Below are 56307 nucleotides of genomic sequence, written 5' to 3'. Positions count from 1 at the left end.
CACGCCGGCGAGGAGTTCGCGTACGTGATCACCGGCGAGCTGCTCTACGAGGTCGACGGGGTGGAGCACCGGCTGCGGCCGGGCGACAGCGTGCACCTGCGCTCGTCGGTGCCGCACAGCATGTACAACGACACCGACGCGGTGACCACGGTGGTCTCGGTGGTCACCCCGCGCCTGTTCTGACCGCCCGGTTGGCCCGGCTGCCCGGTCGTCCCGGCTGCCCGGCTCGTCCGGATCGGTCCGCTTGTCCGGGCCGATGCCGCTTGTTCACGAGCGTGAAATCTGCCGGTCCACCTCGGCCAGGGTCTCGGCCCAGATCGGCGAACCGGGCGTGATCACGTCGAAATGGTCGCCCGGCCGCTCGAGCAGCGGCACGCCGGCGGCCGCCGCGAAGCGCCGGTTGATGTCGACCAGGTCGAGACCGTCGTCGCCGCCCTGCACCAGCAGCGCCGGCGAGATCAGCTTCCGGCACATCGGGTCGCTCGCCGCGTAGAGCTCGGGCACGTCTTCCGGCGTCCCGCCGAGCGCGGTGGTGATCGCGCCCTCGCCCAGGAAGCGCCGCTGCCCCTCGGTCAGGTCGAGCACCCCCGCCAGCGAGACGGCCAGCGCGATGTCCGGGTCGTCGGCGGCCAGGCGCAGCGCGAGCTGCCCGCCCGCCGAGTGGCCGAACAGCACGATCCGCGCGCCCGGATGCCGCTCCCGGGCCGCCGCGACCCCGGCCGCCACGTCGGCGGTGGTGGCCGCCCAGCCGTGCCGGTCGGGCCGGCGGTACTCGAGGTTCCAGCCCACCCAGCCCCGGCCGGCCAGGTCGATGGCCAGGGCGTCCATCAGGTCGGCCGCCCAGATCGACCGCCAGAACCCGCCGTGGATCAGCACCCCGACTGTGGATGGCGCCGCGAAATTGTCGGTCCCGGCTGCTTCACTTGCCCCCACCCAGTGCCGGGGCGGGGCCGAGCCGGCGACCCGCTCGTCGGCCCACTGCTCGGGATGATCGCCGTAAGCGATGCGCGCGGCCGGGTGCCGCAGCCGGTGCACCGCGTGCCGGATGGCCCAGGCCAGCCCCCACACCCCGCGCCCGTGCAGGTGCCGCGGCCCGTGCACCGAGGCGGCCACGGTCAGGTCGTAGCCGATCACGTTGTCGAACGCCATCGGCGCCGGATCCGCCGGCACCACCACGGCCGGCCCGTCGTGCCCGGCGACCTCCGCGCCGACCCGCAGGCCCACGCCGAGCTCGGCCGCGGTGGTCTCGGCGAGCGACACGAGCAGGTCCCGGTCGGCGACCAGATCGGGTCCGAGCACCAGCAGAACGTCCACGGCGAAGCTCCTATCGGGAAAGCAGGGGCAGGACGGCCGAGCCGAGCAACTCGACCCCGCGATCATCGGTCAGCCCGTGGGGTGTGCCGAACTCGACCCGCCGGACGCCGGCGTCGATCAGCGCCTGGGCCTGCGCGGCCACCTGCGCGGGGGTGCCGGAGAAGGCGAACCGGTCGAGCACCTCGTCGGGGATGAGCCGGCCGGCCGCCTCGTGCGCGCCGCGGCCGACCAGCCGGGTCACCGCCGCGACCAGCCCGTCCGGCAGCGTCACCGTCGGGTCCAGGCCGGCGACCACGGCCAGGTACATGACGACCTCGGTGCGCGCCTTCGCCCGGGCGGCCTCGCCGTCGGTGTCGACGACGGTCACCGCACCGAGCACGATCCCGACGTCGTCGTTGCCGACCCGCGAGCGGATCACCGGGACCATGTCGGGGTTCGCGCTGCCGCCGACCTTGATCTCGTCGGCGACCCGGCCGGCCAGGGCGGCGCCCCGCGGCCCCCAGGCGCCGATCAGCAGCGGCGGGTCCGGCCGGTACCGGTCGTAGCGCAGCGTGGTGCCCGGCGCGAGGGCGAACATGCGTCCCGCGTACCCGTCGGAATCGCCGCGCAGCAGGCGCCGGACCACCTCGACCGCCTCGGTCAGCGCGACCAGCGGCCGCGGCTGCGGCAGGCCGACCGCGCCGAGCCAGGTGCCCCGGGCCAGGCCGAGATAGGCGCGGCCGCGCGAGGCGAGATCAAGTGCGGCGACCTGGCCGGCGATCTCATAGGGAGCCATCGAGTACGGGTTGAGGCAGGCCGGTCCGAGCCGCACGCGGCCGGTCGCCGCCGCCATCTCCAGCAGCGGGAAGATCGGCGGCTGGTACATCAGGTCGCCGAACACCGACAGCACGTCGAAACCCGCGTCCTCGGCCGCGCGGGCCAGCCGGGCGTAGGTGCCGGCCGGCTTGTCGCTCTGCAGACCCAGCCCGATCTCCGTACGCATCAGGTCAGGTCCGCCGAGTTCATCCGCCGCTTGCCGGTGCGGGTGACCCGCATGACCAGGCGCTCGCCCGGGTCGGGGCAGATGAAGTCGGAGTCCTGGGCGAGCCAGTCCCCGGAGGCGAGCTCGCGCTGCTTGGCCGCCAGGAACGGCAGCACCGAGGCGAGCGCGTACACGCAGAAATGCTTCCCCTCGGGAATGGTCAGGTGCGCGCTCTCGGTCAGGTCGAAGTAGTCGCCGACCGCCATGCCGCAGACCGATCGTCCCTCGATCCGGTCGACGCAGACCCGCAGGTCGTAGATCTCCATGTCGCCGTCCTGATCGCTCATGATGCCTCCTCGTCGAGCCGCACGATGACCTTGCCGGTGGTGCGCCGGGCGGCCAGGTCGGCCAGCGCGGCGGGTGCTTCTTCCAGCGGGACGACGCGGGTGACCGGTGGCCGCACCGCGCCGGTGGCGCACAAGCGGAACAGCTCGTGGTACGCCTCGCGCACCGCGTCCGGCCGCGCCCACGGGTAGCGCGACCCCCAGGAGACGCCGATCAGGTCGGCGTTGCGGGCGATCAGCCGGGCCGGGTCGACCGGGGGCGGCGGCCCGGCGGCCATGCCCACGCTGACCAGCCGCCCCTCGAAGGCCAGGCAGTCCAGCGAACGGCCGAGCAGGTCCCCGCCGACCGGGTCGATCACCACGTCGACCTCGGTCGCGGCCTTCTCGAACTCGTCGTAGCCGGCCGCGACGGCGGCGCCGTGCGCCCGGCAGACGTCGAGCTTCGCCGGGCCGCCGGCGGTGGCGATCACCCGGGCGCCGCGGGCGACCGCGAGCTGGATGACCGCGATCCCGACCCCGCCGGCCCCAGCGTGCACGAGCACCGTCTCGCCCGCCGAGAGCCGGGCCCGCTCCAGCGCGAACCACGCCGTCTGATAGGTGACCGGCAGCGCCGCCGCGGTCACCGGGTCCACGTCCGGCGGTCGCGGCACGACCAGGCCGGCGGCGATGTCGACGGTCTCGCCGAGCGCGCCGTGCGGCAGCGCCGGGCAGGCCACCACCTCCTGGCCGATCTGCTGCTCGGCGCCCGGTCCGGCCGCCACCACCCGCCCGGCCGTCTCCACGCCCGGCGTCATCGGGAAGTCCGGCCGGACCGGATACTCCCCACGGCACAGCATCACGTCGAGGAAGTTGAGCCCGGTGGCGCGCACGGCGATCCGGACGCTGCCGGGCGACACTTCGGAAGAGTCCGATCGGTGGGCGACGCTGAGCACGTCGGTCGGCTCGCCGAACGACGTCGCGACCAGCCGGCGGGTCATCGCCGCACCAGTTCCGAGTGGTGGTGCACGATGCGCCAGCGCCCGTCGACGCGGCGCAGCACGTCGGTCACCCGGCTGTGCTGCTCGGGCCCGGCGTCGTCCTCCCGGGCGACCAGCAGGTAGCGGGCCACCCCGAACTCGCCCCACACGTCGATCCGCTTCTCGGTCGCCGCCAGTACCACCAGTCTCGGCCGCTGCCCGGCCGAGTCCCGGGTCGTGCGGTACTCGTCGAGCTCGCGCCGGGTGCGCAGCGGCCCGGGCAGGTGGGTCTCCCAGGTGGTGACGTCCTCGTGCAGGTGCTCGTCGAACCGGTCCGTGTCGCCGGCCAGGAACGCCTGGTACATGTCGTCGATGCCGGCGGCGATGGCGGCCGCTCCCGCCTCGGCGAAGCTCACTCCGACCCCCGCACGACCGAACCGCCCTTCATCACGAACCGCACGTCCCGGAACGCCGACGCGTCGTCCAGCGGGTCGCCGTCCATCGCGATCAGGTCCGCGTACTTGCCCTCCTCGACCGTGCCCAGGTCGGCCGAGGCGCCGAGCCAGTCGATCGGCCCGCGGGTGGCCGCGTGCAGCGCCCGGGCCGGACCCAGCGCGGAGGCGAGATTCTCCAGCTCCCGTACGGTCGCGTTGGTCCCCTCGAACGACCAGAACGGCGGCATGTCGCTGCCGAGCAGGATCTCCACCCCGGCCTCGACCGCCATCGCGAAGCTCTCCAGGTGCCGCGGGCCCGCGCCGAGCGAGCGGCACTGCATCCACTCCGGCACCCCGAGCTCGTCGAAGAACTCCTTGCACCGGGTGACCAGCAGGGTCGGCACCAGCGCGGCGCCGCGCGCCGCCATGGCCCGCGCGACCTCGGGCGTCAGCAGGTAGCCGTGCTCGACGCAGTCCAGGCCGAGCGCCACCGCCGCCCCGATCACCTCGGCCGGGCCGGCGTGCGCGGTGACCTTGCGGCCCCACGCGTGCGCGGTCTCGATCACCGCGGCCATCTCGTCGGCGAACAGCTGCGGGGTCGCGATGCCCTCGTGCTCACCGGCGATCCCACCCGAGATCATCACCTTGATCAGGTCGGCGCCGGCCTTGATCTGGCTGCGCACGCCGTGCCGGAACCCGACCGGGCCGTCGCATTCGAGGGTGTCGCCGCTCTCGTGGCCGTGCCCGCCGGTGCAGACCAGCGCCCGCCCGGCGGTGAACATGCGCGGCCCGGGCACCCGGCCGGCCTCGATCGCCCGGCGCAGCGCGAAGTCGGCGTGATCCTTCTCGGCGACGTTGCGGACCGTGGTGACGCCGCAGTCGAGCGTGCGGCGGGCGCCGTCGGCCATGTAGAGCGCCAGGTCGTGCGGGCCGAGCTCCTTGACCCGGTCGCCGCCCTTGCCGGGCAGCGACAGCGAGAAGTGGGTGTGCATGTTGGCCAGGCCGGGGGTCACGAACGCGCCGTCGAGGTCGCGCTCGACGACCGGTCCGGCCTTGCGCGCCGCGGCGGCCACCGATGCGTACGGTCCGACGGCCGCGATCCGGTCGCCGGTGACCCAGACCCCGGCGTCCTTCTGCGGCGGCATTCCGTCGAGCACCCGCGCGTCCAGCACGGTGCAGTTGGCGAGCAGCTGGCTCATACGATCACTCCGTACGCTTCCCGGGCCGCCTCCGCGGAGACGTACCCCTCCTCGACGTCGTGGCGGACCGCGGCCGGATCGCGGCCGGCCGGGTCGCCGTGCCCGCCGCCGCCGGCGGTCAGCAGCGTCACCCGGTCGCCGGCCCGGACCGGCGTGCGCTTCGTGCTGACCCGCCGCTCGCGGTCGGTGCCGGGGAAGACGACGACCCGGTTGGGCTCGGGCCGGTGGCCGCCGTCCAGCGCCCACGGCGCGCTTCTGGTCTTCTTGATGACTGACAGGAATTCGCCGTCGGTCACGAACCGGATGTCCCGGCGCAGCCCGCACCCGCCGCGATGGCGGCCGGCGCCGCCGGAGTCGGTGCGGATCTCCACCCGCTCGAAGAACATGCCGGTCCGGGCCTCGAGCACCTCGACCGGGGTGTTGCGGGCCTGGGTCTGGCACAAGTGATTGGCCGGGCCGATGCCGTCGTGGTCGGGCGTGCCGCCCCAGCCCACCGGGTCGTTGTTGCTGACCGCGAACATCCGGCCGGTGTCCGGGTGGACGCCGACCATCATGAAGCCGGGCACGTCCCCGCCGCTGCTGGCCGGCAGAAGCGAAGGCATGCCCTGCGCGAGCGCTTTGTAGATCAGCTCCAGCGCGACGGTGCCGGTCCACTGGGTGAAGGTCGCGGCCGGGTAGACGGCGTGGAACAGCGTGCCCGGCTCGGCGAGCACCCGCAGCGGCGCGAAATGGCCGGCGTTGGTCTGCTCGTCCGGTGTGGTTATCGCCTTGAAAGCCACCCGGCAGGTCGCGATGGTCGCGCCCAACGGCAGATTCACCGGCCCGGGTACGGCGTCCGACGAGCCGGCGAAGTCGACGGTGAACGTGCCGTCGGCGATGGTCACCGTGGCCCGCATCCGGATCGGCTCCGCGCTGACCCCGTCGTCGTCGAGCCAGTCCTCGGCGGTCCAGGAGCCCTGCGGCAGTCCCGCCACCGCCTCGGCCGCCGAGGCCTCGGCCGCCGCGACAAAGCGGTCGACGGCGACGTCCACCACCGATGGCGAATACACCGCGAAGAGCTCAGCGACTCGCCGCTCGCCGGTGCGCAGGGCGGCGATCTGGGCGTGCAGGTCGCCGAGCACCAGGTCGGGCATCCGCGAGTTGAAGCGGATCAGCTCGTGCACGTCGTGGACCGGCTCGCCGCCGGCGTAAATGCGAGTGCCCGGGAAGATCAGGCCCTCCTGGTGCATGTCGGTCGAGTCGAGGACGTAGCCCGGATCCTTGGCCCCGAGATCCATCCAGTGGGCCCGGATGCAGAGGTAGGCCACCAGCTCCTCGGCGACGTACACCGGGGCGAACATCGTCGCGTCATAGGAGTGCGCCGCATTCCAGTAGGGGTAGTTGAGCAGCACCACGTCACCCGGCGAAAGCTCGCCCACGTATTCGACCCCGCGCCGGATCGAGTAGTCGTTGGCCCCGAGGAACCGGGAGAGCCCGGTCGACTCGGCGACCAGCCGCAGCGACCGGTCGTAGATGGAGATGCCGAAGTCGTGCACCTCGTAGATGACCGGGTTGAACGCGGTGCGCACCAGCGCGGCCCGCATCTCCTCGGCCGCCGACGCCAGGTGACACCGGATGACCTCCACCACAGCACCGTCAGCCATCGATGTCTACCCCGTAGATGTCGCGGGCGGCCGCGGGGGACACGTATCCCTCGGCCACGTCGCGCCGGACGGCGGCGGGATCGCGGTCGGCCGGCGAACCGTGGCCGCCACCGCCGGCGGTGCGGATGGTGATCCGGTCGCCGGGGACGACGTCCGTGCGCTTGGTGCTGACCCGGTGCTCGCGGTCGGTGCCGGGGAAGACGACGATCTGGTTCGGCTCGGGGCGCCGGCCGCCGTCGAGCGCCCACGGGCGGGTCTTGGTCTTCTTGATGACGGTGAGGAACTCGCCCGGCGTCACGAACTTGATGTCCCGCCGCAGGCCGCAGCCGCCACGGCGGGCGCCGGCCCCGCCGGAGTCGGTGCGGATCTCCACCCGCTCCATGAACATCCCGGTGCGGGCCTCCATCACCTCGATCGGCGTGCCCCGCCCGGTCGCGCCGGAGACGTGGGTGGCCGCGTCCATCCCGTCGTGCTCGGCGGTGCCGCCCCAGCCGACCAGGTCGTTGTTGCTGACCGCGAACATCTGGCCGGTGTCCGGGTGGATGCCGACCATCATGAAGCCGGGCACGTCGCCGCCGCTGGAGGCGGGCAGCCGGTCGGGCATGCCCTGGGCGAGCGCCTTGAGGATCAGCTCGAACGCCACGATCCCGGTCCACAGCGTGAACGTCGGCTGCGGATAGACCGCGTGGAACAGCGTGCCCGGCTCGGCCCGCACCTCGAGCGGCGCGACGGTGCCGGCGTTGGAGGGCTCGTCCGGCGAGGTCAGCGACTTGAGGATGACCTTGCAGATCGCCTCGGTGGCGCCGAACGGCATGTTGATCGGCCCGCGGGTGGCCGGCGACGAGCCGGCGAAGTCGACGACGAACTTCTCGTCGGCGACGGTCACGGTGACCTTCATGAGCACCGGCTCGTCGGTGATGCCGTCGTCGTCGACGTAGTCCTCCGCGCTCCATGTGCCCTGCGGCAGGGCGGCGAGAGCCTGACGCGTACGGGCCTCCCCGTCGGCGATGATGTGCTCGATCGCGGCGAGCACGGTCTCCCGGCCGAACTTCGCGTAGATCTCGAGCAGCCGCCGCTCGCCCGTCCGCAGCGCCGCGATCTGGGCGTGCAGGTCGCCGAGCACCGCGTCGGGCATCCGCGAGTTGAAGCGGATGAGCTCGTGGATGTCCGTCACCGGCTCGCCGCGCGACACCACTTTGGTGCCCGGGAAGATCAGGCCCTCCTGGTGCACGTCGGTGGAGTCGAGCACGTAGCCGGGATCCTTGGCGCCCAGGTCCATCCAGTGCGCCCGGATGCAGAGGAACCCGATCAGGTCGGCGCCGTCGAAGACCGGCGCGAACAGGGTCGCGTCGTAGGCGTGGGCCGCGTTCCAGTACGGGTAGTTGAGCAGCACCACGTCCCCGGGGTGCAGGTTCTCCACCCCCACGTACTCGACGCCCTTGCGTAGCGAGTAGTCGTTCGCGCCGAGGAACACGGTGAGCCCGGTGGCCTCGGCGACCGGCCGCATGTGCGCGTCGTAGACCGACAGGCCGAAGTCGTGCACCTCGTAGATGACCGGGTTGAACGACGTACGGATCAGCGTGGCCCGCATCTCCTCGGCGGCCGACAGCAGATAGCTGCGCACCACCTCCACCCGGGCGCCGTCCAATGTGGTCATGCCCGCACCCCCAGGGTGATGAGCAGGTAGCCGTGGGCGTCGACGGTCACCCGCTGGCCGCTCGGCACGACAGTCGTCGACGTGCCCTCGTCCACCAGCGCCGGCCCGTCGAAGGCGTCGCCGGCCCGCAGCGAGTCCCGGTCGTAGACCGCGAACGGCACGATGGCCCGCGTGCCGAAGTCGTACGCGTCGCGGTGGGCCCGCGGCTCCGCCGCACTTTCGCCGGCCGGGAGCACCGGGAGCGCGGGGCGCGACGTGTGCCCGATGCCGCGCACCCGCAGGTTGAGGATCTGCAGCGGATTCTTCATCGTGTGGCCGTAGCGTGCATGATGCAGCTCGTCGAACGCCCGCCGCACCACCGCGGCGTCCAGCGTGGACCCCACGGTCACCATCAGGCTGTGCTCCTGTCCCAGGTAGCGCAGCTCGAACTGCCGCTCCAGCACCCCTTCCCCGGCCGGCACGCCCTGCGCCGTCAGTGACGCGACCGCCTCGGCCTCGGTCTCCTTGAACAGCGGCTCCAGGGCGGCCAGATCGGCGTCGTCGAGCGTGGTCATCACCGTCCGGCTGAAGTCGTTGACGATGTCGGCCGAGAGCATGCCCCACGCCGAGAAGCCGGACGGCGCGAACGGCACCAGCACCTCGCCGATGCCCATCTCCCGGGCCAGCAGCGGCGCGAGCAGCGGGCCGGCCCCGCCGAAGGCCAGCAGCGAGAAGACCCGCGGGTCGTGTCCACGTTCGACGGTGATCTGCCGGACCGCGCCGACCGTCCGGGCCAGCAGCACGTCGAAGATGCCGGCCGCGGCCTCGGGAACGCTCAGCCCGAGCGGTTCGGCCAGCTGGGCCCGGATGGCGTCGCGGGCGGCCTCATCGGCCAGGCCCATCGTGCCGCCCAGGAACCGGTGCGGGTCGACGAAGCCGAGCACCACCGCGGCGTCGGTCACGGTCGGCCGGGTGCCGCCGCGGCCGTAGCAGACCGGGCCGGGCACGGCGCCCGCGCTCTGCGGCCCCACCTTCAGCAACCCCCGGTCCAGCCAGGCGATCGAACCGCCGCCGGCGCCGATGGTGCGGATGTCGTACGTCGGGATCAGCAGCGGGAAATGCTCGAGCTGGGCCTCGTACGCGGCGACCGCGCTGCCCTTCTCGATGACGCAGGCGTCCAGCGAGGTGCCGCCGATGTCGAACGTCAGCAGGTTGTCCCGGCCCAGCTCCCCGGCCAGGTACGCGGCGCCGACGATGCCGCCGGCCGGCCCGGAGAGCACGGTGTGCGTGGGCGACGTCTTCGCCACCGCCCCGGTCATCGAGCCGCCGCCCGAGCGCATGATCAGGAACCGCCCGGCGAAGCCGCCCGCGGCCAGCCCGGCCTCCAGCTCGTCCACGTACCGCTCGAAGATCGGCCGGATGTACGCCTCCAGCACGGTGGTGCTGGTCCGCTCGTACTCCCGGTATTCCCGCACGATGTCGGTGGAGAGCGACAGGCTCACGTCCGGGTACGCCGCCCGGATGATCCGGGCCGCCTCCCGCTCGTGCGTGGGGTCGAGGAACGAGTGCAGGAAGCAGATCGCAATCGAGGTGACCCCCTGCACCTCGACGAGTTCGCGCGCCGCCGCCCGGACCGAACCGGGGTCGAGCTCCTCGACGACGTTGCCCTTGTAGTCGAGCCGGCCGGTGACGCCGGCGGTGAACCGGCGCTGCACCAGGCTTTCCGGGCGCTGGTAGCGGAAGTCGTACATGTGGTCGGCGGGCACGTTGCCCCGGCCGATCAGGAAGATGTCGCGGAAGCCCTCGTTGGTGATGATGCCGGTGTTGCCGCCCCGCCGTTCCAGCACCGCGTTCAGGCCGAGCGTGGTGCCGTGGATGAACAGCTCCACTTCGGACAGGTCGGTGCCGAGCGCGGCGATCGCGTTGAGCACGCCCTCGGCCGGGTGGGCCGGCGTGGTGGAGGCCTTGCGGAAGCGCACCTCGCCGGTCCGGGTGTCGAGTTCCATGGCGTCGACGAAGGTGCCGCCGATGTCGACGGCCAGCCGCACGGGACGGTCAGTCATGGGTGGCGCTCTTTCCGATCAGGGCGGGAATCTCCGGGACGCGCCAGCAGGCGGCCCGGCTCTCGCCGTACGGCTGAAGGGTCTGCTCCTGAGAGCGGCAGGCATCGGTGACGAACGGGCAGCGGGCGGCCAGCGCGCAACCGGCGGCCGCGTCCGCCTCGTCGAGATCCTTGACCAGCGTGACGTCCGCGGTCCGGGCCCCGCCGAGCCGGGGCGCGCTGCCCAGCAGCGCCCGCGTGTAGGGATGCCTCGGGTGGTCGAAGACCTCGCCGACCGGCCCCTCCTCGACCACCCGGCCGAGGTAGAGCACGACCACCCGGTCGGCGAAGCCGCGCACGGTCGCGAGGTCGTGCGAGATGAAGACCGAGCCGTGCCCGGCATCGTTGGCGACATCGGCGATGACGTCGAGGATCTGCGCCTGCACGGTGACGTCGAGCGCGCTGGTGGGCTCGTCGAAGACGATCAGGTCGGGCTCGCCGACCAGCGCCCGGGCGATGCCGATCCGCTGCGCCTGCCCGCCGGACAGCTCGTGCGGCAGCCGGTCGAGGATCGAGCGGTCGAGCTCCATCCGGTCGAGCGCCCGTTCCACCCGCTGCGCGCGCTGCGTCGTGGAGACCTTGGCGGCGCGCAACGGCTCCGCGATCGAGTCCTTGATCGTACGGCGGGGGCTGAGCGACCCGATCGGATCCTGGAACACCATCTGCGCCCGGGTCCGTTCGGCCCGGCTGAGCCTCCGCACGTCCTTGCCGCCGACCGCCACCGTCCCCTGCGTCGGCTCGACGAGGCCCATGATGAGCTTCGCGAGGGTGCTCTTGCCGCATCCGCTCTCGCCCACCACGCCGAGCGTCTCGCCTTTGCTCAGCTCGAGGCTGACCCCGCGCAGCGCGTGATGCCCACCCGACCCGAACCGGCTGCGGTAGACGACGTGCGCATCCTCGACCCGCAGGACCACTTCGTCCGCACGCTTTGCTCTGCTTACTGGGGAGGCGCTTTCGTCCGCCCGCAGGACCACCTCGTCCGCACGCTTTGCTCTGCCTACTGGGGAGGCGCTTTCCGGCGCTCCCGCGGGGAAACCGCCTTCCCCGGCGCCCGCGGGTAAGCAGAGCAAAGGGTCGTGCTGCGGGTGGTAGCAGGCGAGCGACCAGCCGTCGGCCATCGCCTTCACCGGCGGGCGGGTGGTGCGGCACTCGCCGGTGGCGTGGGCGCAGCGCGGGGCGAACGGGCAATCGTGCGGGGGGTCCGTCAGCAGCGGCATGCCACCGGCGGTCGCCGTCACCTTGCCGCCGCCGACGTCCGGGACCGACCGCAGCAGCGCCCGGGTGTAGGGGTGGGCCGGGTCGCGCAGGACCTTCGCGGCCGGGCCCGACTCGACGACCGTGCCGGCGTAGAGCACCACCACGCGATCGCAGACCTCGGCGATCGAGGCGAGGTCGTGCGAGATCAGCAGGACGCCGCGGCCGTCGGTGTCGGCGGCGTGCCGGAACTGGCGCAGGATCTCGCGGCTCAGCGTCACGTCCAGACCGGTGGTCGGCTCGTCCGCGATGAGCAGGCCGGGCGCGCACCCGGTGGCCAGCGAGATCATCACCCGCTGGGCCATCCCGCCGGACAGCTCGTGCGGGTACGCCCGCAACCGCTGCCCGGGGTTGCGGATGCCCACCGCGGCGAAGAGGTCCTTCGCCGCGGTGGCCGCCTGCTCGGCCCCCATCTGCTGGTGCGTCACGAGCCGGTCGATCAACTGCCGGCCGGCCGTACGCGTCGGGCTGAGCGCACCGCGCGGGTTCTGGAAGCAGATCGCCGCCCCGCGCCCGCGATGCGCAGCGAGCGCGGCGTCGTCCATCCGCAGCACGTCGGCGCCGTCGAAGCCGACCCGGCCGCTCGCCCGCGAACCCGGCGGCAGCATGCCGACGATGGCGCGAGCCACCATGCTCTTGCCGCCGCCGCTCTCGCCGACCAGGCCGACCACCTCGCCCGGGGCGACCGCGAAGCTGACGTTGCTGAGCGCCGCGACCTGCCGGCCGGGCCGGCGGATCACCACCGAGAGGTCCGAGATGTCGAGCATGGTCACCGCCTCCTCGCGTCCGCGCGTTCCTGCAGGCCCTCGCCGAGCAGGCTGAAGCCGAGGACGCAGACGAGCAGGGCCAGGCCGGGTGGCACCGAGGTCCACCAGCGGCCGGCGACGACGTCCGACGTGCCGAGGCTGATCATCGAGCCCCACTCGGCGGTCGGCACCGTGATGCCCAGGCCGAGGAAGGACAGGCCGGCCAGGGTGAGCATGGCCCAGCCGCAGTTCAGCGGGGCGATCACCCGGACCGGGGTGAGGCTGTTGGGCAGCAGGTGCCGCCAGAGGATGCCGACGGTGGAGGCGCCCGAGGTCTTGGCCGCGTCGATGTAGGGCATCTCGCGCAGCGTGCGCACCTCGGCGCGCACCAATCTCGCGTACGCCGGCGCGTTGACCAGCGCGATCGTGATGACGAGATTGCCGAACCCGTCGCCCAGCAGCGCCGCCACCGCGAGCGCCAGGATGAACGTGGGGAACGCCTGGAAGATGTCGACGATTCGCATCAGCACGTCGTCGATCCAGCCGCCCAGGTAGCCGGCGAGCAGGCCGAGGATCGTGCCGGCCACGACGGCCAGGGCGACCGCGCAGACCGCGATGCCCAGGTCGATCCGGCCCGCGTGCAGCACCCGGCTCCACACGTCCATGCCGTTGGCGTCGGTGCCGAGCAGGTGCTCGCCGCCGGGTCGGGCCAGCGTGCCGGACGGGTCGATCTCGGTCGGCCCCCACGTCGACAGCAGCGGGGCGAAGACGGCGGCGAGCGCGGCGACCACGAGGATCGTCGTGCCGACGACGATCAGCGCCCGCGCGAACCGGCCGTCCCGGCCGCCGACGGTGATGGGGGCGAGCTGGACCTCGGCCATCAGATCCTCACTCTCGGGTCGAGCATCGCGTGCACCACGTCGGCGACCAGGAAGACGAGCACGTAGCAGAGCGCGAAGACCAGCACCGACGCCTGCACGACCGGGTAGTCGCGGTAGAGCAGCCCGCGCAGCGCCCACTGGCCGAAGCCCTGCCAGGAGAAGACGTACTCGACCAGGACGGTCGAGCCGATCGCCGTGCCGAAGACCAGCGCGGCCAGCGACGGCAGCCGGACCAGGGCGGCCCGGCGCAGGTAGCCGCGCAGCAGGGTGCGCTCCGGGAGGCCGTGCGCGGACGCCGCCGCGTACGCCTCGGATCGGAGCACCTCCAGGGCCGACGCCCGGACGCTGCGCAGCAGCGGCGCCAGTACCCCGATGACCAGCGTGAGTACCGGCAATACGAGATGGGCGGCCGCCGACGCAAAAGCCGGGCCGTTGGCCGTGAGGATCGCGTCGACCAGGTCGGCGCCGGTGATCGGCGTGAGATCGGTGTCCGGGTCGACCCGGCCGCTCGGCGCCGGGAACCAGCCCAGCACCGCGTAGCCGACCAGGATCAGCACCAGGCCCAGCCAGAACTCCGGGATCGAGTTGCCGACCAGCGCGAACACCCGCACCGTGTGGTCACCGGCCCGGTCGGCCCGGCGCGCCGACCAGAGGCCCAGCCAAATCGCCAAAAGCACGGCGATCGTCACCGCGATGACCACCAGCTCGAAGGTGGGCCCGATGCGCAGCGCCATCTCGTCGCGCACCGGGGCGCCGCTCTGGATCGACGTGCCGAAGTCGCCGGTGACCAGCCCGCGCAGGTAGTCGAGGAACTGCTTGCCCAGCGACTGGTCCAGGCCGAACCGCTCGCGCGCCGCCTGCGCGTCCGCCTCGGTGGCGTTGGGCCCGAGGATGCTGCGGATCGGGTCGCCCGGCAGCACCCGCACCAGCAGGAAGGTCAGCACGACCACGCCGAGCAGGACCGGGACCAGCTGGAGCAGCCGGCGACCGACGAAGCGGAGGACACGCACGGAATCGAACCTCTCAGGCCGTCGCGCTCAGGTAGCGCAGACGGGCCAGGCCGTCCATCGGCTGCACCCAGCCCGAGACGTTCTCGCGGACCGGCAGGTTGAAGTTCGGCTGGCAGATGATCGCCCACGGCACGTCGGCGGCGAGGATCTCCTGCACCCGCGCCCAGAGCTGCTTGCGGGCGGCGTCGTCCACGGTGGTGTGCGACTTGGTGTAGATGTCCTCGATCTCGGGGTTGGTGTAGTTCGAGTAGTTGAGCGCGGCGCCCTTGACGAAGCTCGTCGCCAGCATGTACTCGACGTCGTTCACCCAGAGCTGCCCGGTGGTGATCTGCAGCGGGATGCTCTTCTTGGTGCGCCGCTCGCCCAGCGTGGCCGGGTCGAGCGGGGCCAGCTTGAGCGTGATGCCGGCCTTGGCCGCCTCCGACTGCACCTGGACGGCGATCTTCTGCTGCTCGTCGTTGCCGGCCTCGAAGACCAGCTCGGAGGAGACGCTGGGCTTGCCCGCCGCGGCCAGTGCGGCTTTCGCTTTGTCGAGGTCATACGTGTACGGGTAACCGGCCTCGGAATAGCCGGGCATGTCCAGCGGGACGATGCTCTTGGTGGGCCGCGCGTCCCCGCCGTACACGTTCTTGATGATCTGCTCGTAGGGCACCGCGTAGGCGAGAGCCTTACGCACGTTCACGTCGTCGAACGGCGCGGTGGTCACCGACATCTGGATCGCCACCTGGTCGTTGCTCGCGGCCGAGAGCACCTTGATGCCGTCGGCCTTCTTCAGGTCCTGCAAGTCCTGGCCGGTGATGCCGAGCGCGATGTCGATGTCGCCGGCCTGCAGCTGCAGGCGCTGGTTCGCGGCCGCCGGGACCACCGAGATCCGGATCGTCGGGGTCTTGGCCGGGTCGGGACCGGGATACCCGGTGTTGGCGCTGAGCTCGATCTCCTGGCCCTGGGTGGCCTTCGCGACGTTGAAGTAGCCGCCGGTCGGCGCGTTCTTGGCGAACCACTCCTTGGCCCACGGGTCGGCGGCGGTGGCGTGCTTCTTGGCCTCGACCGAGTCGAAGACGTACAGCGAGATGGCCTGGATCTGCCGGGTCAGCGCGCTCGGGAACTCCTGGTGGAACTCGACGGTGTAGTCGTCCTTGACCACCACCTGCTCGGGCTTGGTCAGCCCGATCGTGCGGTAGATGCCGGCCACGTTGGCGGCCGCCGCGAACGCCCGGTCCTTCGACCACTTCACGTCGTCGGCCTTCATCTCGTTGCCGCTCGCGAACTTGACGCCCTTGCGCAGCTTGAGCGTCCAGACCTGCTGCGAGGCGTCCGGCTCGAACGACTCGGCGAACGTCGGCGTGATGTTCTGGGTGTCCAGGATCTGGCTGTCGCCGGCCGTGGTGACCCCGTAATCGATCATGTACGGGTACACGTTCTTGAACATCATCAACGCGGTCAGGTCGAACCCGACGAAGTCCTGGTCCCAGCTCGAGAGGTAGCTGGAGACCGCGATGCGCAGCGTGCTCGCGGCCGGCCCCGCGGAGGCGCCGGACTTCGGGCCGGACTTGCTGCCGGCCGCGCAGGCGCCGGTGGTGAGCAGAAGCGCCACGCTGCCGCCGAGCTGCAGCAGGCCGCGGCGGGAGATGCGGCTGGTATCGAATGGCACAGAGCGATCCATCGGATGGTCCTCCTGGAGCCGATCGGCTGACGGCCCGCCGAGCGGACCTGATCGACGTTCTACCGGATAACGTGAGAGTGAACAAGACTTCCGCGCTTGTTCACCGGCGGATGCCTACTTTCGCCGCGCGGTCTAGCCCGAACGACCGATGACCTGCGCGAAAAGAGTTCACACGCGTTCACACCCCGACCCGCGAGTCTGTTCACGGCTTCGCTTCGCGGACCACCCGGCGGCGCGTGGTACGCAGCGCCTACCGTATGACCGTGACGACTGAACGGCCCGGCGATCAGGGAATGGTGCGGTGGGCGCCCCCGGGCACGGGCGAAACCGCGACGACCGTCTACGACGGCACGTTCCACGAGCCGGCCGGTGGGATGACCGAGTTCCTGCTGGTCTACAAGTTCGGGCTGGCGGAGATCAACACCAAGGTCACCATCCTGGCGGAGGAGCTGGCGCACAAGGGCCGCGGCAACCCGATCGAGCACGTCCTGCCCCGCCTGAAGACGCCCGCCAGCATCACCGCCAAGGCCCGGCGCATCGACTGCCCGCTCACCTTCGAGGACCTGCGGTCCCGGATCCGCGACATCGCCGGCATCCGCATCGTGTGCAGCTTCGTCTCGGACGTCTACACGGTCGCCGAGATGCTCACCCGCCAGCCCGACGTGCACCTGGTGGCGACCAAGGACTACATCGCCGACCCCAAGGAGAACGGCTACCGCAGCCTGCACCTGATCGTCGAGATCCCGGTCTTCCTCTCCGACCGGGTCGTGCCGGTCCCGGTCGAGGTGCAGCTGCGCACGGTCGCGATGGACTTCTGGGCCAGCCTCGAACACAAGATCTACTACAAGTACGACCCGGACATCCCGGCCGAGCTCCGTTCCGAGCTCTCCGCGGCGGCCGACGACGCGGCCCGGCTGGACCAGCGCATGGAACGCCTGCACCGCGAGATCCACGGCCCCCGCCGGTAGCCGGGCAGGTCGTCACCCTCGTTCCCCGCCTACCTCGTTTCCCCCCGCCGCCTTTCCCCTGCCGCAGCGCGTCCTCACCCCGCACGCTGCCGCCGCGGCGCCGGGGCGGCGCCTAGCAGAACCGCGGCAGGTGGTGGGCCCATTGACGGCGCCAGGACGGCCAGTCGTGCGGGACGTCGAAACCCCACAGGTCCAGCTCGTGGCCTATGCCGGCGGCCGCCAGCAGCTGCTCCATCCGGCGGGTCGACTCCAGGGAGCCGGTGGTGTCCTCCCACTGGCCCTGGCCGCACACGAGCAGCACGGACAGGCGGGAGCGGAGCCACTCCAGGTGGTCGCCGTGCAGGTTCGCCACGTACGCGGCCGGATTGTTGAAGTACAACGCGTCGCCCTGCTCGCCCCAGCCGCGCCAGGTGGTCGGGTCGTAGTTGCCGGAGAAGCAGAGCGCCAGCGGGAACAGGTCGGCCCGCTTGAACGCGAAGTTGAGGGCGTGGAACGCGCCCAGCGAGCACCCGGCCGTGGCGATCTCGGCGTCCGGGCCGGTGCCGTCGCGGATGTGCGGGACGACGGCGTCGAGGATCCAGGACTCGTACGCCCCGTGCCGCCGCGCCCGTTCCTCCAGCGGCAGGCCGCCGGCCGACCAGGTGCCGCCGTCGAACGAGTCGACGCAGTACAGCTTGACCCGGCCGGCGTCGATCAGGCCCTCGACCGCCGCCACCATGCCGCGGTCGGCGAACTCGGTGGCGTAGCCGCCCTCGGACGGGAACACCAGCACCGGCCGGCCGTAGTGCCCGTAGGCGGCCACCGTGCCCCGGATGCCGGCCGGCGTGTGCAGGTCCGCCGTGTAGAACCGCATGCCGACATCGTCCCTTAATTTCCGGCGCTCTCGTAGCGGGCCAGCCCCCGCTTGAAGACGAGGACGGCCACGCCCAGGCAGTAGGCGGCCGTCACCGGCGTCAGCAGGCCCACCCACGTGGCGGATCCGGTGTCCAGCAGGTAGGCGATCGGGAAGAAGCTGATGAACGCGAACGGCAGCGCCAGCCCGAGCACGGCCTTGAGCGCGAACGGGTAGATGGACAGCGGGAAGCGGGCCAGGTCGCCCACCTGGTGCAGGGCGAAGGCGAACATCGGGCTGGGGCTGGACAGCCAGAAGCAGGCCGAGTTGGTGGCCAGGTTGATCGCGACCTTGATGACCACCGAGCTGATCAGCAGCAGCACGCCGAGCGCGGCGAGCCACGGCGTCCACGCGATGTCCGAGTGGGCCAGCCCGGCGCCGATCATCAGGCCGCCGGTGACGATGTTGCTGAGCCCGTTGATGCCGACCGCGGCGCTGCTCGACTGCAGCGCCACCGGGTACGGCCGGACCAGGAAGTAGTCCAGCTCGCCGCGGTTGATCTGCCAGGCCAGGCTCCACATGCCGTCGAAGAACAGCGAGCCGACGCCCTCGGCCAGCGCCACCGCGCCGAACATCGTCACCACCGACCAGAACGTCCAGCCGTTGATCGCCGGCACCTTCGCGAACAGCGCCGACAGGAAGACGATGTTGATCACCTGCATCAGCACGGTGGCGGCGGCCAGGATCAGGAAATCGGCCTCGTACTCCAGCAGCGACCGGAAGTGGGCGCCCAGCAACCGCCGGTAGAGCCGCAACGTGCGCACGTCAGCCTCCGTTCACGGTCAGCCGGCGCACTGCCTGGCGCCAGATCAGCCGGGCGCCGAACCACAGCACGAGCACCCAGGCCAGCTGCACAAGAACAAGGACCAGGCCATCGCGTACGCCGACGCGGCCCAGGAAAATCAGCGCCGGTGTCGAGGTGAGCCCCGCGAACGGGGACCACTGCGCCGCGGTGGCCAGCCAATGCGGCAGGTACACGAGCGGGATCAGCGCGCCGGACAGCAGGTTGATGACGGCCAGTCGCGCCCATTGGACACCCATGTAGTTCTGGGTCCAGAAACAGGCCAATGTCGACACGTACACGAGCAGGAATTTCAGCGGCACGAGCAGGAGCATGCTGGTCGCGAAGAGCGCCAGCGCCGGCCCGGCCGGGACGTCGACGCCCCCGGTCAGCGCGAGCGTCCCGCCCACCACCACGACGATCAGCAGCAGCTCGATCCAGAGCCCGCCGAGCGACTCGGCCAGCCGGGCCTTCTGATAGTCGACCGGCTTGACCAGGTCGAGCGCCACGTTGCCGTCGAGGATCCGGAACGCCATCCGGAAGTCGCCGAGGATCGAGACCAGGGTGCCGGCCGCGAACGCGACCAGCAGGTAGGCGCGCATCTGCGGCCAGGTGAAGCCGTTGACCGGCGCCTCGGCGAGGATCGCGTGCCAGACCGCCAGCAACGCGACCAGCTGGACCAGGACGGTGCCGATGCCGAGCACGAAGCTGAGCCGGTAGGTGAGGGCGGCCCGCGCGGTGGCCCGGGCCAGGGCCCGGTAGCCCCTCACCGGGGCGCGCCGGTGTCGTCGAGCACCAGGTCGCCCGAGTACACCCGGCGGATCACGTCCTCGATGCTCGGCTCGTCGACCCGGAAGTCGACCAGCTCGGTCAGCCCGGCCAGCACGGTCACCGCCTGGCCGGCCGTCATCGCGAAGCGGTCGAACCGTACGGCGTACCGCAACGGGGTGTCCTCGACCGTGACCTCCGCGCCGGGCAGCGAGTCCCGCAGGGTTTCCAGCGGCACCGGCCGCGCCGTCTCGACATGCAGGATGCGCTCGCGGGCGAAGCGGTCCTTCACCGACTCCAGGTCGCCGTCGAAGATGATCCGGCCCCGGTCGATGATCACCAGCCGGCGGCAGAAGCCCTCGATGTCGGCGAGGTCGTGGCTGGTCAGCATGACCGTGGTGCCCTCGTCGCGCAGGCCGCGGAAGAACTCGCGGACCCGGTCCTTGACGGCCAGGTCGAGCCCGATGGTCGGCTCGTCCAGGTAGACCACCCGGGGGCCGTGCACCAGCGCGGCGGCCAGGTCGGCGCGCATCCGCTGGCCGAGCGACAGCTTGCGGCCCATGATCGGCAGGATCTCGCCGAGCTCGAGGACCTCGTCGAAGCGGGCCAGCCGTTTCCGGTACGTGCCGGCGTCCACGCCGTAGATGTCGCGCAGCACGGCCAGCGACTCGGCGACCGGCAGGTCCCACCAGAGCTGGGTGCGCTGCCCGAACAGCACCCCGATCCGGTACGCCACGGTGGTGCGGTCGCGCTGCGGGTGCAGGCCGTCGATGCGCACCTCGCCGGCGGTCGGCACCAGGATGCCGCTGAGCAGCTTCACCGTGGTCGACTTGCCGGCGCCGTTGGGCCCGACGTACGCCACCGCCTCGCCCGCCTCGATGGACAGGTCGACGTGGTCGACCGCGACCTTGTCGGTGTAGCGGCGGGCGAACAGGTGCTTGACCGAGCCGGCCAGGCCCGAGCCCTTGTCCGGGCGGCGGAACACCTTGGTGAGGCCCTGCGCCTCGACGATCGGCATGCTCGATCCCCCGTACGGATGCCTGGCGTTGACCGCCATCACCCTGACAAAACCGGTCGCGCCCGGCAATCGAATTACCTCGGGGTCACTGCGGGGCGAAGGCCGGCAGGCCGTCGATGCTGTGCCCGTTGCGGGTCCGCCGGTACTCCGCCAGATCCTCGTCGGACTTGCGGTCGGCCCAGCGCTCGAGCAGGTCGCGGTCGCCCTCGTAGGTCATCAGCGGGACCTGGTAGCCGCAGGAGTCGCTGATCCGCTCGACGTCCACCTCGACGATCGCGCGCAACCCGCGGGCCGGCTCGAGGTCGAAGGCGGCCAGCAGGCCGTCGAAGTCGTCGTCGCCGGGCAGCACGGCCCGGCCCCGGCCGTGCAGCCGGACGATCTTCGGCGGCCCGTGGAAGGCGCAGGCCATCACCGTGATCCGGCCGTTGTCCCGCAGGTGCGCGATGGTCTCCGCGCCGCTGCCGGTGTAGTCCAGGTAGGCGACCCGGCGCTCGTCCAGGACGGCCAGGCAGCCGCTGCCACCCTTGGGCGAGACGTTGACGTGGCCGCCGGCGCCGCTGGGCGCGGTGGCCACGAAGAACACCGGCTGCTCGAGGAGGAACGCGCGCAGCCGGCCGTCGATCGAGTCGTAGATCTTCCCCATGCCTTCAGAGTGTCACGAGCGGCTGCCACCGGCGGAGCGGGGCACCGTAAGGTCGGCAGGCATGAAGATCGTGGTGCTGGACGACTATCAGCGGGTGGCTCGCCGGTACGCCTCCTTCGACTCGCTCGGCGACGTCGAGGTGCTGCACTCCGCCCCCGCCGACCTGGCGGCCGCCCTGCGGGGCGCCGAGGTGGTCGTGGCGATGCGGGAGCGAACCCCGTTCCGCGACTTTTCCGGCTTTCCCGACCTGCGGCTGCTGGTCACCACCGGCATGGCCAACGCCGCGATCGACCTCGCGGCGGCCCGGGCGGCCGGCGTCACCGTCTGCGGCACCATCGGCTCGGGGCACAGCACCGCCGAGCTGACCTGGGCGCTGATCCTGGCGTGCCGCCGCCACCTGGTCGCCGAGGACCGCGCCCTGCGCGAGGGCCGCTGGCAGACCACCGTCGGGTTCGACCTGGCCGGCAGCACCCTCGGCGTGCTCGGCCTGGGCCGGTTGGGCGGCAAGGTGGCGCGGATCGGCCGGGCCTTCGACATGCGGGTGCTCGCCTGGAGCCAGCACCTGACCGCGGCCCTGGCCGAGGCAGCCGGCGCGACCCTGGTCACCAAGGACGAGCTGCTCGCCTCCGCCGACGTCGTCACCATCCACCTGAAGCTCAGCGACCGCACCCGCGGCCTGATCGGCGCGCCCGAACTGGCCGCGATGAAGCCGTCCGCCGTCCTGATCAACACGTCCCGCGGCCCGATCGTCGACGAGGCCGCGCTGGCCACCGCGCTGACCGCCGGCACCATCGGCGGCGCCGGCCTCGACGTGTACGACACCGAGCCGCTCCCGCTGGGCAACCCGTTGCGCGGCGCCCCGAACACGGTGCTGACCCCGCATCTGGGCTACGTCACCGATGCGACCTACCGCGGCTGGTACGAGCAGATCGTCGAGGACATCGCCGCCTGGCAGGCCGGCGCCCCGCTGCGGGTCCTGACCTGACGGCTGCGCGTCTTCCAGCCGAGTCCGTGATTCAAAGCGCCGCGAACTGCTGGATGATGACGTGAGCCAGTCGAGTGGAGGGAACGAGCCGAATGTGCACAGTCGACGCCACCCTGACCCGCCGAGCCGCCCTCTTCGGCGGCGCGGCCGTCGTCGCCTCCGCGGCGATCGCCACGCCCGCCGAGGCGAGCGGGCACGGCCTGCGCGATCTCACGTATCCCCTGGGCCCGGACTTCCCGGCGTTCTCCCCCGGTGAGGAAGCGGTCCGCCGCACCGTCACCACCATCGAGGACGACGGCTACTACATGCAGGAATGGCGGATCATCGAGCACACCGGCACGCACGTCGACGCGCCCGCGCACTTCACCGCGGGCGGGCGGGTGTCGACCGAGCTGCGGCCGTCCGAGCTGATCCTCCCGGCCGTCGTCATCGACATCGCGGGTCGCGCCGCCCGCGACCCGGACACCGTGGTGACCGTCGGCGACCTGACGGCGTTCGAGCGTCGCTACGGCCGCATCCCGGACGGCGCCGCCGTGCTCATGCATTCCGGCTGGGGCGCCAAGGTCGGTGACGTGGACGCGTACCGGGGCACCGACGCCGCCGGCACCCTGCACTTCCCCGGCTTCGGCGTCGACGCCTGCGAGTGGCTGCTGCGCAAGCGCCGGATCCGCAGCCTCGGGGTCGACACGCTGAGCATCGACCCCGGCGTCTCGGAGGCCTTCGAGACCCACCTGGCGCTGACCGGGGCCGACCGCTACGGCCTGGAAAACCTCGCCAACCTGGGCCGGATCCCGCGGCACGGCGCCCGGATCTTCGTGGGGCTGATCCCGTACGAGGGCGGCTCGGGCGGCCAGGCCCGGGTGCTCGCGATCTGGTAGCCGGAAACGGGACGAGCCCGGCCGGTCGGCCGGGCTCGTCGTCGGCGAAGCGATCAGGCGAGGTCGTAGCGGTCGAGCTCCATGACCTTCGTCCAGGCGGCGACGAAGTCGGTCACGAACTTCTCGTGGGCGTCCTCGCTCGCGTACACCTCGGCCACGGCCCGCAGCTGCGAGTTCGAGCCGAAGATGAGGTCGACCGCGGTGGCGGTCCACTTCACCTCGTCGGTGCGCACGTCGCGGATCTCGTACACGTGCTCCTCGGACTCCGACGCCTTCCACCGGGTGCCCGGGGAGAGCAGGTTGGCGAAGAAGTCGTTGGTGAGCACGCCGGGCTTGTCGGTGAAAACGCCGTGCCGGGCGCCGCCGAAGTTGTTGCCCAGGGCACGCAGTCCGCCGACGAGGACGGTCATCTCGGGCGCGGTCAGGTTGAGCATGTACGCGCGGTCGACGAGCAGGACCTCCGGCTGCTGCTTCTCGCCGGCCCGCAGGTAGTTGCGGAAGCCGTCGGCCCGCGGCTCGAGGACCGCGAACGACTCGGCGTCGGTCTGCTCCTGGGTGGCGTCCGTGCGGCCCGGGCGGAACGGCACGGTCACCTTGACGCCCGCGTCGGCGGCGGCCTTCTCGACCGCGGCCGAGCCGGCCAGCACGATCAGGTCGGCCAGCGAGATCTGCGCGCCGCCGGCGGCGTTGAACTCGCGCTGGATGCCCTCGAGGGCGGTCACCACCGACGCGACCGGCTGGTTGACCTCCCAGCCGCGCTGCGGCTCGAGGCGGATCCGGGCGCCGTTCGCGCCGCCGCGCTTGTCGGTGGAGCGGAACGTCGCGGCCGACGCCCACGCGGTCGAGACCAGCTGGCCGACGGAGAGGCCGGACTCCAGCACCTTGGCCTTGAGCGTGGCCACGTCGAGCTCGCTGACCAGCGGGCCCTCGTGGGCCGGGACCGGGTCCTGCCACAGCTGCGGCTCGGCGACCCACGGGCCGAGGAAGCGGCTGGCCGGGCCCATGTCGCGGTGCAGCAGCTTGTACCAGGCCTTGGCGAACGCCAGCGCGAACTCGTCGGGGTTCTCCAGGAACCGCCGCGAGATCGGCCCGTACGTGGGGTCGAAGCGCAGCGACAGGTCGGTGGTGAGCATCGTCGGCCGGTGCTTCTTCGACGGGTCGAACGGGTCCGGGATGATCTCCGGGGCGTCCTTGGCGACGTACTGCTTGGCGCCGCCCGGGCCGGTGGTGAGCTCCCACTCGTACCCGAAGAGGATCTCGAAGAAGCGGTTGCTCCACTGCGTGGGCTTGTCGGTCCAGGTGACCTCGAGGCCGCTGGTGATGGTGTCGGGGCCCATGCCGGAGCCGTAGTTGCTCAGCCAGCCCAGGCCCTGAGCGGTCAGCTCGGCGCCCTCGGGCTCGGGCCCGACGTGGTTGTCGGCGGGCGCGGCCCCGTGCGTCTTGCCGAAGGTGTGGCCGCCGGCGATGAGCGCGACGGTCTCCTCGTCGTTCATCGCCATCCGGCCGAACGTCTCGCGGATGAAGTGGGCCGCGGCCAGGAAGTCGGCGCTGCCCTTCGGGCCCTCGGGGTTGACGTAGATGAGGCCCATCTCGGTGGCGCCGACGACATCGGACATGCTGCTGTCGGAGACGTAGCGCTCGTCGCCGAGCCAGGCGTCCTCGGGACCCCAGAAGATCTCCTCGGGCTCCCAGGTGTCGACGCGGCCGAAGCCGAAGCCGAAGGTCTGGAAGCCCATCGACTCCAGCGCCACGTTGCCGGCCAGCACCAGCAGGTCGGCCCACGAGACCTTCTGGCCGTACTTCTGCTTCACCGGCCAGAGCAGGCGCCGGGCCTTGTCGAGGTTGGCGTTGTCGGGCCAGCTGTTGAGCGGGGCGAACCGCTGAGCGCCGTCGCCGGCGCCGCCGCGGCCGTCGTGGATGCGGTAGGTGCCGGCCGCGTGCCAGCTCAGCCGGATCATCAGGCCGCCGTAGTGCCCGAAGTCGGCCGGCCACCAGTCCTGCGAGGTGGTCAGGACCTGGACGATGTCCCGCTTGAGGGCCTCGACGTCGAGCTTGGCGAACTCCTTGGCGTAGTCGAAGTCGAGGCCGAGCGGGCTGGACTTGGACGAGTGGGCGCGCAGCACCGACAGGTCGAGCTGGTTGGGCCACCAGTCCTTGTTCGTCCGCGGCCGCCCGCCGGTGTGCGGCGTCGGCGACGGAATACCCGGGTTCTCGCTCTCGCTGCCGTGCGCCGTCACCGAGTCGTGCGCGACCGGGCAGCCGGAGGCCTTCGGGTCCTGGGTGTCGCTCATCAGATTCCTTCCGAACAGTCGGGGCAGGTGCCCCAATACACGACCTCCGCCTCGTCGATCACGAAGCCGTGGTCGTCGGAGGCGGTGAGACAGGGGGCATGGCCGACGGCGCACTCGACGTCGGCGATCGCGCCACAGGAGCGGCAGACGACGTGGTGGTGGTTGTCACCGACCCGGGACTCGTAGCGGGCGGTGGCGCCGGCGGGCTGGATGCGCCGGATCAGGCCGGCGTCGGTGAGCGCTCGCAGCACATCGTAGATTGCCTGGTGGGAGACCGTGGGGTGATCGGCGCGCACCAGCTCGATCACCGTGTCGGTGTCGATGTGCCGGTGGTCGCGCAGCGCCGCGAGCACCGCCAGCCGGGGCCGGGTCACGCGCAACGAGACCGACCGCAGCCGCGCTGCCGGGTCGGATGTCACCGGCTCAACCTAGGGCCTTATCTGGAATAAATCAAGAATAGGACGGGGCGGAGTCGCCACGGCCGGCCTCGCCTCCGGTAACAAGCCGGTAACAAACCGACCTGGTGGTCGAGAATCGAGGTAGACGTGGATCGATGTCCCAGCGGCACGGGGGATCGAGACAGGGAGGTCTCATGGCCCACCTCATCAGCCGTCGCTCCGTTCTGACCGCCGGTGCGGGCGCCGCCGCCGGCCTGGCGCTTCCGGGCGCCGCCGCGCAAGCCAGTGGCCGCGTGAAGTTCGTGCTCAACGCCGTCACGCTCGACGGCGGCGAGCAGGTCGTCGCGCTCACCCTCGACACCTCGCGGCTGGGGCCGATCGACCCGGCCTCGCTGACCACCGGCACGTTCGCCGTGCACGCCAAGGCCACCAGCCCGATCCCGATCGCGCCGGGCGACCAGATCTTCAGCGAGTACGACCTCGACCGCCCGGTGACCGCGGCCCGCCTGGACCGGCACGGGAACGTCGTGCTCGAGCTCAGCTACGCCGAGGGGCAGGTCGGCGGCGGCACGCTGGGCTACATCGTGAGCAAGGGCCGCAACGTTCAACTCGATCTGACGTACACCGTCACGCAGAAGGCACCGCTGGCCCGCCGGCACGGCGGTGCGATCACCATCGAACGCTTCGTGCAGGGCCGGCTGTCCAACCCCGAGGTCGACGCGTACGGCTATCACGTCTCCGGCTCGGGCATGAAATACCGGCTCTACTCCCCCGGCCATCGGAAGGGTCGCGCGCTCGTCGTCTGGCTGCACGGCGGCGGTGAGGGCGCGTCGCTGCCGGACAACTACTACGACAACGAGACCACCCTGCGGGCGAACCGCGGGGCGCTGGGCTTCTCGACCCGGGAAGCCCAGCGGATCTTCGACGGCGCCTACGTGGTCGCGCCGCAGAGCACCTCGTTCTGGCTCGAGGACGGCGACCGCTTCGCCCCGCAGATCCTCCAGATCGTGCGCGAAGTCGTACGGAAGAACGCCGTTGATCCTCGAAAGGTCCATGTCGTCGGCTGTTCCAACGGCGGCTACATGAGCATGAAGATGACGACCGTCTACCGCCACCTCTTCGCGTCCTCGGTGCCGATCTGCGGCGTCGTCGAGGCGCTGGCCGAAGGTGAGCCGCCGCAGCTGCCCGACGCGGAGCTGGCGCGGATCGACACGCCCACCTGGCTGGTCGCGTCGCTCGACGACGACACCGTAGACCCGCAGGCCAACACGATCCACGCGCACGACGTGATCCCGGGCGCGCGGATGACCCTCTACGACCACGTCATCCGCAACGGCTACCAGTTCCCGGGCCACTGGTCCTGGATCTACGTGGCCCGCAACGACCCGAGCATCCACGGCCGGCACATCTGGCAGTGGATGGCGGCCCAGCGCGCCGGGCGCTGAGCCGTCCAACCTCGATGTGGATCGCTGGTTACGACGAGAACGACCAGAGCTGGCAGGTGTTGTTGAGCCACATCCACATGTTCACCCGGTTGCCGTTGGCGCTGCCGCAGTTGACGTCGTCGAGGACCATGCCGCTGTTCTCCACGACCAGCTCGTAGCGGCCGTTGCCGGCCGGGATGACCGCCCACTGCTGGCAGGTGTTGCCGAGCGACGACCAGAGCTGGGCCACGGTACCCAGGGCCAGGCCGCAGTTCTGCGCGTCCAGGACCTTGCCCGAGTTGACGTTCGTGATGGTCCACTTGTTGGGGCCGACGCTGGTGAACCGCCACTGCTGGCAGGAGTTGCCGAGGTTCTGCCAGACGTCGAGCAGGGTGCCGTCGCCGGTGCCGCAGTTGATCGCGTCCAGCACCTTGCCGGCGGCCAGGTTGGTCAGCCGGTAGGTGCCGCCGTTGACCGGGAAGGTGACGCTCTTGGCGTACCCGACCGCGACGATGTTCGACTGCACCGCGTTCTCGGTGGCGTCGGACGGATAGCCGCTGGTCATCACGCCCTCGAAGAACGAGCCGACCGAGCCGTTGCTGTTGTCGCCGCCGATGCCGAGGATGATCGCGCCCTGCTTGGTCATCGGCCGGTAGCCGCTCTGGGTGGGCAGTCCGCCGTTGTACCGGGTGGCGAGGCCGCCGGACTGGGCGTTGCCGTCCTTGATCGCGTACGTCGTGGTGCCGTTGTTCTTGGTCATCGCCGTGACGAAGGCGCTGTTGCGGCCGGTGTTGGCGGTGTTGGACCCGTTGCCGCCGGCGAACAGGCCGTTCTCCAGGTCGGCCATCACCTTCGGGTTGGCGCCGCTGCACGGCGAGAACCAGCACAGCGTGCCGAAGTAGATGGCGTCCATGTCGCCGTTGCCGGTGTCCATGTTGTTGGTCTCGGCGTTGCCGTAGTCGAAGCAGCACCGGTTGTTGACGTGGGTGCCCTCGGTGACCATGTACATGCCTTCCGGCGCGCTGCCGGTGGCGACGCCGTTGGTGGCGTTGTTGCGGTAGCCGTTGCCGGCCGACATGTAGATGCCGTACACCTTGTGGCCGCCCGCGGTCACCGGCAGCGCCGCGGCGTTCGCGCCCTGGTCGCCGGTGGGGTTGGCGCCGCCGCCGGGAGCGATGGTGAGGTCGTTGTGGCGCGACGTCTGGTCGTAGATCCGGACGATCGTGCAGTACGTGCCGGCGCAGAAGTTGTCCTGCGTCGCGGCGTTGGCGTACCCGCCGGCGCCGAGCACGCCGATGTTGGCGGTGGCGCCGTCGGACCAGCGGCGCACCTGGTAGAGCGAGCCGCCGTAGGAGCCGAACAGCGCGCGGGTGGTGGAGTGAGCGGCGACGCAGGGGGTGCCGCCGCTGGCGTAGATGTCGCACGGCCCGGTGCCGGCGGCGCGGGCCGTGCCCGACACGGCAACCGCGGCCGCGACGGTGAGGACGGAGGCGAGGACGACTCGCCCGAGAGATCGGAGACCCATCGAGTGCCTTTCGCGTGGGTGCGAAGCAGCGGCACGTGGCCTGGGCGCTGCTGGGGAGTCGCGGATGTGAACGTTAACAATCTTCGCCCTATAGTTCGATGATTGTCAATGCCCTTCCGCTTCGCGCGGGATCGCTCAGCCTCCGGCGGCGCGCTGAATGACCTCTTCGGCGGTCAGCGGGCTCGGCGGGTGGTGGCTCAGGCAGAACGGCGCCCGCATCTTCACGAATGCCGCGCCCTCGATCGCCGCATAGAACTCGCCCCGGTCCAGGCGTCCGACGTCCGGGATCGGGCTGCCCTTCACCCGGGCGATCTCCTGGGCCGCGTCGATCTGCGTCATGCTGGTCAGCAGGCCGAAGAACTGGGTCGCGGCGTTGCCGGGGATCCGGTTGTGCAGGCTCTTGGGCGCCTGGGTGGCGAAGACCAGGCCGAGGCCGTACTTGCGCGCCTGCGAGGCGAGCATCAGCGTGCTGTGCGTACACGGCGTCATCGCGCCGGACGGAGCGAGGTTCTGCGCCTCGTCCATCACGAAGAGGCCACCCAGCGGGCGATCGCCGGCCGGATGCCGCTTGATCCAGGCGAACAGGGCCACCTGGAGCTGATTGACGAAGGTCTGCTGCTGCTTGGCCTCGGGCAGGCCGGCGAAGCTGATCACCGAGATCCGGGCGCGCTTGCCCGGCGCCGGGGTGAGCAGATCACCGGGGTCGGCGAGGGCGCCGGCCCCGCCGAACAGCGGATCGTTGATCATCGCGGCGGTCAGGAGCTGCGACATCCTGGCAGCCAGCTTGATGCCCTCGTCGCCCAGATCGCTGACGCCCTCGGGCAACTCGCCGAGGAGGGCGATCAGGCCGGGCAGGTCTCGTCCGCCACGGCGGGCGAAATACACCAGGGCCTGGCGCAGAACGGACTGGCTGAGCCGCGCCTTGTCGGTGGCTCCCTCCGCTCTCGCGTGCGGGGCCACCGCGGCCACCGCCACCTCGACGCCGGCCTCCAGCGTGTCGGGGTCGTCCACGATCTCCGCGAAGTCGGGCAGCGGGCGGAAACTCAACGGCCGCCCGCTCCGCCATCGCGGCGTCCACACCACGACCTCGGTGTTCGCGAGATAGTCGGCGGCGCGCTCGGCGTCACCGGGCCACCACGACTCCGGCGGTGACGGCGCCGGGTCACCAAGGCGGGCCAGGTCGTTGTTGGAGTCGAGCACGATCGCCGAGACCCCGTGCAGGGCGCACTCCTCGACCAGCCGGCGAATCAGCACCGTCTTGCCCGAGCCCGAGCCGGCGAAGATCGCGGTATGCCGCCGTAGCGCCTCGAGCGCGATGGTGACCGGGCCGCCGCCGTCGGTCGCCGCGCCGATGGTGACAGCGGTGACCGGTCCGGAAGCAGCCGGAGCAGGTGCCGCGGGCCCGGCCGCCATCGTTTCCGCAGCCGGTGCGGCATTCGGTTCGACCGCGACCGAGCCAGCGCCGATCGGGCCGGCGCCGATCGAGTCAGGCGCGACGAGGGACTTCCGCAGGACGCTGATCTCGCGGCTGGGCCGGCGCCGGGCGAACCACGATCGCAGGGCGTCCTCGCCGTACTCGGCGATGAGCCCGTGCAACGCCGTCAGTCGTGCCACGTCGTCGTCCGGGAACGCCAGCGTCTCCCCGCCGGCCTGCCGGAACGCCTTGATCACCTCTTGCGTCCGGGTACCCGGCGACCAGGGCGCCGTCCGCAGCAGGAACAACCGCCGCCGGGACACCCCCTCGGTGAGGCCCGACGAGGTGGTCGCGTTCTTGATCCGGTTGAGCGCCGCGATGTGATGGGTCGCCGCGACCGCCCGGAAGGACCAGTGCTCCTCGTCCTCGTCGTTCGTGTCGAGCGCGCGCCGTAGCCGGGCGTGCAGCGCCGGCTTGCCACCGGCCTGCGGATCGATGGCGTACATCTCGCCGGCCGGTCCCTGCTCCGCGATCCAGGCGGTGAGCCCCGCCCGGAGCAGCTCGGGCACGATGGCATCCTCGGTGTCCTTGTGGAACGCCGGGCCGGGATCGGCGATCTTCCGAAGCTCGTCGTATCGGGCGTCGAAGTCCGCGGACTCGGGAGCGCCCGGCGGTTCGTCGGCGACCACGATCCCGGTCCGCTCCGGGACCGCGTACAGCAGATGATCGAGCTCGCGAACCTCGCCGTCCGCGAGACAGGCCCGCACGTGGCGGTCCACCGTGCGCAGTAGTTCCCGCGGGGTGAACTGGTCGGCCTCGGCGAAGGCTTCCGGCCGCACCGGCCAGGTCGGGTACGGCGGCTCGAACTCGACCTCGGCGAAACGCGTGGCGAACCGGCGGGCGACCAGGGTCTCGCCGACCGCCCGCGAGGGGATCTCCTTGAGCCGCACCGCCTCCCGGAAGCGGTCCTGCACGGTGTCGGTGACCTGATCCTTGATGTCCTGCCACGTCTTGGGCAGGCAGGCCACCACGGACAGGGTGCGGCGGGTGCTCTCCCGCAGCGACATGAGGCCCCCGGCGATCTGCTCCAGCAGCAGCGAGGTCTGCCAGTTGGCCCGGTCGCCCGCGGCCGTGGACTTCACCGACTGGGCGATGAGCACGTCGATCTGATCGACCGCAACGACCGTCGGGCCGGTCAGCGCGAGCAGCCGGGAGATGTCACGGACGATCTCCTGCGCGGAGCGCTTGCCGCGGCGCATTCCCCACGCCGCACGGTCGCCCGGCTGCTCCTCGTCGTTGGAGCAGAGGAAGCCGTACCCGACATCCTGCGCCGACGGGGATCCCGACGCCTGGAGCGCCAGTGCCCGGGCGGTGTCCTGGCAGTCCATCCCGATCTGCCGGTGGTGCTTGCGGAGCAGGTCGACGAAGGCGTCCAAGGCCGGCCGGGTCAGCTCGTACTCGCCGATCAGGGCACGGCGGACCGGCCGTGGCGCATCGATCAGCTCGGCCAGTTGTCGCAGGAAGAACACCAGCTGGCTGTCGCCGTCGGGACGTGGCCGGGCGAAGCCGTCGATCAGCGCGATCGTGGTGCTCCGCCAGAACGCCTTCGATTCGAGCATCTCGATCAGGAAGAAGTAGCCGCCGTCGAGCTGGACCCGCTCGCGCACCGTGCCCAGCAGGTGCGTCTTGCCAGTGCCGCGCTGGCCCTGAAGTGCTATGCCCATCGGGCTCTCGGCGTTGCGGGCGGCCTCGTCCACGCCCTCCATCACCAGGTCGAGGATGTCCTGATGCAAACCCGGCACGTGGTAGGGCGACGCGCGCCAGACATCGTCGGGAGTGGGCGCCCAGCTCAGCCGGAGGGCCGCCAGGGCGCGCCGCTGTGCCTCCTCCATCGCGGCAGTCCGTCAGACGCCGATGGCGATGAGGTGCTTGAGCTGGTTGCCGATGCTCACCGCGGCGGCACGCTGCCCCTCGGTCAGAACCTTCTGGTTGGATTCCGGCACCAGGCTGACGTCGCGCGATCGGTTGAGCTCGACGAGGGCGACGTCGAGGTCGCCGCGGCCGACGTCGGGCAGCGCCTGCCGCAGGTCGGCCAGCATGATCCAGTCGCCGGGGCGGGGCGCGAGCGACGAGTACGCCTTGCGGATGCGCTCCTCGAGGTCGCCGTCGGTCCCACCGGCCGGGCCCGGCACGGCCAGCCGCAGCCGGAAGAGATCCTGCGGGCTCGTGCCGGTCTGGCTGATCAGATTGCGGAGGAAACCCAGCGTCGTGTAGAGCGCCAGCCCCACCGTGCCCGACCCGGGCGGCTGGTCCCGGTCGAGCTCGGAGACCGCGCGATCATGGCCTTTCTGCGTCAGCTCGAGAATCATCGGCCGGCCGCTGGTCTCGATGTATCCCCATTTCACGAGCTCATTGCGCTTGGCGGCCTTGAGGCTGTTGCCGACGACCTTGTTGGCCAGCGGAGCGGCGCCGATCATCAGGGTGAGGAGGACGTACCGCTGCACCGAGGTCAGTTCTTTTTCCGGCATTTTCCGGTCGCTCCTCCGGGCGCCCGAGGGCACCGTTGATCTCGGACTCGACGGCAGGGCGCCGCTTACCGGCACGATTCTGCCGACGCTCCACAGGTGTCGCAAGGTCGTCCATCAGGGCTGCCAATATCTGACACGCACGACCCTTGTAGATCTTTTCCGGGCCTGCTCATGCGCATTCCTCAAACACCCGTTCGACGGCGGGAAAATAGATCATGAAATGCGCGGGTTGCCATTTCTCCGGGGCGGCGGGCAGCATGACGCTCGTGTCGCTGAGGCCGCCGTCGGATGCCTGGGCCGTCGCGATTCACGCCGGCGAGCGGTCGGACGAGCCGATCGGCTCCGGCCTCGTGGTCGAGTCCAACCTGGTGCTGACCTGCGCCCACGTGGCGTTCGCCGGCGGCGCGCCGCGCGAGCTGTGGGTGTCGTTTCCCAAGGCCGGCGTCGGCTACTGGGAACGGCGGCGGGTCCGCCAGTGCCTGATCAACGGAAAGCCCGGCGAGAACATCGACGTGGCCCTCCTCGAACTGGTCGATCCGGTGCCCGCCACGGTCACGCCGGCCACGGTGCGCTGCCTGACCGGCAAGGCACTTCTCGAACGTCGCTGGTGGGCCTACGGCTACACCCAGGCGGCGCCGGGCGGGTATTCCACCCACGGGCTCGTCTCCGACGACAGCGGTTACGGAAAGGTGCATCTGGCGGTCGAGTCGGAGAACCCGGTGTTCAAGGGATTCAGCGGCGCCGCCGTGTGGTCGCCGGACTACCAGGCCGTGGTCGGCATCGTCGAGTCGTTCGCCGCCAAGGGCGGCGCGCTGGCGCTCACCTTCCAGTACGCCGACGACCGGCTGCCGGGTCTGAAGCTCGGCGTCCTTGCGTCCTGGCAGCCCGCGGACGCCGACGAGGCCGCGCTCGCCGCGTGGGGCTGGACGCTGGTCACCGACGCCGAGGCGGGCCGCCATTGGCTGCCACGGGGCCGAGGCGTCGCCGTGGCGGGCGAGAGCGGTTATCGCTTCCGGGGCCGGGATGCCGCGCTGCGCCGCCTGGCCGGCGCGCTGGACCAGCCGATACCGTCCGGACGGCCGCTGGTCGTGACCGGCTCGCCCGGCACGGGGAAGTCGGCAGTGCTGGGCCGCCTCGTCACCACGGCCGATCCGGCGCTGCGCAACGAGCTGCCGCCCGGCGACGCCGCGGTGCGCGCGACGCCCGGCTCGGTCGCCTGCGCGGTGCACGCCAAGGGCAAGAACGCCCTGGAGGTGGCGGGCGAGATGGCCCGGGCGGCCGGCGTCGGGCTGCCCGCCGCCCCGGTCGACCTCGTCCCCGCCCTGCGCGACCGGCTCGCCGGCCGCCCGGCCCGGTTCAACCTGATCGTCGACGCCCTGGACGAGGCGGCCGATCCCGAGCAGGCGCGACTACTGATCCGCGATGTCCTGCTGCCGTTGGCGCGCGCCGGGCGGGCGGTCGGCGTCCAGGTGGTGGTGGGCACCCGCCGCGCCGACGGCTCCGGCAGCCTGCTCGACGAGTTCGGCGCCGACCCCGACGTGGTCGATCTCGACCATCCCGACTACTTCGCGGAGTCGGACCTCGTCGACTACACCGAGGCGACCCTCCGCCTGCTCGGCGATCCGCGACCGGGCAACCCGTACCAGGAAAGCGCGGTCGCCCGCCCGGTGGCCCGCCGGATCGCCCAGCTGGCCCGCCGGAACTTCCTGGTGGCCGGGCTGGTGGCCCGCGCGCACGCCCTGCGTGACGCCGTGGCGGTCGACCCGGCCGCGACTGCCTTCGCCGGCGACATGGCCTCGGCCCTGACCGCCTACCTGGACGGCCTGCCGCCGGCCGGTGGCACGTCCGCGCGCCTGTTGCTGACCGCACTGGCCTACGCCGAGTCGCCGGGCCTCACCCCGGGGCTATGGCGGCTGGCCGTGGCCGCGCTCGGCGGCACGGTCACCGAGGAGGAACTGCGCCGCTTCGCCCGGACATCGGCCGCGAACTTCCTGGTCGAGAACGCCGACCCGGGCACCACCAGCTACCGGCTCTTCCATCAGGCGCTCAACGACGAGCTGACGGCGAACCGGTCCGGTGACCAGGACCGGCTGGTCCGCGCCTGGATGGCCCACGGCCGGGCGGTGGGCTGGGACGCCGCCCCCGGGTACCTGCGGCGTTTCCTCGCCGGCCACGCGGCCCGCGCCGGACTGCTCGACGATCTGCTCGCCGACGACCGGTTCCTGCTGAGCGCCGAGCTCGACCGGGTGCTCCGCGTCGCCGACGCGGCGACGACTGACCGTGGCCGGGCGCGGGTGGCCCTGCTGCGGCGTACGCCGTCGGCGCTCGCGGCGGAGCCCGGTGACCGTGCCGCTCTCTGGTCGGTCGTGGACCGCCTCGACGAGTTGGGCGCCGGCATCTCGGTGGCCGGCGCGCCCTATCACGCCGCGTGGACACATTCCCGGCCGCGTCAGGAGCGCACCGTGCTGGAGGGCCACTCGCAGGCCGTCTACGACGTCTGCCCGATCCGGGTCGAGGGTCGCAATCTGCTGGCTTCGGCGGGCGAGGACGGCGACGTACGGTTCTGGGACCCGCTGACCAACCAGTCCGAGCGACTCCTGCACGCGCACGAGGACTGTGTCCGTGGCCTCTGCGCGGTACGAGCGGGCGGCGCGACCCTGCTGGCCACGGCGAGCCACGACGGCACGGTCCGGCTGTGGGACCCGGCCGGCGGCCAGATGGTGCACGAGCTGGGGGAGCACGCGGAATGGGTGCGCAACATCTGCGCGATTCCGGGCCCGGACGGCGACCTGCTCGCGTCGGCCGGCGACGACCGGACGATCCGGATCTGGGATCCGGTCACCGGTACGCTCCGGCACGCGCTCACCGGGCACACCGGCTGGGTGACCGCGGTGACGCACGTGCCGGTGCAGGGCCGTGACCTCGTCGCGTCGACCGGTTACGACGGCACGGTCCGGCTGTGGGATCCGGTCGCCGGACGGCAACTGCTGCGGTTCACCGGACACACCGGCTGGGTGACGACGCTGTACGCAGTACGCACGGATCACGGCGCCCTGATCGCGTCGGCCGGGTACGACGGCACGGTCCGCCTCTGGGACCCGGTCACGGGATCGGAGGTGAGCCGATTCGCGACCGGTGGTCCGATGACGGATCTCTGCACGATCGACGTCGCCCGCGCCCGGCTCCTGGTCGCCACCGGCGAGGACGGCGCCATCCGGCTCTGGGACGTGGCGACCCGGCGGGCGCGCCCGTCGCTGTTCGGCCACTCCAGCTGGATCCGCGCGGTGTGCGAGCTGCCGCTGGACGATCGCCGGCTGCTCGCCACGGCCGGTGACGACGGCACCGTCCGCCTGTGGGACCCGGACGGCGACCTGCCTGGCCCGATCGCGGACGGCCGCCGGTTGCGCGCCGTGACTTCGCTCTGCACCGTCGTCGCCGGTGGTCGCGAGGTGGTCGCGTCGACCGGCAGCGACGGCAGCGTCCGGCTCTGGGACCCGGCCGACGGCACGGAGATCGACGAGTTCTCCGCCGACGTCGGGACCCTCAACGACCTCTGCGTGGCCGACGACGACGGTGACACCCTGCTGGTGGCGGCGGGCAGCGACGGCTCGGTGCAGCTGTGGTCGGCGGCCTCGGGCGAGCCCGACCTGCCGATGACCGAGCACTTCGACTCGGTCAACGCGGTCCGGGCGCTCCCCCACGAGGGCGGCACGATGATCGCGTCGGCCGGCGACGACGTCACCATCCGGCTGTGGCGCCCGCACGACAAGGTCGTCCGCGAAGGGCTGACCGGTCACACCGACTGGGTGACGGCACTGGCGGTCACCGTGCGGGACGGCCGGGCATCGCTCGCCTCGGCCGACAAGAACGGCACCGTCCGGCTCTGGGACGCCGACGGCGCCGCCCTATGGACCCAGCACGGGCACTCCGACGCGGTGAACGCCCTGTGTGCGGTCGGCGCGCTGATCGCGTCCGCCGGCGCGGACGGGGCCATCCGGCTGTGGGAGCCGGCGAACGGGCGGCCGTACGCCACTCTGACCGGCCACGCCGGCGCGGTGACCGGGATCTGCGCGCTGCCGGGCGCCGGCGGGGAGCTTCTCGCCTCGGTCGGCGCCGACCGCACCGTACGCCTCTGGGACCCCCGACGCGGCCGGGCGTTACGCACGATCCCGGTGCACCACCCGGCCCTGACCTGTCACTACGTGGCCGGCCGGCTCGTCGTCGGGCTGAGCCAGGGGCTCCTGGCCCTCTCGATCGCCGGGATCGGCGACCTCTAGGACTTGGGTTCCCAGCCGATCGCCGGGGCGATGTGTTTGGTGATGGTCTCGAGGATGCGGGCGTTGTACGCGACACCCAGCTGGTTCGGGACCGTGAACAGGATGGTGTCGGCCGACCGGACGGCCTCGTCCTCGGCCAGCTCGGCGGCTATCCGGTCGGGCTCGCCGGCGTACGTGCGGCCGAAGCGGGACCGGACGCCCTCGAGCAGGCCGACCTGGTCCTCCTGTGCCTGGTTGCCGAAGTAGATCCGGTCGATCTCCTCGGTGATCGGCAGGACGCTGCGGGAGACCGACACGCGCGGCTCGCGGGTGTGGCCGGCCTCGGCCCAGGCGGCGCGGTACAGCTCGAGCTGCTCGGCCTGCAGCTGGTCGAACGGGACGCCGGTGTCCTCGGAGAGCAGGGTGGAGCTCTGCAGGTTCATGCCGTGCTGAGCGGCCCACTGGGCGGTCTGCCGGGTGCCGGCGCCCCACCAGATGCGGTCGCGCAGGCCGGGCGACTGGGGCTGGATGGCGAGGCCGCCGCTGATGCCGGTGCGGGCGGGATCGGTGCGGGCCACCGCGGCGCCGTCGATCGCCTGGAGGAAGGTCAACGTCTTCTCACGGGCCAGGTCGGCGGCGGTGACGCCCTCGGGAGGCACGTAGCCGAAGGCGTACGCGCCGTTGAGAACGGTCTCCGGCGATCCGCGTGAGACGCCGAGCTGGAGCCGGCCGCCGCTGATCAGGTCGGCGGCGGCCGCCTCCTCGGCCATGTAGAGCGGGTTCTCGTAGCGCATGTCGATCACGCCGGTGCCGATCTCGATGCGGCGGGTGCGGGCGCCGATCGCCGAGAGCAGCGGGAACGGCGACGCCAGCTGGCGCTCGAAGTGGTGGACCCGGACGAAAGCGCCGTCGACGCCGAGCTCCTCGGCGGCCTCCGCCAGCTCTATGGTCTGCAGCAGCGCGTCGGCGGCGCTGCGGGTCTCGGAGCCGGCCGCGTTGCGCCAGTGCCCGAAGCTGAGGAACCCGATCTTTTTCTCCACCCCGGCACCAACCTCGCGGCGCCGGGGTGGATTCCCGGACCGGGACGTCAGCAGGCGCCCTTGCTCACCTTCGGGTCGCCGCTGGTGGTGGCTGGGACCTTGACGCAGGCCTTGTCGCTGCCGACGGTCACCTCGGCAACGCCGGCGCGGACGACCCTGGCCCGGAACGGCATGTCCGCCAGCTCGTCGATCGCCTTGGGCAGCGCCTTGGCCGGCGTGATGCCCTCCTGCTCGGCCACGGCCAGCGCGCCGTAGCCCAGCGACATCGCGAGGCCGCTCGCCCGGCCGCCGGCGGTGGACGAGGCGCCGGCCGGCCCGGCGACGCCGGCGAGCAGCTTGGGGTCGACCTTGGTGGCGCCCGGCGGCGCCTCGATCGGGGCGCCGGTGGTGACCTCGAGCCGGACCGCCGCCCGGCCGGTCGCGCCGTCGGCGAACTGCAGGACGTCGATCTCGAGGGCGGTCAGCTTCTCGTTGTCGATCCACAGGTCGACGACGATCGGGTGGTCCTTGGGCGCCTTGCCGAGCTCGCCGGTGAGCGCCTTGGTGTCGTCGCCGCCGATCGCGGTGACCAGGCGCTTCAGCTCGGAGTACGCCTTGGTGGTCGAGGTGGTGACGATCAGGTGCTTGCCGTCGGCCGGGTCGCGGACGATCTCGGCGCCGTCGAAGAGATTGCGCGCGCTCTTCTTGACCTCGGCGGCGGCCTTCGCGGAGTCGGTGTCCTGGGTCGGCAGCCCGCTGGTCTTGACCAGCTCGCCGGCGTCGACCGACACCCAGCCGCCGTCGAAGAGGGCCTTGAGCGCCGGGTCGGCCGCGGTGGCCTCGTCGCGGAGCTCGGCCACGTCGCCGGCGTCGCCGAACTTGCCCACCAGGTCGGCGACCGGCGCCTTCACGTACATGACCTTGTCGACGACGCGCAGCTCGGTGCCGGTGACCCCGTCGATGGTGGCCGCCAGCGACACGCGGTCGTCGTCCGGGCCCGGGCCGGCCTGGTCGTACGCGATGGTGACCGACGAGTTGAACAGCTTCTTGAGCGCTTCGGTGTCGTCGGCGCCGGCGTCGGGGTCCTCCTTGCGCACGGCGGCGACCAGGTCGTCGGCGCTGCCGGTCAGCTTGAGCGTGAATCCGGCCTGCTTCTGCTCGCCCAGCTGCTGGGCGGCGTTGCGCAGCTCCAGCTTGGGCTCGAGCTGCTTGATCTGATCGGCACATCCGACCACGGCCAGGGCCGTGACGCCGGCGGCCACGCCGGCCAGGAAACGCTTCGCGCGCATCGCTCTCCCCGTGAGAAATCTGCTTCGACATCCATCATGGTGACGCCCGTGGGCAAATTACTTCAGAGCAATACAGCCGTACGCGCCGGGGCCCGATCGCCCGCCGTGATAAATGCATCGCGCGTTTCCGCCGGTGGGACATAGAGTCTCGCGGTGCTCACCGTGTTCCTGCCCCCGCGGCTGGGAACATCGTTCCGCTGGCTGCTCGCCTCGTCGTGGGTCACCAACCTCGGCGACGGCATCGCGATCGCGGCCGGCCCGCTGCTGGTCGCCTCGCTCACCCGCGACCCGTTCCTGATCTCGCTGGCGGCGCTGCTGAGCTGGGCGCCGCCGCTGGCGTTCGGCCTGCTCGCCGGGGTGCTCTCGGACCGGCACGACCGGCGGCGGATCGTGATGATCGCCGACGGCAGCCGGGCGGTCGTGCTCGCCGCGCTGATCGCGGCGTTGGCCACCGGCCACCTGACGGCGGCCGGGGCGCTGGTCGCGCTGGGCCTGCTGGCGACCGCCGAGGTCTTCGCCGACAACACGGCCTCGACGCTGACCCCGATGATGGTGCCGCGGGACGACCTGGCGCTGGCCAACTCGCGGCTGCAGTTCGGCTTCCTGACGCTCAACCAGCTGGCCGGGCCGCCGCTGGGCGCCGTGCTGTTCGCCGTCGGGCACGCGTGGCCGTTCGCCGGGCAGGCGGTGCTGGTCGCGGCCGGGGTGCTGCTGGTCTCGCGGATCCGCGTCGGGGCGGCCGAGGTGCCGGAGCGCGGCAACGCCGTACGCGAGATCAGGGAAGGCCTGGCGTGGACCTTGCGCCATCCCGCGGTGCGCACGCTGGTCCTGACGATTTTGATCTTCAACGTCACGTTCGGGGCGGCCTGGTCGGTGCTGGTGCTGTACTCCTCCGATCGGCTGGGCCTGGGCGCGATCGGGTTCGGCCTGCTCACCACGGCCTCGGCGGTCGGCGGCATCGTCGGCACCAGCCTCTACGGCTGGATCACCGCGCGGGTGAGCCTCGGCAACGTGATGCGCGCCGGACTGATCATCGAGACCCTCACCCACCTGGCGCTGGCCCTGACCACCTCGCCCGCCGTCGCGCTGGGGATCTTCTTCGTCTTCGGCGCGCACGCGTTCATCTGGGGCACCACCTCGATCACGATCCGCCAGCGCGCGGTCCCGGCCCACCTGCAGGGCCGGGTGAGCGCGGTCAACACGCTGGGCGTCTTCGGCGGCCTGGTGGTCGGCTCGGCGATCGGCGGCACGCTGGCCACCCACTTCGGCGTGACGGCGCCGTTCTGGTTCGCCTTCGCCGGCTCGGCCGTCTTCGTGGTGCTGCTGTGGCCGCAGCTGACCCGTATCGCCCACTCCGACGCGTGATTCAACTGGGCTTTCAACCGTAAGGTTGACGAAGCGATCGCGGCGGGCCTAGGGTCTCTTTCAACCTTGGAGTTGAAACGGGGGCCAGGATGACCACGGACACGCTGTCCCGAGTCTTCGCCGCCCTCGCCGACCCGACCCGGCGCGACATGGTGGCCCGGCTCGCCGACGGCGACGCCACCGCGAATCAGCTGGCCGAGCCGTATCGGATGACGCTCCAGGCGGTGTACAAGCATGTGCGGGTGCTCGAGGACGCCGGGCTGGTGAGCCGGCCACCGGGGCCGCAGCCCCGGGCCGTACACCTGGAAATTGATGCTCTTGATCTGTTGGACACGTGGATCGAGCGCCATCGGGTCCGGGTCGAGCGGCGCTACCGGCGACTCGACGCCCTGCTGGCATCCATGGACGGGGACGACAATGACCACGAACGGCGAAGCGGTCGTCGAGGCCGACCCGAAGCTGCCGGTGATCCGGATCATGCGTGACTTCGCGGCCACGCCCGCGCAGTTGTTCCGCGCGCACACCGATCCCGCCCTGTTCGCCCGGTGGATCGGTCCCGACGCGCTGACCACCCGGATCGATCATTGGGACGCACGCACCGGCGGCAGTTGGCGGTACGCCTCGGGGGCCTACTGGTTCCACGGCTGCTTCCACGACGTGCGGCCCGGCCGCATCGTGCAGACCTTCACGTACGAGGGCAATCCCGACGCGGTCGCGCTGGAGACCCTGTGGTTCGAGGATCGGGGCCACGGCCGCGCGCGGCTACGGACACAATCGCTGGTCGACAGCTTCGAGAGCCGCGACGCCTGGTTGCGCTCGGACATGAAGACCGGCATCAACCAGGGGTACGCCAAACTCGAGAGGATGATCATCGATGGCACTGTCTGAGGACCCGGCCGGCCGCCACCGGCAGATCGCCGGCCTGTTCGCCGAGCGGGTGCACGGCGCCCGCGACTGGGACGCGCCGGCGCCCGTCCCCGGCTGGGCCGCTCGCGACGTGGTGCGCCACCTGACCGAGTGGTTCCCCAGCTTCCTCTCCGCCGGCGCCGGCATCGACCTGCCTCGCGGCCCGTCGGTGGACGAGGACCCGGTGGCGGCGTGGCGGGTCCATGCCGACGCCGTGCAGGCGGTCCTGGACGACCCGGAGACACCGGACCGCAAGCTCACCAACCCGCACATCGGCAGCCTGCCCCTGGACGCGGCGATCGACCAGTTCTACACGTCGGACATCTTCATGCACACCTGGGACCTGGCCCGCGCGACCGGCCAGGACGACCGGCTCGACCCCGACTTCTGCGCCCTGCTCCTAGCCGGGATGGAGCCGTTGGAGGAGGTCATCCGCTCGTCCGGGCAGTACGGCCCCCGGGTCGAGGTGCCCGCGGACGCGGACGTGCAGACGCGGTTGCTGGGCTTCATCGGGCGAGACCCGTTCTGGGCGGGCCGCTAAGGTTCGTCCTAGTTCGAGGAGGAACGCATGACCGCAGACCAAGCACCCCTGCCCCCCGGCGTCGAAGTCATCGCGACCCTGCCGGCCGCGACCGAGTCGATCCCGGGCGGCGCCGAGGCCCGGACCATCCGGGTCACGCTGGCGCCCGGCGACCCCGGTGCGCCGCCGCATCGGCATCCCGGGCCGGTCTTCGGCTACGTGACCGAGGGCGAGATCCTCTTCGAGCTGGAGGGGCAGGCGCCGCGGGTGCTCAAGGCCGGCGAGGCCCTGTACGAGCCGGGCGGCGATGTGATTCATTACCAGGCCGCCAACAACCTCCCGGACGCGCGATCGCAGCTGGTGGTGACCATGTTCGCGCCGCCCGGAACCCCGATTTTGACCGTGGTCGGCGCGGCGGAGCTGGCCGAGCGAAGCCATCTGCGCGTCTCGGCATAAGGCGGGGCGGTGAGACAGGCCGGACCGGTGCCGGACGGCGGTCAGCGGGGCGGCAGCAGCCGGCGCACCCGCTCGGCCGCCTCGTCGTCGTTGACCTTGGCATAGGTGTCGGCGGCCGCGATCCACAGGTCCTCGGCCGCGCGGTCCTCGCCCCGCAGCGCCGCCGTGTGGCCGAGCTTCTCCCACAGCACGGCGGTGAGCCACACGTCGCTGACCTGCTCGGCCAGCACGCGGCTGCGCTCGTAGTACGTCTCGGCGGTGCGCGGGTCCCCGAGGTCGTCGTGCAACTCGCCGAGGCTGCACAGGGTGTATCGCTGCATCGCGTCGTGCAGGTCCTGCTGGATGGCCAGGGCGTCGGTGAGGCAGCGCCCGGCGTCGGTGTAGCGGCCGGTCCGGCGGTACGCCTCGCCGAGGTTGTGCAGCACCGAGGCCCGGTCGGCCGGGCCGCCGGACCGCTGCGCGAGGGTCAGCGCCTGCTGGTAGCAGTCGATCGCCTCGTCGGCCCGGCCGATCTCGTCGAAGGCGTTGCCGAGGTTGTCCAGCAGCACGATCTCGCCGGCGTGGTCGCCCATGGCGCGCCGCAACTCGCGGGCCTGCCGGTAGCGGTCGATCGCGGCGGGGTAGTCGCGGCGCTGCCAATGGGCCACGCCGAGGTTGTTGAGCATCCAGGCCTGGCCCTCGAGGTCGCCGGCCCGGCGGGCGGCGGCGAGCGCGACCTCGTGGGCGCGGATCCAGTCGTCCAGGTGCTTGCCGAGGTAGAAGTAGCTCCACAGGGCCGCGGCGAGCCGCCAGGCGATCGACACGGCGCCGGTGTCGGCGGCGATCGACACGGCGGCGGTGAGCGCGCCGTACTCGGCGGTGGTCCACGCGATGGCGTCGGCCCGGTTGCGGAACGGGGGCGCGACGCCGGCCAGCTCGGGCTCGACGGTCACGTGCCGGTGATGCGGGTCGATCACCCGGTCGGCGGCCACCGCGACGGCCAGGTACCACCGCAGGATCCGGGTCGTCGCGGCCGAACGCTGCCCGGCCGGGCTGTCCGCACGCGCCCGTTCGCTGGCGTATACCCGGAGCAGGTCGTGGAAGCTATAGCGGCCGGGCGACGGCTGCAGCAACAGGTGCTCGTCCACCAGGGCCTCGAGAATCGTTCCGGCCCCTCGCACGCCGGTCAGCTCCCCCGCGGTGGCCGCGGTGAAACTGTCTCCCGGGTGCAGCGACAGCAGCCGGAACACCAGTCGATGGTCCTCGGGGAGGGCGTCGTAGGAGAGCTGGAAGGCGGCGCGGACGCTGCGGTCACCGGCCGCGAACTGGTCGAGGGCCTCGTCGCTGTCGCGCAGCCGGTGCTCGAGGTCGGCGATCGACCAGGCCGGGCGGGACTGCAGGCGGCGGCCGGCCAGCGCCACTGCGAGAGGCAGATTTCCGCAGCGCCGGGCCGTCTCGGCGGTGCCGGCCGGATCGGCGGCGATCCGGACGGCACCGGCCACCCGGGCCAGCAGATCGGCCGACTCCCGGGTCGAGAACGGATTGACGCGTACGGCATGAGCACCGTCGAGGGCGAGCGAGCGGCGGCTGGTGACCAGCACCAGGCAGGTGCCGGACGCGGGCAGCAGGCTCGTCACCTGGCTGCCGTCGGCCGCGTCGTCCAGCAGCAGCAGCGTACGCGTGCCGTGCAGCCGGTCGCGGTACATCGTGGCGCGGGCGTCGGGGTCGCCGGGGATCTCGCGGCCGTCCACCCCGAGCGAGCGCAGCAGGGTTTCGAGTGCGGCGGCGGGCTCGGTGGGCGTCTGATCGACGGTGTAGCCGCGCAGCGGGAGAAAGAGGAAGGCGTCGTACCGGCCCGCCTCGGCCAGGGCGTGGGCGACGTGGACGGCCAGCCGGGTCTTGCCCACTCCGGCCATGCCCTCAATGACGGCGACCTGGGGCGCGCCGGGGCTCTCCTCGCCGGCCAGCCCGATCAGGAACCGGACGTGCTCGTCGCGGCCGGTGAACTCGGGGAGGTCGGCGGGGAGCTGGTGCGGCGCCTCGGCGTGCTCGCTTTTAACGCCGGCCGGGCCGTCGGCGCCGGCGGTGCCGGCGGCCCGCCAGGATGCTCGCCAATCGTCGAGCGCCGCCCGGATCTCCTCGGGCGACGCGTCCCGGGCGCGCAGGCAGGCGGTCACGAACGCCTCGACGAACTCCAGCCGGGGCAGCTCCGGGCGGCGCAGCACGGACGACACCGTGCTGGGCGGCAGGGCGGGCACTTCGTGGCCGGAGACCGCGCGAACTGTCCCGCCGAGCTGCCGGAGGCGGCGCAGCGACGGCTGTCCCGCCCAGCGGCGCAGTTCCTTCAGGCTCTCGACGAACGCGCCCTCCGAGCCTTCGGCCACGAACCCGAGGCTACCAACGCCCGTCGATGCGCCGTCCGCCTGTCCCGATCCGTCCCGATCCGTTCGAGTCCTTGCCGCACACGGGGCGCCGGCCGTTGTCTGGGGCTCCGGAAACACTTGGGGGGTGAGGCACATGCGATCCATCGCGAGGTGGGTGGGCATGCTGGGCGCGCTGGTGGCCACCGCGGGGGTGGTCGCCGTGGCGCCGTCGCCGGCGTTCGCGGCGAGCGGCCGGGTGGCCGTGGTCGACCAGCGGCACGGCATCCAGATGTTCAACCTGGCCAACAGCAGCTGGAACGGCCGGGCGCCGCTGTGGTCGTTCAACCGCTCCGGGCGCGCCTGGAGCAACCTGTCCGACGTGCGGTTCCGGTCGTACGGCGGCCGCAACACAGTCCTGGTGACCGCGTCCGGCGGCATGGCGGCGACGGTCGACTACGCCACACGGCGGGTCACCTGGTCGCAGAACGTGGGTGGCAATCCGCATTCGATGGAGCTGCTGCCCAGCGGCGCGGTCGTGATCGCGTCGTCGGCCGGGCGGCTGACCGCGTACGGCAAGGGCCGGCACACGCCGCATTCGGTCTCCTTCGCCAACGCGCACGCCGTGCTGTGGAACGCCGCGACGCATCGGCTCTGGGCCCTGGGCGGCACCCGGCTGTGCAGCTTCGCCGTCACCGGCACCGCGACGTCGCCGCGGCTGACCGGCCGGTCCTGCGTCGCCGTCCCGTCCGGCGCGCACGATCTGTCGCCGGTCTACGGCAGCTCGACCCGGCTGTGGTTCAGCACCCACAGCCATGTGTACCGGTACGACATCAGCCGCGGCACCCGGAGCCGGGCGCCCGGCTACATCGACGAGGCGTCCATCAAGAGCGTCGGCAACCAGCCGGGCGGGCTCGTCATCACCAGCCAGGCGACCCACGGCAACAGTGACGGGACGTGGGGCACCGGCAACGTGTGGCTGTACCGGCAGAACGGCTCGTACGCCGGCAACCGCTACCGCGCCGGGGCGGCGATCTACAAGGCCCGGCCGGTGGTGTGGGAACGCCGCTGACCCGGGCCGTACCCGAGGGGGGTGCTGCTGCCGTCCGCCGGGACGGCAGCAGCACGGGTCACAACGGGAAGCGGCCGGCCCGCCAGCGCCAATGGCGGCCGGCCTTCAGGTGGTCGACGACCGCGCGCTGCAGGGCCGTGCGGCGCGGCAACTGGTCGAGCGGCGTGGTCAGGCTGCGGAACACGAAACGCAGCACCTCGACGTCGGCGTCCAGGCCTTCCGGCTCCTCGTACGGCTCCAGCTCGAACCTCCGCTGGAACCGGACGATGTTGGAGTCCTCGGGCAGGTACTCCCGCAGCTGCGGGTCGAGCAGCCACGAGCCGCAGGAGAACGACGTGTACCGCTCGTCGGGGAAGTGCCGCGGGAAGAACGCCCGGCCCACGTCGAGCGACGCGTCGATCGCTTCCGGGCTCAGCGGTCCGGACTCGGGGATGTGCAGGCTGATCGCGGTGTCGCCGCGGTGGTGCTGCAGCCGGCCCAGCTCGTAGAGGCCGCCACGCGCGTGCAGGGTCAGCCAGCTCTGCATGACCGGCCAGCCCTCGCGGTTCATCCGCCGGTCGATCGCCAGGTTGCGGCCCAGGTCCGAGAGGGTCGTCCAGGACACGTCGTCGGGGATGCCGTGCGCACGGTGGTACTCGCGGGCGACGTCGACCAGCGCGAGGTACGCGTACACGTACAGGTGCCGCCACGCCTCGCCGCGATCGCGCGGCAGCTCCGGGCCCGGCGACAGCCAGGCGTATCCCCCGAGGTCGGCGCGAACCAGGGCGATCGACCGGTCGAGCAGCCAGCGCAGCTCCGGGGTCCACAGCGGCGAGCCGGCATCGGGCCAGCCCGCCATGATCTCGGCGGCGTCGTCCGGCCGCACCGCGAGCCGGTCGAGGATCGCCGGCGCGTCGGCCTTGGCGGGCAGCGGGGCCGACGGCCGGTCGCCGGCGAGCCGGTGCACGCGGGCGACCTCCTCGGCGGGCACGCCGAGCCGGGAGGCGATGTCATCCAGGTCCACCCGGCGACCCTACCGGCCGCCGAGATCATGACTCAATCGTCCACCACCTGGATGATCGTCTTGCCGGGCCGCCGCCGGCGGCGGGCGACCGCCGCGGGCGTCTCGGCGAGCGGCAGCACGCCACCGACGATCGGGTCGAGCCGCCCGGCCCGGACCCGCCCGGCGAGGTCGGCCAGCCGGACCCGGTCGGGCTCGACGATGAAGAAGATCGCTCGCCCGTCCCGGGGCGGCACCGGAGGCGGCATCGCGACGCTGACCAGCGTGCCGCCCGGGCGCACCAGCTCCGCCGATCGCTCGAGGATCCGGCCGCCGGCGACGTCGAGCACCACGTCGACCTCGCCGGCCCGCGACAGGTCGTCGGCATCCAGGTCGAGGAAGGCCTCGGCGCCGAGGCCCAGCACGGTGTCCCGGTCGTCGGCGCGGCCGGTGCCGATCACGCGAGCGCCCACGTCGCGCGCGAGTTGGACGGCGATCGACCCGACGCCGCCGGCCGCGCCGTGCACGAGGACGGTCTGCCCGGTCGCGAGGCGGGCATGGTCGAACAGCGCCTGCCACGCGGTCAGGCCGGAGATCGGCAGCGCGGCGGCCACGGTGTGGTCGATCCCGGCCGGCAGGGGCACGAGGTTGCGCGCCTCCACCGCGGTGTACTCGGCCAGGGAGCCGTTGCGGGCCCAGTCGGTCAGCCCGAACACTCGCTGACCCACGGTCAGGCCGGTGGTGCCGGGGCCGAGCGCGGCCACGGTGCCGGACAGCTCGTGCCCGGGGATGCTGGGCGCCCGGTCGCGGCCCGCGCGATCGACCCAGGTCGCCGGCCAGTCGAGCTCGCCGGGGGTGAAACCGGCGGCGTGCACCCGGACGATGACGTCGTTCTCGGCCGCGTACGGATACGGCATCTCGGTGAGCGTGAGACCGCCGACACCCGCCTCGCGGTCCGGCGCGATGATCGCCCGCATCAGCTCGGCCAGGGCGAGCCGACGATGCGCTCGACCGTTGTCGGCGGGCGGAAGCCCGGGGCGAAGTGCTTGAGGACGTCGGCGTTCACCGTGCCGATCGTAGTCTCCGGCCGGTCCTTGAGTCCGTCGAAGTACGCACGCGGGAACTCGTTCTTGAATTTTTCCCGGGGGTGAGCGGCGAGGATCTCCTCCACCCGATCGCGGTCGAGGCCGTCCAGGCCGAAGCCGACCACGTCGGTCAGGACGCCGAAGTAGGTGGCCGCGATCTCGGCCGCCATCCGCCCCGGTATGCCGGGCGTGGTGTGCAGCGCGATCGCCGTCCAGACCCGCTCGGCCGCGGCCGCCGGGAAGCCGCGCTCCAGGAGGAACTTGCGCGCGTGATCGGCGCCGTCGAGCTCGAAGCGCTGCTCCTCGTCGGAGAATGGGGTCAGCAGACCGCTGTCGTGGAAGATGGCCGCCAGGTAGAGCAGCTCCGGATCGGGTTCCAGGCCGAGCGCGCGGGCGTGCATCAGGCCGAAGAAGAAGATCCGGCGGGAGTGGTGGTAGATGAGCGGGCTGGTGGTGTCCCGGATCAGCGTGGTCGCCTCGGCAACCGCCGCCGTCCCGGGAATCTCCAGCCCCGCGATGACCTCTGACATGACCACCATGCTGCCCGCCCGCCGGCGTGCGGCGCCGCCCTCCTCCGGCCACTGAACCCTCAAATACGGACACCGACGACAATTGTGCTGCGTCCCGTCTGCCAATTGCCGATGGCGACGGACCAGCGATTCGCCATGGGTATTCGACGATCTCGACCACCCTGGACCCAAATGGGTGATCTTTGTGTCGGAGTTCGGGCGATATCGCGGAGGCACCGTCCCCGGGCTACCGGCAGCCCGGGCAGCAATTGATCAAATATGGACGACCTTTCGCGTACGGCCACCGTACTGTTACCGTCAGTTGTCGTCATCGGCGAGCGAAGAGCGAGCAAGCCCATGCTGCTTGTGCCTCAGATCCCACGTAACGACTGCCTGTTCTGCCGGGTCTACGCGGCGGATGATCAGGAATTGCCGTGGTATGACCGTCCCTTGATAAGGCAGGGCGAAGTAGGCGTTGCCGTCTGCGCGGTAGGCGCATTCGTACCAGGCTACGTACTGATCTCACCCGCCCAGCACGAAAGTTCCGTGCAAGCTCTCGCAACCGAGGCCGCACCGGGTTTCTTGACCTTCGTGGACCACGTGGTGGAGGCCGTAGAACGAATGTACGGACCGAGCACTCTGTTCGAGCACGGCTCGTGCCGCGCCGAGGAACGACGGCGATCGGCGTGCATTACCCACTCCCACCTCCATGTCGTGCCTGGGGCATACTCGTTCAACCTGTTGGGGCTTCCCGTTCGGTCTCTTGGAACCTTGGCCGACCTCGTGAACGTACCTTCTACGGAAAGAGCGGACGGCTATCTGATGTACCGCGAGCCAGGTGGCTTGGTGCAATACGCGCCCGACGCCGGCATCTCACAGTACTTCCGCCGTCACATCGCACGGATGCTCGGTCGCCCGGAAGATTGGGACTATGCGGTCTTTCCACAGTGGGAGAACGTCCGAGCCACGCTGGACAGTTTCCGGCGTTCGCCGGCCGTGACGATGCCCCTCACCGAGCCCGCCTAGCAGATTGCAGCCGATCTCATGCGTCTGAAACAACGCGAATTGCCCGAGCAGTTGACCTTTTGGAATTCCTGGCACCGGGAGCGTGGAGCGAGCGGTGAGGACGATGTGCATCGCGAACTCCGCGGACTGTTCCTCGACGCCCTTCCGGACCGATCCGAAGTGTTGGATCTCGGTTGCGGCCAAGGCCATGATTTGCGAGCGATGGCAGAAGCGGGTCACCGGGTCGCCGGCCTGGACTTCTCGCCCGTAGCTATACGGCAGGCCCGGAAGCGGGTCTACGGATGGCGATTTTCCAAGCGCTGGAAAAACGATCTTCTGGTCCATGACATCGCAGCCGGGCTCCCGTTCGGGGACGGCCGTTTCGGCGGCGTGTACTCGCATTTGGCTCTGCACTACTTCCGCGACGACGTCACCCGGAAGATCTTCGCGGAGATCGGGCGCGTGCTGCGCCCCGGCGGCCTGCTGGTTTTCAGTGTGAAGTCGACTGACGACCCCTACTACGGGGACGGCGAGCAGCTGGACGAGCACATCTTCAGCAGAAAGGGCCACGTTCGGCATTTCTTCGACGACGGTTACGTCAAGGATCTCCTCGACGGTTGGATTCTGGAGTCGAAATCCAGCCGTCGCGGTCGTTACGCGTGCTCGGAACCAAGTGCCTTCATTCGCGCAGTGGCCCGAAAGGCGTCATGACGAAACGACAATGACCGGAACGAGGTGGGTGTGCACGGGATTGACGGCCGCTCAATCGACGCGCTCGTGGAACGAAGTCTTGATCTCCTGAGGCGCACCTACCATCCCGGGACGAGTGGCGACGGGGGTTGGTACCACCGGTTGGACGCCGCGATACCCGGGCCGTCGGCCACAGCTACCGGGATGAGCAGTTTCCTTCTGCACGGCCGCCCCTTCGAGCATGAGCAACAATGCCTTCGGTTCCTGCAAAGACGCCAGATCCGGTCCGATGATCCGCTGCTCGACGGAGGCTGGGCAGTCAACACAAGTGCCGGGCAACCCGTGACGGAGGCGACCGCTCTGGTGGCGCGCCTCCTCGCGTGTACCGGAACCCTCCTCATGCCCGCGTCGCCAGACGCGCAACGTGCCACGACCTGGCTGGTCAACAACCAGAACCAGGACGGTGGCTGGGGGTCGTTCCGGGGCCAGGAGTCGAGGGTCTGGCTGACCGCGATGGCCGTACGCGCGCTCGGCGAACTCGACCCTCGGACACCAGCGATCGTCGGGGGCGCGAAGTGGCTGGTCGGAGCGCGCGACTCCGCCTCGCACGCATGGGGCGAGCTGCCTCGGCACGCCGCCACAGTGACGCATACGTCATACGTGCTGACGGCGTTGGCCGATAGCGGTTTGACGGCCTCCGACCGTACGACCGCCGACGCCGTGTCCGCGGGCTTCAACTGGCTGACCAGCAACCTCAACCCGGCACGGGTGCACGACGATCACGCGCGGCTGGAGATTTACAACGTGACGCGCATGGATGCGAACGGGTCCGTGACCATGTGGGAGAACACGATCTGGCATCACGGCCTGCCCTTCGCCCTGTCCGCGCTCGTGCGCCAGGCCGGCACCGTGCGATTCGATCTCGTTGCCAGCGCCGTGCACACGATCGCCGCGACCCAGATGGACGACGGACGCTGGCCCAGCGTGGACAGCTCAGCTGCCTTCTCAGTCTGGACCGTGTGGCCGTTCCTCGAGGCACTTGCCGATGTGAAGAAGAGTCTGCCGCTGCGCAGTGGACAAGTTCTTACGCCGTTGTCCGCCCAGGCCGCCGTCATCCAGGGCGGCATCGATCTTGACGTGGCGCCGCAGCGATTGCTCGGCCTCGTCCGGTGGCGTGCGCGAAAGGAGTGGGTGCGGCGAAACTGGGCGACGGCGGCGATCGCACTCTTGCTCGCCGGCGGAACGGCGTTCGTCGCGACCGGCGTGTTCGAGGCGCAGGAAGTCGGCTTCGGCCTGGTCGTGCCCATCGTGCTTTTGGGCATCCAGGTGGCGATGACGGGACGCAAGTCATTCAAGCAGTAGGGCAGCGACCGCCTCGATCGCCTCCTGACGGCCTTTCACCACCACCGTTGCGTGGTAGCGCAACCATGGGCGCTGTTCAAGGCCCGTGTCGCCTACCCACACAACGGAGGGGATGTGCCACAGGTAGGCGTAGGTCAACTCACATGTACAGCCAATGTAGTTGCGGTTCCTGATCGACATGTCCATCAGAACCCCGTCGGACCGTCGCAGCAACCCTAGATCGGACTCCACCAGCCGAGCCGGATCGCCGGTTGCCGAGTGGTTCCGGACAGCGCGCATCCAGACGTCGACGGGATCGGTCATCTGGAGGCCGCATTCCTGTAGATCGGCTGCGACCACCTGTGCATCGGCGAGTACGTCGGCTCGATGCAGACCATCGACGGCTCGAGCAAAATAGACGAGCGGCGCAACCATCCCGGCTACCTCACGCTTTCGCTGGAAGTTGTGAACAATGATGCGTTCACGTCAGGGCGGCGCGGTGTCCGATGACGGAGTCGAATTCCCCGCGTCGAGAGGCGCCGAAGCGGCGAGCAGCCCGCCGCTGGTGCATAGCATTACGGGGTGAGCCGAGAGGTCGAGCAGCTGAACCGGCGGCTGCTGCGCGCCCGCGACGCCATCGACCGGGCCTATGCCGAGCCGCTCGACGTGCGGGCGATCGCGGCGGTCGCGCACCTGTCGCGGGCCCACTTCAGCCGGTGCTTCCGGGCGACGTTCGGCGAGACGCCGCATCGGTATCTGCAGCGGCGGCGGATCGAGCGCTCGATGTTCCTGCTGCGCGAGACCGGTCGCAGCGTGACCGACGTCTGCTCCGAGGTGGGCTTCACCAGCCTCGGTACCTTCAGCCGGACGTTCCGGCGGATCGTCGGGGCGACCCCGTCGGACTACCGCCGCGGGAACGGACCGGTGGTCGTGCCCGGCTGCGTCCAGATGGCCAACACCCGGCCGCGGGCCGCGCGCGAGCACGACGCCGGCGAGCGCGGCGAGAAGGGGGCCGAGCAGAGCGAGCGATCGAGCAGTTTTGGAGAAGCGACCGTGGCGGCCGGTTCCCTAGCCTGACGAGCATGGCGAAGGAGAGCGCGAAATGATCACGAAACTGAACGTCACCTCCATCTACGTCCTCGACAAGGACGAGGCGCTGGAGTTCTACGTCGACAAGCTCGGGCTCGAGAAGGGCAACGACGTGACGCAGGGCGAGTACCGCTGGCTTACCGTCCGGGTCCCGGGCGACGGCGGCACCGAGATCTCCCTGGAGCAGCCGGGCGCCCCGCTGCACGACGAGGCGACCGCCGAGCAGCTTCGCGAGCTGGTCGCGAAGGGCGCCCTGAACGGCCTGGTCCTCAACACCGACGACGTCCGGGGACTGTACGAGAAGCTGACGGCGGCCGGGTTCACCGACTTCACGCAGGAGCCCACCGACCACTTCTACGGCACCGACATGGGCCTGCGCGACCCGTCCGGCAACGCCATCCGGATCCTGCAGCAGGGCAACGTAAGCTGACACCGTGACGACCGCGGGCGAGGTGATGGCCGAGCTGGCCACCCTCGACGACCCCAAGATCCGGGAGGTCAACGGCCGGCACGGCGACGATCACGGCGTAAACCTGGGGCTGCTGCGGGCGCTGGCCAAGCGGCTCAAGACACAGCACGAGCTCGCCCGCGAGCTCTGGCCGACCGGCGACAGCGCAGCGCGGCTGCTGGCGATCCTGATCTGCCGCCCCAAGGCCTTCGGGCGGGCCGAGCTGGACGCCATGCTGCGCGAGGCGCGCACCCCGAAGGTGCACGACTGGCTGGTGAGCAACGTGGTCCGCAAGAGCCCGCACACCGAGGAGCTGCGCCGGGCCTGGCTGGCCGACCCGGATCCGATCGTCGCGAGCGCGGGCTGGGCGCTGACCACCGACCGGGTGGCCAAGAGCCCCGAGGGGCTCGATCTGGCGCGGCTGCTCGACGACATCGAGGCCGGGATGAAGGACGCGCCGGACCGCCTGCAGTGGGCCATGAACCATTGCCTCGCCCAGATCGGCATCGAGCACCCCGGGCACCGGGCCCGCGCGATCGGCATCGGCGAACGCCTGGCGGTGCTCAAGGACTACCCGACCCCGCCCAACTGCACCTCCCCGTACGCCCCGACCTGGATCACCGAGATGGTCCGCCGCCGGGGCTGAGGGCCGGCCTCACTGCGGGATCCGGACGTTGGAGTCGCCTCGAGAACGAACGTGAACGACTTGCGGATGATCTCGAGGCTCCGGTTGATGCCGCGGACATCGTCGGCAAGGTCATCGCGGCCGATCGCATGCGCGATCACATCGTCGAACTCCAGCCGGCGCGGTGCGTCGAAGCCGGCCGGGAGGACGAGCTTTTTCGAGTACGGCGTCAGGTCGGCCACGGTCAGGCCGCCGGCCGGGGTACGTCGTGGGGCGAATGCGTCACCCGGTCACCCTGGCCCACGCTCGCCGGGTTGTCGAGAGGTTGCGGATCTGGGCCGGGACGGTAGCGAAACGCGGAAGTCCGGCCCGGGCTGACCGATTTCCTTCAGGAGCCGCGCCGGCGACCGATCGCAACCGGCGTCAACGCAGGCCGCCGATGACGCGTGCCCGCGGCTTGCACGCTCCTGGGGAGGAACGGGTTGTGAAGAAGTTCCGGGCCATCGCCGCCGCCGTGCTGGCCGTCGCGCCGATCGTCGCGGTGGCCACGCCGGCCGACGCCGCCGCGCCGGCGACCGCGCAGACCTGGTCGACGCTGATGTACCGCAGCCTCAACCCGAGCGAGCTGGTCAAGTGGCGCACGATGCTGCCCGCGCTGCGCCGGACCGTCGTGACCAGCTCGGCCACCGCCACCCAGGCCGCCCGCACGCAGGCCGCCGCGCGGACCGCCGTCACCGCCGCCGCCGGCGCGAATCGCGTCGCCAAGAACCGGCACGCGATCGCCACCACCAAGCTGACCGCGGCGCGCAAGGCCGACGCGAAGCGGAAGGCCCGGGCCGCCCTCAAGCAGCGCACGACCGAGCTGACCGCGTCGGCCGTCGCGCTGCGGACCGCGCAGACCCGCTACCGCAACGCCACCGCCAAGCTCAGCGCCGCGTCCAGCGCCTGGCGCGCCGCGACCGTCGCGGTGCGCAACGCCGAGCAGAAGGTCGCCCGGGCCGAGTACGACGCCGCCGCGGCCGGCCAGGCCCGGAAGATCAGCGCCCAGGTCGTCACCGACACCCGGTCCCGGTTCACGAACGACGACGCCACGCAGGTCTACGGCATCACGGTCAACAAGACCATCGCGTACGCGTTCCAGCACATGATCGACGACGCCGCGCGCGCCGGCATCCCGCTGTCCGGCGGCGGCTTCCGCACCAAGCAACGGCAGATCGAGCTGCGGACGATCAACGGTTGCCCGGACATCTGGACCGCGCCCTCGTCGTCGTGCCGGGTGCCGACCGCGATCCCGGGCCGCTCGCTGCACGAGATCGGCCTCGCCGTCGACATGACCTCCGGCGGGAAGTCCGTCGCCCGGGACACCGTCGCGTTCAAGTGGCTGGCCGCGCACGCCGCCTCGTACGGCTTCGTCAACCTGCCGTCCGAGCCGTGGCACTGGTCGATCACCGGCAACTGAGCGCCACATCATCGCCGGTCACCGGCTGCGCCAGTTGACCCGCAGCACCCGCTCGGCCGCCGCGAACTCCGCCGACCCCTCCCCCAGCGCCAGCCGCAGCGCCGCGAGCAGCACCTCGAGCCCCTGCGGATACCGCTCGAGGGTGGTGACCGTCTGGATGATGTGCAGGCGGCCCATCGAGTTCTCCGGGATCTGCGCCCGGATCGCGGCCGGCAGCAGGTCCAGCACCGCCCGCCGCTGCTGCTCGTCGCGCAGAATCCGGAGCCCGACGAGCGCGTCCGCGATCGCGTTCAACGGGTCGAGGCCGTCGCCGGCCCGCTGCCGGTGGCGCCCGGGCGCGAAGGGGGCGCAGCGGGCCAGCACGGACCGCAGGTAGGAGGCGGCCGCCAGCGCCGCGTACGGATGCCAGGCGTCGTCCTTGGACAGGTTGTCGCCGTGGTCCGCGACGCCGCGCACCATGTACCAGGACCGGCCCGCGAGCTGGGAGCCGATCGCCACCCCCGCGCCCTCCATCTCGAACGCCAGCAGGCCCAGCTCCCCGGCCACCCCGTCGCGGTACACCCGGTCGCGCAGCAGAAGGTCGGCGCTGCCCACCCGGCCGCGGTGCGCGCGCGGGCGCCCGGGCGGGCGCGGCGGCCGGAACGGATCGCCGGCCGCCTCCAGCGCGGGCAGCCAGGGTGGCGCGCCGAGCATCTCATCGGACCGCACCTGATGGTCGGCGTCCATCCACACCGCCCCGGGCTGCTGCGCGACTCCGCGCAGGATGTCACCGCCGTCGACCCGGCGCTCGTGCCGGTAGTCGATCACCTCGGTCGCCACCACGACGTCGCCGAGCGCGACGTTGCGGGCCGGATCGTCGGACGGCACGCCGGCCGCGATGCCGCACATCACGAACGCGCGCAGGCTCTCGAAAGTGCGCGGCATGTGCCCGCAGAGCCAGGCGGCGTCCCGGGTGCCGTCGCGGGTCTGCTGGGCGACCGCGACGACGTGCGGCTCGGCGGGGCTGCTGCTCGGCAGCGTCCCGACGTGGTACGGATGCTGGTCCCCGTCGAGATGGACCGTGACGACCTCGTCGAGCACGTGCCGGACCGCCAGGGTCTCGACCGTGATCGCGGTGACGACACCGATGCTGACCAGCGACGGGTCCACCCCGCCGGGGTCGGCGTTCCGCGCTTCCCCACCGGAGCGAACGGCCACGTC

General features: G+C 71.4%; 51 protein-coding genes (1 of these 51 only partly in view). 19 read left to right on the top strand and 32 right to left on the bottom strand.

What is annotated here, in order from left to right; genetic code table 11:
- Window positions 1-183 carry the 3' end of a helix-turn-helix domain-containing protein gene (locus tag ACFQS1_RS20730; RefSeq protein ID WP_378970733.1) on the top strand. The gene continues 426 nt to the left of window position 1, outside the view, so only the last 183 of its 609 coding nucleotides appear in the window; its start codon lies beyond the left edge, outside the window; its stop codon occupies window positions 181-183.
- Window positions 184-267: 84 nt separating this feature from the next.
- On the opposite strand, the gene ACFQS1_RS20725 is transcribed toward ACFQS1_RS20730, so the two are convergent.
- The 13 genes from ACFQS1_RS20725 to ACFQS1_RS20665 are packed head-to-tail and all read right to left on the bottom strand — an operon-like array spanning window position 268 to window position 16130.
- The gene (locus ACFQS1_RS20725) at window positions 268-1314 is read right to left on the bottom strand and encodes an alpha/beta hydrolase (RefSeq protein ID WP_378970730.1); all 1047 of its coding nucleotides are present in this window, start codon (window positions 1312-1314) and stop codon (window positions 268-270) included.
- Window positions 1315-1324: 10 nt separating this feature from the next.
- Window positions 1325-2296 carry an LLM class flavin-dependent oxidoreductase gene (locus ACFQS1_RS20720; protein WP_378970728.1) on the bottom strand — a complete coding sequence of 324 codons (972 nt, stop codon included), beginning with the start codon at window positions 2294-2296 and terminating at the stop codon, window positions 1325-1327.
- Complete coding sequence (locus ACFQS1_RS20715) at window positions 2296-2622, bottom strand: TIGR04076 family protein (protein ID WP_378970726.1); 327 nt, start codon at window positions 2620-2622, stop codon at window positions 2296-2298. The genes ACFQS1_RS20720 and ACFQS1_RS20715 overlap by 1 nt, the downstream gene beginning before the upstream one ends.
- Window positions 2619-3596, bottom strand: a complete 978-nt coding sequence (locus tag ACFQS1_RS20710; RefSeq protein ID WP_378970724.1) for an NADPH:quinone oxidoreductase family protein — start codon at window positions 3594-3596, stop codon at window positions 2619-2621. Before ACFQS1_RS20710 ends, ACFQS1_RS20715 begins: the two co-directional genes overlap by 4 nt.
- Entirely contained in the window at window positions 3593-3991 is a 399-nt protein-coding gene (locus tag ACFQS1_RS20705) for a nuclear transport factor 2 family protein (protein ID WP_378970722.1), read from the bottom strand. Before ACFQS1_RS20705 ends, ACFQS1_RS20710 begins: the two co-directional genes overlap by 4 nt.
- Window positions 3988-5208 carry an amidohydrolase family protein gene (locus ACFQS1_RS20700; RefSeq protein WP_378970720.1) on the bottom strand — a complete coding sequence of 407 codons (1221 nt, stop codon included), beginning with the start codon at window positions 5206-5208 and terminating at the stop codon, window positions 3988-3990. Before ACFQS1_RS20700 ends, ACFQS1_RS20705 begins: the two co-directional genes overlap by 4 nt.
- Complete coding sequence (locus ACFQS1_RS20695; protein ID WP_378970718.1) at window positions 5205-6851, bottom strand: hydantoinase B/oxoprolinase family protein; 1647 nt, start codon at window positions 6849-6851, stop codon at window positions 5205-5207. Before ACFQS1_RS20695 ends, ACFQS1_RS20700 begins: the two co-directional genes overlap by 4 nt.
- On the bottom strand, window positions 6844-8508 hold the full coding sequence (locus ACFQS1_RS20690; protein WP_378970716.1) for a hydantoinase B/oxoprolinase family protein: 1665 nt from the start codon (window positions 8506-8508) through the stop codon (window positions 6844-6846). Before ACFQS1_RS20690 ends, ACFQS1_RS20695 begins: the two co-directional genes overlap by 8 nt.
- Complete coding sequence (locus ACFQS1_RS20685) at window positions 8505-10550, bottom strand: hydantoinase/oxoprolinase family protein (protein WP_378970714.1); 2046 nt, start codon at window positions 10548-10550, stop codon at window positions 8505-8507. The genes ACFQS1_RS20690 and ACFQS1_RS20685 overlap by 4 nt, the downstream gene beginning before the upstream one ends.
- Window positions 10543-12609 (bottom strand): dipeptide ABC transporter ATP-binding protein, encoded by a 2067-nt coding sequence (locus ACFQS1_RS20680; RefSeq protein WP_378970712.1) that lies wholly within the window; start codon window positions 12607-12609, stop codon window positions 10543-10545. Before ACFQS1_RS20680 ends, ACFQS1_RS20685 begins: the two co-directional genes overlap by 8 nt.
- Window positions 12610-12611: 2 nt before the next feature.
- Window positions 12612-13469 carry an ABC transporter permease gene (locus tag ACFQS1_RS20675; RefSeq protein ID WP_378970710.1) on the bottom strand — a complete coding sequence of 286 codons (858 nt, stop codon included), beginning with the start codon at window positions 13467-13469 and terminating at the stop codon, window positions 12612-12614.
- On the bottom strand, window positions 13469-14479 hold the full coding sequence (locus tag ACFQS1_RS20670) for an ABC transporter permease (RefSeq protein WP_378970707.1): 1011 nt from the start codon (window positions 14477-14479) through the stop codon (window positions 13469-13471). Before ACFQS1_RS20670 ends, ACFQS1_RS20675 begins: the two co-directional genes overlap by 1 nt.
- A gap of 13 nt (window positions 14480-14492) precedes the next feature.
- Window positions 14493-16130, bottom strand: a complete 1638-nt coding sequence (locus ACFQS1_RS20665) for an ABC transporter substrate-binding protein (protein ID WP_378970705.1) — start codon at window positions 16128-16130, stop codon at window positions 14493-14495.
- 269 nt (window positions 16131-16399) lie between these two features.
- Here ACFQS1_RS20665 and ACFQS1_RS20660 point away from each other — a divergent pair, with 269 nt between their 5' ends.
- Window positions 16400-17110 carry a GTP pyrophosphokinase gene (locus tag ACFQS1_RS20660; protein ID WP_378970703.1) on the top strand — a complete coding sequence of 237 codons (711 nt, stop codon included), beginning with the start codon at window positions 16400-16402 and terminating at the stop codon, window positions 17108-17110.
- Between the two features lie 112 nt (window positions 17111-17222).
- On the opposite strand, the gene ACFQS1_RS20655 is transcribed toward ACFQS1_RS20660, so the two are convergent.
- From ACFQS1_RS20655 to ACFQS1_RS20635, 5 genes are all read right to left on the bottom strand, one after another.
- Window positions 17223-17963, bottom strand: a complete 741-nt coding sequence (locus ACFQS1_RS20655) for an esterase family protein (RefSeq protein ID WP_378970700.1) — start codon at window positions 17961-17963, stop codon at window positions 17223-17225.
- 14 nt (window positions 17964-17977) lie between these two features.
- On the bottom strand, window positions 17978-18766 hold the full coding sequence (locus tag ACFQS1_RS20650; RefSeq protein ID WP_378970698.1) for an ABC transporter permease: 789 nt from the start codon (window positions 18764-18766) through the stop codon (window positions 17978-17980).
- Window position 18767: 1 nt separating this feature from the next.
- Complete coding sequence (locus tag ACFQS1_RS20645) at window positions 18768-19553, bottom strand: ABC transporter permease (RefSeq protein WP_378970696.1); 786 nt, start codon at window positions 19551-19553, stop codon at window positions 18768-18770.
- Window positions 19550-20569, bottom strand: coding sequence for an ABC transporter ATP-binding protein (locus tag ACFQS1_RS20640; protein ID WP_378970694.1), 1020 nt, complete (start codon window positions 20567-20569; stop codon window positions 19550-19552). The genes ACFQS1_RS20645 and ACFQS1_RS20640 overlap by 4 nt, the downstream gene beginning before the upstream one ends.
- Before the next feature lie 85 nt (window positions 20570-20654).
- Complete coding sequence (locus ACFQS1_RS20635) at window positions 20655-21212, bottom strand: pyridoxamine 5'-phosphate oxidase family protein (protein WP_378970691.1); 558 nt, start codon at window positions 21210-21212, stop codon at window positions 20655-20657.
- 61 nt (window positions 21213-21273) lie between these two features.
- Here ACFQS1_RS20635 and ACFQS1_RS20630 point away from each other — a divergent pair, with 61 nt between their 5' ends.
- Both ACFQS1_RS20630 and ACFQS1_RS20625 read left to right on the top strand, forming a co-directional pair.
- On the top strand, window positions 21274-22197 hold the full coding sequence (locus tag ACFQS1_RS20630) for a D-2-hydroxyacid dehydrogenase family protein (protein ID WP_378970689.1): 924 nt from the start codon (window positions 21274-21276) through the stop codon (window positions 22195-22197).
- A gap of 92 nt (window positions 22198-22289) precedes the next feature.
- Window positions 22290-23075, top strand: coding sequence for a cyclase family protein (locus ACFQS1_RS20625; RefSeq protein ID WP_378970687.1), 786 nt, complete (start codon window positions 22290-22292; stop codon window positions 23073-23075).
- Window positions 23076-23128: 53 nt separating this feature from the next.
- Here the strand turns inward: ACFQS1_RS20625 and katG are convergent, their stop codons facing one another.
- Window positions 23129-25366, bottom strand: coding sequence for a catalase/peroxidase HPI (katG, locus tag ACFQS1_RS20620; RefSeq protein ID WP_378970684.1), 2238 nt, complete (start codon window positions 25364-25366; stop codon window positions 23129-23131).
- Window positions 25366-25785: a Fur family transcriptional regulator gene (locus ACFQS1_RS20615; RefSeq protein WP_378970682.1), complete on the bottom strand. Its 420-nt coding sequence runs from the start codon at window positions 25783-25785 to the stop codon at window positions 25366-25368. The genes katG and ACFQS1_RS20615 overlap by 1 nt, the downstream gene beginning before the upstream one ends.
- Before the next feature lie 173 nt (window positions 25786-25958).
- Here ACFQS1_RS20615 and ACFQS1_RS20610 point away from each other — a divergent pair, with 173 nt between their 5' ends.
- Entirely contained in the window at window positions 25959-27209 is a 1251-nt protein-coding gene (locus tag ACFQS1_RS20610) for a prolyl oligopeptidase family serine peptidase (RefSeq protein ID WP_378970680.1), read from the top strand.
- A 28-nt stretch (window positions 27210-27237) separates the two neighbouring features.
- Here ACFQS1_RS20610 and ACFQS1_RS20605 read toward each other — a convergent pair whose 3' ends face one another.
- The 3 genes from ACFQS1_RS20605 to ACFQS1_RS20595 all read right to left on the bottom strand — a co-directional run bounded on the left by ACFQS1_RS20605 (window position 27238) and on the right by ACFQS1_RS20595 (window position 32655).
- A complete protein-coding gene (locus tag ACFQS1_RS20605; protein WP_378970677.1) occupies window positions 27238-28713 on the bottom strand; it encodes an arabinofuranosidase catalytic domain-containing protein in 1476 nt (491 codons plus the stop codon).
- Window positions 28714-28848: 135 nt separating this feature from the next.
- Window positions 28849-32019 (bottom strand): helicase HerA domain-containing protein, encoded by a 3171-nt coding sequence (locus ACFQS1_RS20600; protein ID WP_378970674.1) that lies wholly within the window; start codon window positions 32017-32019, stop codon window positions 28849-28851.
- 12 nt (window positions 32020-32031) lie between these two features.
- Window positions 32032-32655, bottom strand: coding sequence for a hypothetical protein (locus tag ACFQS1_RS20595; RefSeq protein ID WP_378970672.1), 624 nt, complete (start codon window positions 32653-32655; stop codon window positions 32032-32034).
- Between the two features lie 266 nt (window positions 32656-32921).
- On the opposite strand from ACFQS1_RS20595, the gene ACFQS1_RS20590 reads away from it, so the two are divergent.
- Window positions 32922-36932, top strand: a complete 4011-nt coding sequence (locus tag ACFQS1_RS20590; protein ID WP_465263213.1) for an AAA family ATPase — start codon at window positions 32922-32924, stop codon at window positions 36930-36932.
- Here the strand turns inward: ACFQS1_RS20590 and ACFQS1_RS20585 are convergent.
- Both ACFQS1_RS20585 and ACFQS1_RS20580 read right to left on the bottom strand, forming a co-directional pair.
- Window positions 36929-37951: an LLM class flavin-dependent oxidoreductase gene (locus ACFQS1_RS20585; protein ID WP_378970668.1), complete on the bottom strand. Its 1023-nt coding sequence runs from the start codon at window positions 37949-37951 to the stop codon at window positions 36929-36931. The two genes, ACFQS1_RS20590 and ACFQS1_RS20585, sit on opposite strands and share 4 nt — an antisense overlap.
- A 47-nt stretch (window positions 37952-37998) precedes the next feature.
- Window positions 37999-39219, bottom strand: a complete 1221-nt coding sequence (locus tag ACFQS1_RS20580) for a hypothetical protein (protein ID WP_378970665.1) — start codon at window positions 39217-39219, stop codon at window positions 37999-38001.
- A gap of 153 nt (window positions 39220-39372) precedes the next feature.
- Here ACFQS1_RS20580 and ACFQS1_RS20575 point away from each other — a divergent pair, with 153 nt between their 5' ends.
- The 5 genes from ACFQS1_RS20575 to ACFQS1_RS20555 all read left to right on the top strand — a co-directional run bounded on the left by ACFQS1_RS20575 (window position 39373) and on the right by ACFQS1_RS20555 (window position 42466).
- Window positions 39373-40584, top strand: coding sequence for an MFS transporter (locus ACFQS1_RS20575; RefSeq protein WP_378970663.1), 1212 nt, complete (start codon window positions 39373-39375; stop codon window positions 40582-40584).
- Window positions 40585-40673: 89 nt separating this feature from the next.
- Window positions 40674-41069, top strand: a complete 396-nt coding sequence (locus ACFQS1_RS20570) for an ArsR/SmtB family transcription factor (RefSeq protein ID WP_378970661.1) — start codon at window positions 40674-40676, stop codon at window positions 41067-41069.
- Window positions 41002-41472, top strand: a complete 471-nt coding sequence (locus ACFQS1_RS20565; protein ID WP_378970659.1) for an SRPBCC domain-containing protein — start codon at window positions 41002-41004, stop codon at window positions 41470-41472. The genes ACFQS1_RS20570 and ACFQS1_RS20565 overlap by 68 nt, the downstream gene beginning before the upstream one ends.
- Entirely contained in the window at window positions 41459-42031 is a 573-nt protein-coding gene (locus ACFQS1_RS20560) for a TIGR03086 family metal-binding protein (RefSeq protein WP_378970657.1), read from the top strand. The genes ACFQS1_RS20565 and ACFQS1_RS20560 overlap by 14 nt, the downstream gene beginning before the upstream one ends.
- Window positions 42032-42058: 27 nt before the next feature.
- Window positions 42059-42466: a cupin domain-containing protein gene (locus ACFQS1_RS20555; RefSeq protein ID WP_378970655.1), complete on the top strand. Its 408-nt coding sequence runs from the start codon at window positions 42059-42061 to the stop codon at window positions 42464-42466.
- Window positions 42467-42507: 41 nt separating this feature from the next.
- On the opposite strand, the gene ACFQS1_RS20550 is transcribed toward ACFQS1_RS20555, so the two are convergent.
- Window positions 42508-44829 (bottom strand): ATP-binding protein, encoded by a 2322-nt coding sequence (locus ACFQS1_RS20550; RefSeq protein ID WP_378970652.1) that lies wholly within the window; start codon window positions 44827-44829, stop codon window positions 42508-42510.
- Window positions 44830-44962: 133 nt separating this feature from the next.
- Here ACFQS1_RS20550 and ACFQS1_RS20545 point away from each other — a divergent pair, with 133 nt between their 5' ends.
- Window positions 44963-45877 (top strand): DUF6528 family protein, encoded by a 915-nt coding sequence (locus ACFQS1_RS20545; RefSeq protein WP_378970650.1) that lies wholly within the window; start codon window positions 44963-44965, stop codon window positions 45875-45877.
- Between the two features lie 58 nt (window positions 45878-45935).
- On the opposite strand, the gene ACFQS1_RS20540 is transcribed toward ACFQS1_RS20545, so the two are convergent.
- Genes ACFQS1_RS20540 through ACFQS1_RS20530 form a run of 3 tightly spaced genes read right to left on the bottom strand, consistent with a single transcriptional unit; the run spans window position 45936 to window position 48471 of the window.
- A complete protein-coding gene (locus ACFQS1_RS20540) occupies window positions 45936-46880 on the bottom strand; it encodes an acyltransferase domain-containing protein (RefSeq protein ID WP_378970648.1) in 945 nt (314 codons plus the stop codon).
- Window positions 46881-46912: 32 nt separating this feature from the next.
- The gene (locus ACFQS1_RS20535) at window positions 46913-47833 is read right to left on the bottom strand and encodes an NADP-dependent oxidoreductase (RefSeq protein ID WP_378970646.1); all 921 of its coding nucleotides are present in this window, start codon (window positions 47831-47833) and stop codon (window positions 46913-46915) included.
- Window positions 47833-48471 carry an HD domain-containing protein gene (locus tag ACFQS1_RS20530; RefSeq protein WP_378970644.1) on the bottom strand — a complete coding sequence of 213 codons (639 nt, stop codon included), beginning with the start codon at window positions 48469-48471 and terminating at the stop codon, window positions 47833-47835. Before ACFQS1_RS20530 ends, ACFQS1_RS20535 begins: the two co-directional genes overlap by 1 nt.
- A 258-nt stretch (window positions 48472-48729) precedes the next feature.
- On the opposite strand from ACFQS1_RS20530, the gene ACFQS1_RS20525 reads away from it, so the two are divergent.
- The 3 genes from ACFQS1_RS20525 (at window position 48730) to ACFQS1_RS20515 (ending at window position 51507) form a co-directional block, all read left to right on the top strand.
- Window positions 48730-49476 carry an HIT family protein gene (locus ACFQS1_RS20525; RefSeq protein WP_378970642.1) on the top strand — a complete coding sequence of 249 codons (747 nt, stop codon included), beginning with the start codon at window positions 48730-48732 and terminating at the stop codon, window positions 49474-49476.
- A gap of 18 nt (window positions 49477-49494) precedes the next feature.
- Window positions 49495-50166 carry a class I SAM-dependent methyltransferase gene (locus ACFQS1_RS20520; protein WP_378970640.1) on the top strand — a complete coding sequence of 224 codons (672 nt, stop codon included), beginning with the start codon at window positions 49495-49497 and terminating at the stop codon, window positions 50164-50166.
- A 183-nt stretch (window positions 50167-50349) separates the two neighbouring features.
- Complete coding sequence (locus ACFQS1_RS20515) at window positions 50350-51507, top strand: prenyltransferase/squalene oxidase repeat-containing protein (protein WP_378970638.1); 1158 nt, start codon at window positions 50350-50352, stop codon at window positions 51505-51507.
- Here ACFQS1_RS20515 and ACFQS1_RS20510 read toward each other — a convergent pair.
- Complete coding sequence (locus tag ACFQS1_RS20510) at window positions 51493-51921, bottom strand: hypothetical protein (RefSeq protein ID WP_378970635.1); 429 nt, start codon at window positions 51919-51921, stop codon at window positions 51493-51495. The genes ACFQS1_RS20515 and ACFQS1_RS20510 overlap by 15 nt on opposite strands.
- 147 nt (window positions 51922-52068) lie before the next feature.
- Here ACFQS1_RS20510 and ACFQS1_RS20505 point away from each other — a divergent pair, with 147 nt between their 5' ends.
- The 3 genes from ACFQS1_RS20505 to ACFQS1_RS20495 are packed head-to-tail and all read left to right on the top strand — an operon-like array spanning window position 52069 to window position 53669.
- Window positions 52069-52563, top strand: a complete 495-nt coding sequence (locus tag ACFQS1_RS20505; protein WP_378970633.1) for a helix-turn-helix domain-containing protein — start codon at window positions 52069-52071, stop codon at window positions 52561-52563.
- A 25-nt stretch (window positions 52564-52588) separates the two neighbouring features.
- On the top strand, window positions 52589-53005 hold the full coding sequence (locus ACFQS1_RS20500; protein ID WP_378970631.1) for a VOC family protein: 417 nt from the start codon (window positions 52589-52591) through the stop codon (window positions 53003-53005).
- A 25-nt stretch (window positions 53006-53030) separates the two neighbouring features.
- A complete protein-coding gene (locus ACFQS1_RS20495; RefSeq protein ID WP_378970784.1) occupies window positions 53031-53669 on the top strand; it encodes a DNA alkylation repair protein in 639 nt (212 codons plus the stop codon).
- Here ACFQS1_RS20495 and ACFQS1_RS20490 read toward each other — a convergent pair.
- Window positions 53594-53890 carry a hypothetical protein gene (locus tag ACFQS1_RS20490; protein WP_378970629.1) on the bottom strand — a complete coding sequence of 99 codons (297 nt, stop codon included), beginning with the start codon at window positions 53888-53890 and terminating at the stop codon, window positions 53594-53596. The genes ACFQS1_RS20495 and ACFQS1_RS20490 overlap by 76 nt on opposite strands.
- Before the next feature lie 242 nt (window positions 53891-54132).
- Between ACFQS1_RS20490 and ACFQS1_RS20485 the strand changes: the two genes are divergently transcribed.
- On the top strand, window positions 54133-55107 hold the full coding sequence (locus ACFQS1_RS20485) for a M15 family metallopeptidase (protein WP_378970626.1): 975 nt from the start codon (window positions 54133-54135) through the stop codon (window positions 55105-55107).
- Window positions 55108-55125: 18 nt separating this feature from the next.
- On the opposite strand, the gene ACFQS1_RS20480 is transcribed toward ACFQS1_RS20485, so the two are convergent.
- Window positions 55126-56304 carry an effector-associated domain 2-containing protein gene (locus ACFQS1_RS20480; RefSeq protein ID WP_378970624.1) on the bottom strand — a complete coding sequence of 393 codons (1179 nt, stop codon included), beginning with the start codon at window positions 56302-56304 and terminating at the stop codon, window positions 55126-55128.
- Window positions 56305-56307: the final 3 nt, after the last annotated feature.

This window comes from Paractinoplanes rhizophilus (assembly GCF_042664765.1).
Taxonomy (GTDB): domain Bacteria; phylum Actinomycetota; class Actinomycetes; order Mycobacteriales; family Micromonosporaceae; genus Actinoplanes; species Actinoplanes rhizophilus.
The sequence above is the reverse complement of the archived record's forward strand: the minus strand, read 5'-3'. Positions and strand labels throughout refer to the sequence as shown.

What these genes read in the sequence shown, in the direction of transcription:
- ACFQS1_RS20720 (WP_378970728.1), bottom strand. Translation starts at nt 2,296, where the DNA reads ATGCGTACGGAGATCGGGCTGGGTCTGCAGAGCGACAAGCCGGCCGGC.
- ACFQS1_RS20715 (WP_378970726.1), bottom strand. Translation starts at nt 2,622, where the DNA reads ATGAGCGATCAGGACGGCGACATGGAGATCTACGACCTGCGGGTCTGC.
- ACFQS1_RS20710 (WP_378970724.1), bottom strand. Translation starts at nt 3,596, where the DNA reads ATGACCCGCCGGCTGGTCGCGACGTCGTTCGGCGAGCCGACCGACGTG.
- ACFQS1_RS20700 (WP_378970720.1), bottom strand. Translation starts at nt 5,208, where the DNA reads ATGAGCCAGCTGCTCGCCAACTGCACCGTGCTGGACGCGCGGGTGCTC.
- ACFQS1_RS20695 (WP_378970718.1), bottom strand. Translation starts at nt 6,851, where the DNA reads ATGGCTGACGGTGCTGTGGTGGAGGTCATCCGGTGTCACCTGGCGTCG.
- ACFQS1_RS20690 (WP_378970716.1), bottom strand. Translation starts at nt 8,508, where the DNA reads ATGACCACATTGGACGGCGCCCGGGTGGAGGTGGTGCGCAGCTATCTG.
- ACFQS1_RS20685 (WP_378970714.1), bottom strand. Translation starts at nt 10,550, where the DNA reads ATGACTGACCGTCCCGTGCGGCTGGCCGTCGACATCGGCGGCACCTTC.
- ACFQS1_RS20680 (WP_378970712.1), bottom strand. Translation starts at nt 12,609, where the DNA reads ATGCTCGACATCTCGGACCTCTCGGTGGTGATCCGCCGGCCCGGCCGG.
- ACFQS1_RS20675 (WP_378970710.1), bottom strand. Translation starts at nt 13,469, where the DNA reads ATGGCCGAGGTCCAGCTCGCCCCCATCACCGTCGGCGGCCGGGACGGC.
- ACFQS1_RS20660 (WP_378970703.1), top strand. Translation starts at nt 16,400, where the DNA reads ATGACCGTGACGACTGAACGGCCCGGCGATCAGGGAATGGTGCGGTGG.
- ACFQS1_RS20655 (WP_378970700.1), bottom strand. Translation starts at nt 17,963, where the DNA reads ATGCGGTTCTACACGGCGGACCTGCACACGCCGGCCGGCATCCGGGGC.
- ACFQS1_RS20640 (WP_378970694.1), bottom strand. Translation starts at nt 20,569, where the DNA reads ATGCCGATCGTCGAGGCGCAGGGCCTCACCAAGGTGTTCCGCCGCCCG.
- ACFQS1_RS20635 (WP_378970691.1), bottom strand. Translation starts at nt 21,212, where the DNA reads ATGGGGAAGATCTACGACTCGATCGACGGCCGGCTGCGCGCGTTCCTC.
- ACFQS1_RS20630 (WP_378970689.1), top strand. Translation starts at nt 21,274, where the DNA reads ATGAAGATCGTGGTGCTGGACGACTATCAGCGGGTGGCTCGCCGGTAC.
- ACFQS1_RS20625 (WP_378970687.1), top strand. Translation starts at nt 22,290, where the DNA reads ATGTGCACAGTCGACGCCACCCTGACCCGCCGAGCCGCCCTCTTCGGC.
- katG (WP_378970684.1), bottom strand. Translation starts at nt 25,366, where the DNA reads ATGAGCGACACCCAGGACCCGAAGGCCTCCGGCTGCCCGGTCGCGCAC.
- ACFQS1_RS20610 (WP_378970680.1), top strand. Translation starts at nt 25,959, where the DNA reads ATGGCCCACCTCATCAGCCGTCGCTCCGTTCTGACCGCCGGTGCGGGC.
- ACFQS1_RS20605 (WP_378970677.1), bottom strand. Translation starts at nt 28,713, where the DNA reads ATGGGTCTCCGATCTCTCGGGCGAGTCGTCCTCGCCTCCGTCCTCACC.
- ACFQS1_RS20600 (WP_378970674.1), bottom strand. Translation starts at nt 32,019, where the DNA reads ATGGAGGAGGCACAGCGGCGCGCCCTGGCGGCCCTCCGGCTGAGCTGG.
- ACFQS1_RS20595 (WP_378970672.1), bottom strand. Translation starts at nt 32,655, where the DNA reads ATGCCGGAAAAAGAACTGACCTCGGTGCAGCGGTACGTCCTCCTCACC.
- ACFQS1_RS20580 (WP_378970665.1), bottom strand. Translation starts at nt 39,219, where the DNA reads ATGCGCGCGAAGCGTTTCCTGGCCGGCGTGGCCGCCGGCGTCACGGCC.
- ACFQS1_RS20570 (WP_378970661.1), top strand. Translation starts at nt 40,674, where the DNA reads ATGACCACGGACACGCTGTCCCGAGTCTTCGCCGCCCTCGCCGACCCG.
- ACFQS1_RS20565 (WP_378970659.1), top strand. Translation starts at nt 41,002, where the DNA reads ATGACCACGAACGGCGAAGCGGTCGTCGAGGCCGACCCGAAGCTGCCG.
- ACFQS1_RS20560 (WP_378970657.1), top strand. Translation starts at nt 41,459, where the DNA reads ATGGCACTGTCTGAGGACCCGGCCGGCCGCCACCGGCAGATCGCCGGC.
- ACFQS1_RS20555 (WP_378970655.1), top strand. Translation starts at nt 42,059, where the DNA reads ATGACCGCAGACCAAGCACCCCTGCCCCCCGGCGTCGAAGTCATCGCG.
- ACFQS1_RS20545 (WP_378970650.1), top strand. Translation starts at nt 44,963, where the DNA reads ATGCGATCCATCGCGAGGTGGGTGGGCATGCTGGGCGCGCTGGTGGCC.
- ACFQS1_RS20535 (WP_378970646.1), bottom strand. Translation starts at nt 47,833, where the DNA reads ATGCGGGCGATCATCGCGCCGGACCGCGAGGCGGGTGTCGGCGGTCTC.
- ACFQS1_RS20530 (WP_378970644.1), bottom strand. Translation starts at nt 48,471, where the DNA reads ATGTCAGAGGTCATCGCGGGGCTGGAGATTCCCGGGACGGCGGCGGTT.
- ACFQS1_RS20525 (WP_378970642.1), top strand. Translation starts at nt 48,730, where the DNA reads ATGGACGACCTTTCGCGTACGGCCACCGTACTGTTACCGTCAGTTGTC.
- ACFQS1_RS20520 (WP_378970640.1), top strand. Translation starts at nt 49,495, where the DNA reads ATGCGTCTGAAACAACGCGAATTGCCCGAGCAGTTGACCTTTTGGAAT.
- ACFQS1_RS20515 (WP_378970638.1), top strand. Translation starts at nt 50,350, where the DNA reads ATGAGCAGTTTCCTTCTGCACGGCCGCCCCTTCGAGCATGAGCAACAA.
- ACFQS1_RS20510 (WP_378970635.1), bottom strand. Translation starts at nt 51,921, where the DNA reads ATGGTTGCGCCGCTCGTCTATTTTGCTCGAGCCGTCGATGGTCTGCAT.
- ACFQS1_RS20500 (WP_378970631.1), top strand. Translation starts at nt 52,589, where the DNA reads ATGATCACGAAACTGAACGTCACCTCCATCTACGTCCTCGACAAGGAC.
- ACFQS1_RS20495 (WP_378970784.1), top strand. Translation starts at nt 53,031, where the DNA reads ATGGCCGAGCTGGCCACCCTCGACGACCCCAAGATCCGGGAGGTCAAC.